Here is a 57,671-nt window from a genome sequence, read left to right on the forward strand (position 1 = left end):
ACGTTAAAGCGCCTTCAAGCTACTTAGCCCTATCACAATTGGTATCGAATATTCTTGAACAAAACATTTATGACAAGGAATCATTCAACCCGAGCGAATTGGCTGGCAACTTACCAGAAACCCGTGTGGTCGCTCAAAACTCTGGCTCAACCGTAATTGAGGTAAATGGTAAGTACTACGTCTCACTAGATGGTACCAGTTGGATTGAATACCCAACTAAATAGCATTCACATGTTAACGGCATGAATTTTTAGCAACAATAAAGGCTGGTGTATTCCGGCCTTTATTCTGCCTGTTATCTATCCAAGCTCTCATTTCTACGATTGTTTAATACGCATAAATAAGTAAGAATGGATTAAACATTATGCACTTAAGGGAATAGCACATGCCAATTGACTCATTGATCACCATCGGTATTTTCGTTGCTCTAGCCGTTATTATTCTTGCCTCTGCGATTAAGACTGTACCTCAAGGGAACAACTGGACAGTTGAACGCTTTGGACGCTATACCCACACACTTAAACCGGGCCTGAACTTAATTATTCCGTTTATTGATAGAATTGGTCAGAAGATCAATATGATGGAACGCGTTCTCGACATTCCAGCTCAAGAGGTTATTTCTAAAGATAATGCGAATGTCGTCATCGACGCAGTCGGCTTTGTTCAAGTTATCGACGCAGCCAAAGCGGCTTATGAAGTTAACGATCTAGAACATGCTATTCGTAACCTCACATTAACCAACATCCGTACCGTACTTGGTTCAATGGAGCTGGACGAAATGCTCAGCCAGCGTGACATGATCAACACCAAACTTCTCTCTATTGTTGACCAAGCAACAAACCCATGGGGAGTGAAAGTTACTCGTATAGAAATCAAAGACGTTCAGCCACCAGCAGATCTGACTGCTGCAATGAATGCTCAGATGAAAGCAGAACGTAATAAACGTGCAGAGATCTTAGAAGCTGAAGGTGTGCGCCAAGCAGAAATCTTACGAGCAGAAGGTCAAAAACAATCAGAGATCTTAAAAGCGGAAGGTGAAAAGCAGTCTGCGATCTTACACGCAGAAGCCCGCGAACGTGCGGCGCAAGCGGAAGCAAAAGCGACTTACATGGTGTCAGAAGCCATCGCTAAAGGTGACGTTCAAGCAGTGAACTACTTTATTGCTCAAGGCTATACCGACGCATTGAAGAGTATTGGCCAAGCAGAAAATGGGAAAATCATCATGCTACCAATCGAAGCAACTGGTTTAATGGGCTCTGTTGCTGGTATTGCTGAAATGTTCCAACAAAGCAAAGACAAAGGCTAGCCTATGGACTTATTTAGTTTATTAGAAGGCATCACTTTCTGGCATTGGATTGCTTTCGGCCTCGCATTGTTAGCTGTTGAGTTACTCGGCACAGCAGGCTACTTCCTATGGCTTGGCATCTCTGCATTGATCGTAGGTGCGATTTTATCTGTGCTACCAATCGGCTGGCAAATGCAGTGGTTAGCCTTTGCGGCATTCAGCTTGGTGACAACTTGGCTATGGTGGCGAAAACAATGGTCGAAAGATCGCAAGAGCGACAGTGCGCGCGATCTTAACCAAAAACAGAAGCAATTAGTCGGCAGTATCGTGACGTTAGATGAAGACTTCACGGTGGGGATGAACCGCTTACGAGTGGCAGATACTACTTGGTCTGCTGAGTCAGAACACGATTTACCAGCAGGAACTCGAGTCGAAATTATTGCTGTTGATGGCATAATTCTTAAGATAAAACCTATTTCTCGATGATGTTTGTCAAAATAATAGGGTGCTATGCGCCCTATTCTATTCCTAATCCCACTACCTCTTTTATTTCATCCACTTATTTAAATTAATTATGTGAATTAAGTGATAGAAATATTATCAATATCCTCTCTTTTCTACCTATTTTTAAATTTTCAATTTTAATAATTCAAACACATAGCGAAATATAATTACTTTTTCAAAATCTAAATTTATTTTAAAAAATAAAACCTTGTTGAATTTAATTTTGATCTTTCTAGGTCTCTATACATACTTAACGCATAAGCATGTCTATTAAGTGCTTATATTTTTTTAAGGTAAGTAAGAGGAAGTACTATGAAGAAGTTTTTTTTATTTTTAGCGTGCAGCATATTTGCGTTTTCTTCATTCGCCTATAACAACGGGAATGGAGGCACCACCAACCTGGGGCCTATTGTCGAGTGTACTCTACCAAGTGGAGATATTTCCCATATTCCTAGCGAGATGTGCCGCTTTCAAGGTGGATCATGGGACAACTAAAATCAGGGCATGAAAACGAGTAAAACTCTCTGCTCTAATTACTTTTAGTTTGTAGACCTATTCCAAGTAATTAAATTGAATTTAAAAAGCAAAATACGTTCTAGATTACAAGGTAAATAATATGAAACTGGTAACTGGATTGTTAATCGCGATTGCAGCATTAATGCCTTTGACTTCGTTAGCAAATGGAGCTTCAGGTGGTAGAACATTAGCACCAGAAATAAAATGTGAACTGCCTAATGGCAACGTACACATGCTGCCGCCACTCTATTGCAAAATGTATGACGGAAAAAAAGTGAAATAAAAAAGGAGCCGAATGGCTCCTTTTTCTTAGCTTCTGAATATTAGTGGAAGCTGTATGGGATAAGAACTTGTAGACGTAGATCTGTCTCGTCCGCGTCTGCTGCACCAGCAAACTCGTCACGCTCTAGGATAGTACCGTGTAGACGAACGGTTGTACCTTTAAGAGAACCACTTTGTAGAGAGTAAGAAACCGTTGCGTTAACTGCGTACTCGCTCTCGTAATCCCAGTCACCTGATGCGCCACTTGCTGCAGAATCTGCACCAGAACCGTAGCCCAAGCCTAGGTAGTAGTTCCAACCGTTACCTTGGTTGTAAGAAAGACGGTTGTACCAAGCTAGCTCACCAGCTTTGTTCCAGTCAGATAGTGCATCCCACCATTGTGACCAAGTACCGTTGTTCATACCGTAAGTATGGATAGTACGTGGAACGAAATCTGAACGGTTGTCTGTATCTGTGTAGCGTAGCTCAGACATCCAAGATAGCTTGCCGAAAGATTGGTTTAGAGATAGACCAGTATGGAAACCTAGACCATCGTATTTCACATCATCATCAACACCGTAGAAGTCGAATGCAAGAGTAGTGCGGTCACTTACTGTGTACTTCAAGTAAGCTTTGTATGATGTGTTATCAGTGTCGTCATGGTAGCTAGTTACTTGACCTGCACCCCAATCGATACCGTTCGCGTATTTAACGCCTGTCGCTTGACCAAGACCAACTTGGAAGAATAGAGCGTCAGTGATGTTACCGTTCAAGCCTAGAGAGTGTAGGTAGCTCCATGAAGTGTCTGACCATAGTGCTGGCGCGTAATCATCTTCATGTAGTAACCAAGGTGCTGTGAATTGGTCTGCACCGAAGTAGCTTAGGTTGAAATCACCAAGTTTCGCGTTTAGCTCGAAACCACGGTACGTACCAGGTACAAAACTCCAAACGTTACCGATTGTACCGTTGCCACCAGCTTGTAGCATACCGACGCGAGCGTTAAAGTTTTCGCCAGTCTTAAATTTCAGAGCCGCTTTGTAAACTTTAAGCTGATCACCGTCACCTGCACCCCAGTCTAGGTTAGTACACGTAGAGATTTCGTTACATAGGTAGCCGTCTGCGCCTTTCAAGCTATCATTGTATAGGTCACCAGAGTAGTAAGCAGCGACGTCAGCACCTAACCAACCGTCATGGTAGCCAGAAGTGAAGTCAATAATTGCATTGTAAGATGAGTAGTTTAGACGACTCCAACGATCGCCATTTTCACCACCAGGCTTACCGCTAGTACGTGTACGAGAACGAGTATCAACAACGAACATTGCGTTCAATGATGAGTCGCTCATAAACTCGTTAACTTTCTCTACATACTCACCACCAGCAGCACTTTCAGTAGAAGCCGTAGCTGGAGCTACCGCTACTGCACCAAACATTGCTGCGGTTAGTGCTGAAACCTTGAAAAATTTGTCCATGGAAAAAACTCCTAAAAATGGATATAGCTGTATTTTTCTATCTCACCTTAAGTTGGCCGCCGAAGGAGAGAAGTAAATTCCTGAGTGAACCTCAATATTTCTAAATTGGTTCTTTTTAGTTCCTGCATACACACCGTGTATCCACGCTTCTAAGACTAACTTCGCATCTAAAAACATCCAAACGGAACTTATTTTTTTTCTAAAAAAATATGACCAACGCCAAAGTTCCATATAACTTGTTGATCCAGATCTTATTTTTAACACCCAAACTACAGAGCGATACAAAGATGCTATTTATCAATAACTTATGTCTAATGCGGAAACGTCAATTTGAAGTTGATCGCAGAGTTACTGCTAGATACGAGGAAAAATTAAAGGAGAGATCTTGATCACTGAAATGATTTCAATAGGAAAATAGCGCTAATTTTGTCACTTTTTAATTGGCAAGAAAAAGCCCCAAATGACTGTCATTTAGGGCTTTTAGTTATTTTTTATCTTTTTTGATGGAAGTTATTTCATCAAATTGAGCAAGTCTTGTTCGGTTTTAACCTCAACACCCAACTCTTGAGCTTTCGCTAGCTTAGAGCCAGCATTCTCTCCAGCAAAAAGAATATCGGTTTTCTTTGAAACGCTACCCGTCACTTTTGCACCTAGATTCTGCAGCGCTTCTTTCGCTTCAGAACGTCCCAGCTGTGAAAGCGTGCCCGTCAATACAACAACTTTACCTTCTAACGGTAACTCAACACCTTGTTGCGGAGCGGCAATCTCAGGCCAATTAATACCTTGATTCAACAAATCCTGTACAACAACCTGGTTTTTCTCTTCACCAAAGAAGGTCGTGATGTGTTTGGCAACAATAGCGCCAATATCTTGAACTTCAATTAACTGTTCTTCTGTCGCTGCCTGAATCAAATCCAGAGACCTGAAGTGTTGCGCTAGGTTGGCAGCCGTCGCCTCCCCTACCTCACGAATACCTAGCGAATACAAGAAACGCGGTAATGTTGTCAATTTTGATTTCTCAAGAGCATTAACTACGTTGGTTGCCGATTTAGGGCCCATGCGCTCTAGGACTGTCAACACTCCGGCCGACAACTTAAACAGATCTGCTGGTGTCTCAACCATTTCTCGGTCAACGAGCTGTTCAATCACTTTGTCGCCAAGACCATCAACATCAAGGGCTTTACGAGAAACAAAATGTTTTAGTGCTTCTTTACGTTGTGCTTGGCACACTAATCCACCAGTACAACGTGTTACCGCTTCCCCTTCAATACGTTCAACATGAGAGCCACATACTGGACACGCTTCAGGGAAAATAATTTCTCGCGCAGTTTCAGGGCGACGATCTTTGATCACCGAAACAACTTGTGGGATAACATCACCAGCACGACGAATCACAACTTCATCGCCAACCATTACCTCTAAACGTTCAATTTCGTCTGCATTGTGTAGGGTTGCATTACTGACGGTTACACCGCCAACGAAGACAGGCTCAAGCTTCGCTACTGGAGTAATCGCACCGGTACGACCCACTTGGAACTCGACTTCGTTTAACGTTGTAATTTCTTCCTGAGCCGGAAATTTGTATGCGATAGCCCAACGAGGTGCTCGAGCAACAAAGCCCAATCGCTCTTGAATAGCAATGTCATCAGCTTTTATTACGACACCGTCGATTTCATAAGCTAATGCTTCACGACGAGTCAGAATATCTTGATAGTAGGCTTTCACTTCTTCCAAGCTATCGACTCGCTTGGTTTCAGGGCACATTGGCAAACCCCAAGATTTGATTTGAAGGAATCGCTCGTAATGGCTTGATGCTAACGTTGCGCCTTCCACAACACCAACACTGTACGCGTAGAAGCTCAATGGGCGTGAAGCAGTAATGCGCGAATCTAATTGACGCAGGCTTCCCGCAGCTGCATTGCGTGGGTTTACAAACACTTTCTCGCCTTTTTTGCGAGCAGTCTCGTTAAGTTTGTCAAAACCGGCTTTCGGCATGAATACTTCGCCACGAACTTCAAGACGAGCAGGCCAGCCTTTGCCTTGCAACTTAAGTGGAATTGCGCTGATAGTACGTACGTTTTCAGTAATATTTTCACCTGTCGCACCATCACCACGCGTTGCTGCTTGTACAAGTACACCGTTCTCGTACAGCAAGCTTACAGCTAATCCATCTAACTTAGGTTCACAGCAATACTGCTTGATAGTTTGGTCAGGAACACGATCTTGAGCGCGCTTATGAAAACTATCCAGTTCACCATCGTCGAAAGCATTGTCTAAAGACAGCATTGGAACTTCGTGCGTCACTTGGCTGAACTCAGATAACGGCTGACCACCGACACGCTGGCTTGGAGAATCCACTGTAACAAGATCTGGGTGTTCGGCTTCAATATCCATAAGCTCGCGCATCATACGATCGTATTCTGCATCTGGAATCTCAGGGTTATCTTCCACGTAGTAACGAACAGCGTGGTAATGCAACGATTCTTTGAGTTCTTCTAGTCGCTGAGGTACTGGTTCAGACATATTAAAGCCCCGTGTGTATTCAATAAATGAGGTTGAGAATTCTATGAAAAAGGGCTCCTAACGGAGCCCTCTCTTTATTTGGTGTTAAGATTATGCGCTAGCGGCAGTAAACTCAACTATTTGACGACGATAAGATGCCAATCGGTCCGGCGTCATTAGGTTTCGTTGATCATCAAGGACATTACCACCCATATCGTCTGCAATTTGTTGTGCAATACGCAGCATTAGGTTGAAGTTTTGATCTGCTTCACCGTAGCAAGGTAATGTCATAAAGAACGAGATACCTTTGGTTGAGAATTCAGCAGGGTCATCATGTTCTAATGTGCCCGGTTGCATCATGTTGGCGACACTAAAGAGCACTTTACCGTTACCAGACAAATCAACATGACGATGGAAGATATTCATCTCACCGTAAATCAATCCATTTTGCTGCATGCTATCGAACAACTTAGTACCGATGAACGGCTCATCGCCAGCGCAGTGAACGTTCAACACAATGACTTGCATTTCAGGTTCTGGTTTTGGCTCTTCAGGTTGCTCTACAACAACTGGTGCAACATCGATTTCTGGTTCGACAGCTTCAGGTGCTTCGAACACTGGCTCGATAATCTCTTCTTCGAACGTCGCTTGAACAGGCTCAACAATTTCTGGCTCAGGCTCTTGTTCCGCTTTAGTTGCAACAAAAGCAGGGATCTCAGGTTCTTCTTTATGCTCTTTCTCTTTTACATCAAGAACATCATCAATCAGAGGGTCTGAGGCGAACTTGTTGTCAAACGAGCTTTCCATCCCAAAGTCTGGCTCTTTGCGATCTTTACGGATAATCTCGAAATCATCTTCTGGAGCAGGAGCAAAATCTCGCTCTTGTTCTTGAGGTTCTTTTTCTTCTTGGTCAACATCCAACTTACCAAGTGGTTTGTTACCAAACTTCGCTTTGCCTTCTTTTTTGCTTGTCCATAGGCCATGAAAAAGCAATGCGGCGATGGCTAATGCGCCAACAACAATGAGTACGAATCGCAATTCCTGCATTATTTACTCTCAATCTACCTGTTCTTACTACTCGCACATCCTTGAGCAGTAACCCAAGTGCAATAAATCTGAATGATGCGTTTACTTTACCAAAACTATATGCAGGTTTAGAACAACTTAATGCAAGAAGTTCCGTTTTTTGTTGTGATTCTTGCCACGATTCCACTTTACAAGACCTCATTTGTTAGGGCATTGAAAGAAAAGTATCGACAGGTACAATGAGTTTTCACTCACAAGAAATAAAATAGATATGAAGTCGAACATTCAACAAAGAACCGGTTTTGGTTATTTCCTATACGGAATTCAATTGGCGCTCTCTCCAGAGATCAGACGTTTTGTCGTTCTCCCTCTGCTGGCGAATATATTGCTAGTTGGTGGTGCTATCTTCTATCTTTTCTCTCACTTAGACGCTTGGATTGAAGGCTGGATTGGGCAACTCCCTGAGTTTCTGTCTTGGTTGACTTACCTCTTGTGGCCAATTCTCGTCCTAACGATTCTCGCCACCTTTTCATATTTTTTCAGCACCTTAGCGAACTTTATCGCCGCACCATTCAACGGATTGCTTTCTGAAAAAGTAGAAGAGTCGCTGACTGGTCAGAAAGTCAATGACGATGGGTTTGCAGCATTGGTCAAAGATGTACCTCGTGTTATGGCTCGTGAATGGCGAAAACTGCTGTATGTATTGCCAAAAGCGATTGGTTTATTCCTGTTGTTGTTGATTCCTGCTCTGGGTCAAACGGTTGGACCTTTCTTATGGTTCTTCTTCACAGCCTGGATGTTGGCGATCCAATACTGCGACTATCCATTTGATAACCATAAAGTGCCGTTCAATGACATGCGTTACAAATTGAAACAAAAGCAAGGTAAAGCTTATGGGTTTGGTGTTTTGGTTTCCGTATTTACCACCATTCCAATTCTCAACCTCATTGTTATGCCTGTTGCTGTATGTGGTGCAACTGCAATGTGGGTAGCTGAGTTTAAACACCAGCAATAGCGCAGTTTTGAATCAATCAGAGGAGGCCGAATAAGCCTCCTCTGTTATTTTGTTCAATTCTCGACCAACCTCATAAGATATAACTTTTTAATCCTTTTCCCTTTTTTTCATACCGCATATTCTTCTAATCATATTCACAAATCGTGTAATGAAGGAACATCACTATGAGCAAGATCTACGAAGACAACTCTCTTACTATTGGTAATACGCCTCTTGTTCGCTTGAATAAAGTGAGCAAAGGTAAAGTTTTGGCGAAAATCGAAGCACGTAACCCAAGCTTCAGCGTTAAGTGCCGTATTGGTGCCAACATGATTTGGGAAGCGGAAAAAGCAGGCACGCTTAAACCTGGTGTTGAGCTAGTAGAGCCGACCAGTGGTAACACAGGTGTTGCGCTTGCATTCGTAGCGGCCGCTCGCGGTTACAAGCTAACGCTAACGATGCCAGAGTCAATGAGTCTTGAGCGTCGTAAACTGCTAAAAGCACTCGGTGCAAATCTGGAGCTAACTGAAGCAGCAAAAGGCATGAAAGGTGCGATTGCGAAAGCCGAAGAAATCGTAGCAAGCAACCCAGACAAATACCTGCTTCTGCAACAGTTCAACAACCCTGCAAACCCAGAGATTCATGAGAAGACAACGGGCCCTGAAATTTGGGAAGCAACAGACGGTGAAATCGACGTATTCGTAGCAGGTGTTGGTACGGGCGGTACTATCACTGGTACAAGCCGTTACATCAAAGGTGAAAAAGGCAAAGCAATCACTTCTGTCGCTGTTGAGCCAGCAGAATCACCGGTTATCGCACAAGCACTAGCAGGTGAAAAAATCCAACCAGCACCACACAAAATCCAAGGTATTGGCGCTGGTTTCATCCCAGGCAACCTAGATTTAGAGCTTTTGGACCGTGTTGAGCAAGTGACTTCTGAAGAGGCAATTGAGATGGCTCAGCGCCTTATGGAAGAGGAAGGCATTCTGGCTGGCATCTCATCGGGTGCAGCAGTAGTGGCAGCAAACCGCCTTGCAGAACTTCCTGAATTTGAAGGAAAAACAATTGTAACTGTACTTCCAAGCTCAGGTGAACGCTACCTAAGTACAGCACTATTTGCCGGTATCTTTACTGAGAAAGAGAACCAACAGTAATATGTGGTCAAATCAATTTTTCGTTTAAAAAAGCCCCGGTCAGGGGCTTTTTTGTTGATCCCTGCCCCACCTTTGGTAATATCAGGGTGTTTTATTTTTAGGTTCAAAATAAAGAATCTAAACCAAAAAGTTTTCTAAGTAATTGTGCACGCAAACAGTTGCGTAATTACCAAACTTTTGACTAGTATCAGTTCTGACACGCTTTGAACTCTCCCGTGCTAGCGCACAAGAAGTAAAGCAGTTAAGCTAAAACTCAGTCACAAACTAACAAAAAAATACATTTATTGGGGTATATCACATGTACGAGAAGCAAGTAGAAATCACAGCAGAAAACGGTCTTCACACTCGTCCAGCTGCACAGTTCGTTAAAGAAGCTAAAGCATTCGACGCGGACATCACTGTGACTTCTAACGGTAAAAGCGCTAGCGCTAAGAGCCTATTCAAGCTGCAAACACTAGGCCTAGTAAAAGGTACTCTAGTAACTATTTCTGCTGAAGGCCCACAAGCTCAGCAAGCAGTAGACCACCTAGTTGCTCTAATGGACCAACTACACTAATTCGGTCTCCTATTTCAGAAGCCATTTTGTGAAAGCAAAATGGCTTCGTTGGAAATAGGCTCAAAACTAAGCTAATACTATTCGTTAGCGCACCCATTATTCTCCCGTTTTATAAAGTTGACCAACTTAAGGTAAGGCTATGATTTCAGGCATCCTAGCATCTCCTGGTATTGCAATCGGTAAAGCACTACTACTTCAAGAAGATGAAATTGTCCTAAACACAAACACTATTTCTGATGATCAAGTAGAAGCAGAAGTTGCACGTTTCTTTGACGCTCGTAACAAATCTTCTGCTCAACTAGAAACTATCAAGCAAAAAGCGCTTGAAACGTTTGGCGAAGAAAAAGAAGCGATCTTTGAAGGTCACATCATGCTTCTTGAAGACGAAGAGCTAGAAGAAGAAATCCTAGCACTTATCAAAAACGACAAAATGTCTGCGGACCACGCTATTCATTCAGTTATCGAAGAGCAAGCATGTGCTCTTGAGTCACTAGACGACGAATACCTGAAAGAACGTGCAACTGATATCCGTGACATCGGTTCTCGTTTCGTTAAGAACGCTCTAGGCATCAACATTGTTTCGCTAAGCGACATCAATGAAGAAGTTATCCTAGTGGCTTACGACCTAACGCCATCTGAAACGGCACAAATCAACCTAGACTACGTTCTTGGTTTTGCTTGTGACATCGGCGGTCGTACTTCTCACACTTCAATCATGGCTCGTTCACTAGAACTTCCAGCGATCGTTGGTACTAACGACATCACTAAGCAAGTTAAGAACGGCGACATGCTGATTCTTGATGCGATGAACAACAAGGTTGTTATCAACCCATCTGAAGCTGAACTAGAAGACGCGAAAGCAGTTAAAGCGGCATTCATCGCTGAGAAAGAAGAACTAGCGAAGCTAAAAGACCTACACGCAGAAACGACTGACGGTCACCGCGTAGAAGTTTGCGGTAACATCGGTACAGTTAAAGACTGTGACGGTATCATCCGTAACGGTGGTGAAGGCGTTGGTCTGTACCGTACTGAATTCCTGTTCATGGACCGTGATGCACTTCCTACTGAAGAAGAGCAATACCAAGCTTACAAAGAAGTTGCGGAAGCAATGAACGGTGAGTCTGTGATCATCCGTACAATGGACATCGGCGGCGACAAAGATCTTCCATACATGGATCTTCCAAAAGAGATGAACCCGTTCCTAGGCTGGCGTGCAGTACGTATCAGCTTGGATCGTCGTGAAATCCTACGTGACCAGCTACGCGGTATCCTACGTGCATCTGCACACGGCAAGCTGCGTATCATGTTCCCAATGATCATCTCTGTTGAAGAAATCCGTGAGCTTAAGAAAGCAATCGAAGAGTACAAAGCGGAACTTCGTGCGGAAGGTCATGCATTCGACGAAAGCATCGAAATCGGTGTAATGGTTGAGACTCCAGCTGCAGCAGCTATCGCGCACCACCTAGCGAAGGAAGTTGCTTTCTTCTCTATCGGTACAAACGACCTAACTCAGTACACACTAGCGGTTGACCGTGGTAACGAGATGATTTCTCATCTTTACAACCCACTATCACCAGCGGTACTTACTGTGATTAAGCAAGTTATCGACGCTTCTCACGCTGAAGGTAAATGGACTGGTATGTGTGGTGAGCTTGCAGGTGATGAGCGTGCAACACTTCTACTTCTAGGTATGGGTCTAGACGAGTTCTCTATGAGTGGCATCTCTATCCCTAAAGTGAAGAAAGTTATCCGTAACTCTAACTTCGCAGAAGTGAAAGCAATGGCTGAAGAAGCACTTTCTCTACCAACAGCAGCAGAAATCGAAGCTGTTGTAGAAAAGTTCATTGCAGAGAAAACTCAATAATCAACTAATTCCAATGGGATAGGCGGTTAAAAAAAGTCGTCTATCTCGTAAGATTGGTATACTATAATTCGACAGAATTAAATAAAACGTTAGGAGCATGACACAATGGGTCTGTTTGACAAACTTAAGAAGCTAGTATCTGACGACAGCGCTGACGCAGGTGCAATCGAAATCATCGCACCACTTTCTGGTGAGATCGTGAACATCGAAGATGTGCCAGATGTTGTTTTCGCTGAGAAAATCGTTGGTGACGGTATTGCTATCAAGCCTGCTGGTAACAAAATGGTAGCTCCTGTAAACGGTACTATCGGTAAGATCTTCGAAACAAACCACGCATTCTCTATCGAGTCTGACGACGGTGTTGAGCTTTTCGTTCACTTCGGTATCGATACTGTTGAACTAAAAGGCGAAGGCTTCAAGCGCATCGCTGAAGAAGGTCAAACTGTTAAAGCTGGCGACACTGTAATTGAATTCGATCTTGCTCTTCTAGAAGAGAAAGCGAAATCAACGCTAACTCCAGTTGTTATCTCTAACATGGACGAAATCAAAGAGCTGAACAAGCTTTCTGGTTCTGTAACTGTTGGTGAAACTCCAGTTCTACGTGTAACTAAGTAATTTTTACTTAGCCTAACACGGAAAAACGCTGCCATTGGCAGCGTTTTTTATTACCTGAAGCTTTTGTTTCCAAACAACTTTCATCGCTAAAACTGGTTTAACTGAGCAACCCAAGTGCCGAGCTTGGTTTCTGCTTCGCCTGAGCCAACAATGCAGTTGTTGCATCTTGCAGTACTTTCGAACGCACCATCTCCGTCGACTCACGAGCAAAGTCCGTATCTCGTATCCGTCCTTTGGATTCCGTCACACTTCGGTTCACCGTATTCAGGTTATCCATGGTGCCACTGACACGGTTTTGAAAGCCACCGATTTCACTTCTGTGTGAATCAACATACTTAATAGCGGCATCAATCACCCCAATCGAAAGCTGTGCCCCACCAACTGTCGACATATCGATATCATCCATAGTAACGAGCTCACCGGAACTTACATCAAGCCCATTCGCTAAACGCCCCTTCAGCTCTACACCTTCTGGTGCATTCAAGGTTGAAGCAAAGAATTGCAGTTCATTGTTTTCAGTCACCGAGGCACTCACTATCGATTGCTGCGCATTGATATAAGTAGCAACTTGCTCGATGCGATCTCCTAGCTTGAGCCCAATAGATTCTGTTTGGGTTTGCCCTTTACTGTCTTGGTATTCAAATTTAAGGGTTTGATTATCTTTAGTGACTCGCCAATCTTTATCGACTGCATCACCAACATAATGCTGCCCTCCCATCTCCGGGATGTGACTACGCATATTTCGCAGTATCAGAGAGATAGAGTTGGCATTCGCACCAATATGGAAGCTTTGCGAGCCGTAAGAGCCATCAAATAGGTTTTTATCTGCAAATGTCGTCGTGATCGCGACACGATCAAGCTCATCTTGCAGCGCTACGACCTCGTATTGAATACTTTGCCGATCACTTGAGTCATTACTGCCGTTTGCCGCTTGAAGCCCCAGAGAGCGCAAGCGTTGCAATATATCACTGCTCTCATGCAAAGCGCCTTCTGCAGTTTGTGCCACCGAATACGCATCGTGCGCATTTCTCAAGGCGACATCAAGCCCTCTTGTTTGAACATTAAGAGTATTGGAGATTTGCAGACCTGCAGCGTCATCACTGGCGGAGTTAGAGCTATTGTCAAATGTGGTGTATGGAAGATCATGCAGTAGCTTGTTGATGAGTCTCCATTTCTTTCACTCCATTGATGAAGCGAACATCTTTCACAACATCCGCTAGGAGTGCAAAACCTCGTAGACGACGCCACTTCGTCTCTGCACTGCGCATTAACTTGTAGGCCATCATCAACGTAGTCTTTCTGTTTCCACAGTTCTTCGTCTTGTTCGTGCGTAAACGTACTGTGGCGAACATCGATTCTATTGGGTTGGTTGTCCTGATATGAACCCAGTGCTCTGCTGGGTAATCGTAGAACGCCAGCATTTCAGCTTTATCTTTCACCAAGCAGTCGGTTGCCTTTGGATACTTGGCTTCGAAGCGCTTCTGGAAGGTTGAGAAGGCGTGATAAGCATCATCTCTAGTCTCTGCCATCCAGATATCTTGCAGTGCTTCCTTCATTCGTGGTTGTACGCTTTTGGGCACCTTGTTAAGCACATTCGCCGTCTTATGTACCCAGCATCGTTGCTGAGTCGTTTGAGGCCAGCACTTAGCAACCGCTTTCCAGAAGCCAAGCGCGCCATCTCCGATGGCGAGCTTCGGTGCTAACTGTAATCCCTGCGCTCGTAGCTGCTCAATGAGTTCCGTCCAACTTGCTTCTGACTCTCTATGACCATCCAGAACGCCAAGGACTTCTTTGCGTCCAGTGTCATCGACACCAATGATGACGAGTAAGCAGAGCTTATCGTCCATCCTAACGTGACAGTAAACACCGTCAGCCCAAATGTAAACATAGCGGCGCCTACCGAGGTCACGCTTACGCCACTGTTCGTACTCCGCATACCAGCGCTCTTTGAGGCGACAGATGCTGTTGGCTGACAGGCCTTTCGCATCCTTACCAAGCAGAGACTCCAGAGCAGGCAGCATATCGCCCGTAGATATTCCCTTGAGATAGAGTAACGGGAGCAGTGTTGCAACGCTCTTTGTTCGCTTGAGATACGGTGGTATCAAGTTGCTATTAAATTTGACGCCATGCCCTGAGCGATCTCTTACCTTAGGAATTTGCACTTCGACATCACCGACACCGGTTTGCAAGGTTCGCTCAGGTAAGAAACCGTTGCGAACGATAGCTTGCTTGCCGTCAACCATAACATTCTGGTGTTGTGCAAGTAACTGTTGAAGCTCAGCTTCAACAGCTTGTGCAATCAAATCTCTAGCCCCTTGACGTATCAGTTCAGTAAGTGGGTCTTGTGGTGTATTCAGTGAAACAACAGTATTATCAGTCATGCGGTGTACCTTTCTGTTAATCGTTCTGGGGAGAACTGCATCAACAGATTACACCGCAACTTCCTTTCTCTTCCATACACCAGAAATCAGCATAGCTCGCGGAGTTAATCCGATAGCCTGAAGTGAGATTTCGCTGTGACTCTATGTTTTGCTCAGCCGCATGACTGAGGTGTCGCTGCGTCATCATCGCAGTGACATTGGTATTTAAAGAGACCATCTAATCGATACGAACTCCTTGTCACCTGTCCTATTCGGTGTCCCTAATGCGAGATTTGAATAAGCAAAAAGCCAGGGGTGAGCCTGGCTTTTGTATCGCGTCGTATTAGGTTGATTAACCTAGTAGGCTTAGCGCTGAGTTTGGTGCTTGTTTTGCTTGCGCAAGGATTGAGCTTGACGCTTGCGATAGAATTTGTGACTTGGTCATTTGAGTCGTTTCTTTTGCGAAGTCGGTATCTTTGATACGGCTCTTCGACGCGTTCACGTTCTCGTTAATGTTATCCAAGTTGCTGATTGCGTGGTTGAAACGGTTTTGGAAAGCACCTAGCTCTGCACGGTGGCTGTCTACGTATTTCAATGCGGCATCAATGATAGCTACAGACTCTTGTGCACCACCTACTGATGTTACGTCGATAGTATCAACCGTTACTTTCTTACCGTCGTTTAGACCTAGCTCACCAGATAGGCCGCCAGAGAATTCAACGTCGCCTTCCACTTTGTTGTTGCCCGCAAACACTTGCAGCTTACCGTCTTGGTCTACTGACGCTTTCACTAGGTCTGTTTGACCGTTGATGTACGTCGCTAGCTCTTCGATATCGTCACCCGCTTTCGCGCTGATGTTGATTTCTTGTTCTTGACCAAAGCTGTCCGTTAGGCTGATTTTCATGTCTGATTTATCAGCAGCAACGTTCCAGTTTTTGTCTTTGCCGTTGTCAGCTTGGTAGCTCACGCCGCCCATCATTTGGTTGTCTGAGCGCATGTCTTTTAGGTTAAGCATTACTGCTTCACCGTTGTCCGCACCGATTTGGAAAGACTGAGTGCCGTAAGTACCGTTAAGTAGGCGGTTACCACCGAAAGATGTCGTTTCAGCGATACGGTTTAATTCATCGTTCAGTGCCGTTACTTCTTCTTGAATCGCAACACGCTCAGATTTTGAGTTAGAGCCGTTCGCAGATTGAAGAGATAGATCACGCATACGTTGCAGGATGTTGGTTGTCTCGTTCATTGCACCTTCAGCAGTTTGTGCAATAGAGATACCGTCGTTCGCGTTGCGAACAGCCACATCCAGGCCACGGCTTTGTACGTTCAAGCGGTTCGAGATTTGAAGACCCGCAGCGTCGTCTTTCGCGCTGTTGATTTTGAAACCTGAAGACAAACGCTCCATAGAAGTTTGTTGTGCTGAGTTTGCGTTGTTTAGGTAACGCTGAGCGGTCATCGCTGATACGTTTGTGTTTACATTCACTGCCATGGTGATTTCTCCAATTGATTTTCCGATGTAGCGGTTTCCGACGTCTCGGAAAACCAAGTAGTTCTCTCAAAGTTACTTCTATTAACGACTCGGATTTCAGAAGCTTTAGGAAAAAATCAAAAAAAATGAATTTGCGAGATTTGACTAGAAAAATTGAAGAAAAATAGAAAAAAGGCCTCAAGTTTCTGCAGCTTAAGCCGAGCGTTCTAAATTGAGCAAAGAACAATCAAAAGCCACTAAAAAGCAGTGAGTTAGATGAAGGTGAAGAAGGTTTTATTTAGGAGATAGAAAAGAAAAAGCCCCTTTTCCTTTGAGAGAACTGGGGCTAGGTTGGTAGCCAGAGCCTATGTGGAGATCAAGAGAAATGAACACATAACCGGCACACCGGGTGCAACCTTACATTGAAAATGATTGGCAGGTGAGAGATGAGAGAGCCGCACATTCTATTATAAAGTTGCTTGCCACAAGCCTGCATTCCCATCCACGTCTGAATGTATTGAACACAGGCAAGGTAAACTACTGCAATAGTGACATCGCAGAGTTTGGCAACTGTTTTGCTTGAGCAAGAATCGAAGTACCTGCTTGTTGCAATATTTGAGCTTTGGTCATTTGCGTGGTTTCTTTCGCAAAGTCCGTATCTTTAATTCGGCTGTTCGATGCATCAACGTTCTCTTGGATGTTCGCCAAGTTGTTGATGCTGTGGCTCAGACGGTTTTGTTTCGCACCAAGGTCAGCACGTTGTGAATCCACGTACTTAAGCGCTGAGTCCAGTACAGAAATCGCGTTCTGAGAACCTTGTACAGTTGTCATGTCGATGTCTTGCACTGAAGTACGCACTGCATCTTCTGTCAAACCAAGATCAGACGCTAGACCACCAGAGATTGAAATATCGCCTTGAACATTCGGGTGAGCAACAAACACTTGTAGCTTGCCGTCTTCGCTTACCGATGCATTGATCATATCAGATTGGCCGTTGATGTACGTTGCCAACTCTTCAATATCGTCGCCTGTTTTTGCGTTGATATTGATTTCTAGATCGTCAGGGTTGCCGTCTTCGTCTTCACCCATGCCAGGAAGCGTGATTTTTAGGTCCGCTTTAGCCGGGTCGACACCCCAGTCTTTGTCTTTACCGTTCTCAGAGAAGAAAGTCACACCGCCCATACGCTGGTCATCCGCGCGGATGCTCGTTAGCGCCATGATCATTGCTTCACCAGAGCTTGAACCGATTTGGAATGCCGCTTCACCGAACGAACCGTTCAATAGGCGACGACCACCAAATGAGGTTGTTTCTGCGATACGGTTAAGCTCGTCAGTCAATGCTGATGATTCTTCGTTGATCGCCTGACGCTCTGCTGGAGAGTTAGTACCGTTTGAAGATTGAATCGCCAAGTCACGCATACGTTGCATCACTGACGTCGCTTCATTCATCGCGCCTTCTGCTGTTTGGGCAATCGAGATACCATCGTTTGCGTTGCGCATTGCTACATCAAGACCACGAGACTGTGCAGTTAGACGGTTAGAGATCTGTAGACCTGCGGCATCGTCTTTTGCACTGTTAATCTTATGTCCTGATGACAGGCGTTCCATCGAGGTGTTTAGCTCGTTGCTCGCCTTGTTTAAATAACGCTGCGCGGTCATCGCGGAAACGTTAGTACTAACTGTTACAGCCATTTTGCTCTCCTTTTGAGTTCGCAAGCTTTTGCGAAGCGGCCAGCTTTACTCTCATTTGGATAAGCACTGACCGTAAAAATTACTTGCTAAATCTGCCCATAAGGCAGGGTTTAGAATCTCGTAAGTCTGTTCTGCCAACATCAATACAATTTGTGTGCCAACTTATTAACCATTATTTACTCTTTTAGAAACGAACAAATAAACAACAAGTTAGTTCTATTTTCCTGCGCTTTCATTCCACGCAAGGTCATCATGTATCGCTATCGGTTCACTGTTTTTCTGTTGCCGCTAACATTGCCACTTTACGCATTGCCGCTTTCGGTAAAATCGTGCCGCATCTGCTCGACAATCATGTTTGTTCTACTCTATTTATCGCGCTTAAGGCTTGGCACATAAGGCATCAAAATAAAGCACAATCACAACAGATTGAAATCTGTGAACGTCCTAGATGTAGTTAAACAGTGTCAGGTCTTTTGTTTTACCAAAAGCCTGCTGTGAGGCTTGCAGCGCACGTGAGTTCTCACTGAACTCAATCACTGCTTTGGAATAATCCAAATCCTCAAAGTTGCTCTTCGCTTTCGCCAGAGACAAATTAAAATCTTCGTGGTTTTGCTCTTGAATATCGAGCGTACTCAACTTAGCACCCAAGTCGGTTCTGACTTTGTTCATGTGAACGAAGGCCGCTTGAAATTCTTCTGTCATCTGGTGAAGCTTTGCCGTTGCTGACGCATCCGACACTGAACTGTCTGACCAAGACATAGTTTCCCGAAACGCGTCAAAAACGCTAAAGGTTTCACGTGGTTCAAGCGCAATACTATCTCCTGCCGTCACCTGCCCTTTAAGCTGAATATTGACGCCTTCGTATTGAATCCCGTCGACCGGTGAATAGTCATCCACTTGAACAATACTGCCGTCTTTTTCCAACTGGTAACCAAACTTGCCGTTGCTCATGTCGACAAACGTGACTTTGTAGTTGGCATTGTCTGATGATGCATTGGTCGCTTGACCAAGTAAGAGCTCAGAACCTTCCTTCAAGTCATACTGCGGCTCAAAATCGCCAAACGGATTGGGTATCTCCGAGAACAGTTGATTCCCCGGATAATTAATGCCCAGTTCCATATTGCTGGCGATCTTCATCTTGCGCTGGTAATCGTCACCGGTGTACACGACACTGCCATCAGAATCGCGGAAAAATGGCTGTGTTTTTGGTTTCGTTCCCGCAAACACATAGTTACCAGATTCATCTTGTGTATTCACAAGCGCCAAGAAGTTATTCGCAATTTCTTCCAACTCACGCTTCTTTGCTGCGCGGTCTTCCGGAGAAAACGCACCGTTGATCATTTCCATCGAAATGCGTTTCGATTCATCAGTGAATTGCTCAGCGTTGGCAATCACCACTTCTTGGTTTTCTAGTCGATTACGAACCAGAACAATGGCATCAAGATATTGCTTTAGCTGCTCTTCTTGCTGGCCAATGCTCTGAATATAGTGCGTCGCAAGTGGATCATCACTCGGCTTGGTCAACTGCTTACCAGAAGCAAGTTGCTCCTGATTATGGTGTACCTTGTTTTCCTGACGGCGCAGGTCATTCTGCACTGACTGGTAGTTATGGAAGCTAGAAATTCTCGTTAACATCTAGGGCCTCCTTTATCGCAACTGCAAGATGGTGTTGAAGGTGTCATTGGCTGCCTGCATCACACGAGAAGAGGCCATATACGCCTGTTGGAACTTCATCATGTTTGCCGCTTCTTCATCGAGATTTACCCCCGAGATCGACGCCACACGCTCTTGTGCCGCTTCACTTTCTAGTTGAGCGACGTCTGACAAACGCGTTGCGGTTGAAGTCTTAAGCCCCACGTCCGTATTCAAGTTGTAATACAAACTCAGAATCGTCGATTCATTGCCGTTCATCTTTTTGTCAGTTTGAATGTTCTGCATCTTACGCAAGTTACCGTTATCACCCTCAGAAGGGACTAGGTTAGCGGTAAACTTGTCATTCGCCAGCGCACCAGAGCTAAGCTCGAATACCGTTGCTCCGCCATTTTTGTAACTCGGGTGATTACTAGGCAAAGACACTGAAACAGGCCCTGTAGGCGGATACGGCTGCGGAGCCATAATCACATTGCCTTTGGTATCGGTAACGGCAAATTGATCGCCCGTAGGTGAGACCACCACTTCAAATTCACGCAGGTCGCCCGCATCGATAATTTCGAATTTTGCGTTACCTTGGGCAAAGGTTGTCGATGCCTCATAGCTTTGTGCGGCAATTGCTTTTGGATCAGTGGTTTCGACTTTCATTTGTGCTGCACTACTACGGGTTGGTCGAAGCAGCACATGCTCACCCACTTTTGGCTCATTGCGCACTTCGACACGCATGCCGTCAATGTATATTGCATTGCCAGCATCAGTATTAAGTTTGACGGTTTCACCGTTTGGTTTGGTCACTGCGTAACTGTCACCGTCGTAACGCAGTGAATACTCCCCACCCTTTAATGCACTAATGTCATTGATGTACACCGCCATATCTGCGGTTGATTGAGGGCCGGCCACCACACGGGATTTCGCCAAGCGTTCTGAGTTAACATCAGTAAACAACGGGTCACCAACATTTCCATTGTGATCTAAGCCTTGTGATTGCAAGTGGTTAATTTCACTTGAGAATGCGGTCGCTAATCGACCCAACTCATCCATCACTTGAGGAATATGTTCGTCGCGCATTTTCAACATCGCACCGATTTTTCCGTCGATGTCGTCCGACTTAATGGCTTTAATACCGCCACCTTCCACCATAGCAAGACGGCGTTGATGTACATCAGGTGAGCCATCAATCATCTTTAATTGGCTGGCTTCAGTACCTGAGACCAAGGTATGCCCGTTGCCAATGTGCACGTTGAAACCTTCTGAGTTTTTACGTGGCGTGACCGTCACTTTGGTGTACTCAGAAAGTTCTTTAATCAGCTTTTCGTGTTGGTCCATCAAGTCGTTATGAGGACCAGGAGTTCGCATCATCAAACGGTGGACATCGCGGATCTCGACAGCAAGTTGGTTCACACGTTCAATGCCCATATCGAGCGATTTGTTGGTCACATCCGATTGCTGACGAACGGTTTCGTGAAATTCGTTTAAGGTATCGCTGAGCAGCTTAGCTTTTTCTAACACCACCTTACGTGCGCCCATGTCATTTGGGGTATCTGCCATGGTTTTCACCGCATCAAACCATTCATTAAGGTTCTCAGGGATCTTCTTTGACGCGACCGACGACAACATACTCGAAAGTAAGTCGAGATTTTTTTCGTCATCAAGCTTGGCTGCGTAGTTGGTCGTAGAAAGATTAAGCTCTTTGACGGCAAACTGATCCCAAGAGCGGCGAACATTTTCCACATGCACGCCCATGCCATAGGTAGAACCACCAAATTGGCGAGGATCGTTGGTGCCTTGGATAACAGACTGACGACTGTAACCTTCTGTATTCGCATTAGAAATGTTATGACCAGTTGTATTCAACTGTCGCTGAGCAGTAAGCACACTTTGTGTACCTACATTCAACAGATCTGACGCCATACATGCCCCCAAAAACGAAATAAAACCGGAATGAACCGATCACCTACTGAACTTTTAGCAAAAAGTGTGCCAGTTTATTAAAAGGAAATAACCTAGGAAAAAAGAAAGGCTTGCACCATGGCAAGCCTTATCAAATGAAGATTTAGCATTCAATAACGATATGAATTACATGCTTTCAATTTTCTGCTTCACTTGCAGTACTTTGTCTGCGTAATTCGGGTCGGTGGCGTAGCCTGCACTGTGAATACCACGAATAAAGGACTCGGAATCACCGCCTTGCTGAAGTGCCGTTTCGTAGCGAGGGTTCTCGTTTAAGAATCGTACATAATCGTTAAAACTGTCTTGGTAGTTCGAATAAGAGCGGAACGCCGCCGTCTCTTTCACTGGTGTATTATCATGGAATTCCAGTGTTTGCGTTGTTACCTTGTCGCCTTGCCAGCTTCGGTCAGCTTTGATGTTGAACAGATTGTTACTGCTACCACGCGCATTCTGAACCACCTTTTGCCCCCAGCCCGTTTCTAGCGCGGCTTGAGCAAGTAATAATGAAGGCTCCACACCCAAGGCTTTTGCTGCTCGGTCGGCGTAAGGCTTCATCGAGTTAACAAAAGATTCTGGCGTATCAAAACGTGATGGCTGAGAGCCCGGACGCGACAACTGGCCAGATTCAATTAAACGTTGCTCGATTTCACGCGCTTTCTTTGGATCCACGCGACGATATTCCACAGCATTATTTGCCGCATCGCGCATGGCTGTTTCACTCTTATCATCACCTTGACCAACGGTTAGTTGCTTCACAATCATGTCAGCAAGGCCCATCGAGCCAGATGCACTCAAGTTACTCGCCATCTGCTCATCCAGCATTTGACGGTAGAACTTTTCGTTTTGGCTATTCATGAAATTCGATTCAAAGCCTTCGTTGGCTTCACGCATCGATTTCAGCATCATCGAAGTAAAGATAGATTCAAACTGACGAGCCGCTGCTTGCAGTGCTTCATGCTCGCCATCTTTGCCTTCTTTCACCGCTTTTTGACGAAGCGTATCAAGGGAGCTGATGTCATGAATAAAGCCAATATCGTTAGGATTGTTCACCATGTTTTTTTCTCCTAATCGATTAGATGATGATTAACTGGCCTTCAATGGCACCAGCTTGTTTCAACGCTTGCAGAATCGCCATCAAGTCAGAAGGAGCAGCACCCACTTCATTGACTGCACGAACAAGATCATCCAGCGTTAAGCCCGGTTCGAACTTGAACATCTTGCCTTTTTCTTCGTTCACTTCGATATCTGAGTCCGGCACAACCACCGTTTGCCCACCAGAGAAGCCATTTGGTTGGCTCACATTGAGGTTTTCTTTGATTGCTACCGTCATGCCACCGTGCGTCACTGCCGCAGGTTTAAGGCGAACGTGTTTCCCGACAACAATGGTGCCGGTACGAGAATTTACAATGATTTTCGCCGCGCCATCAGCCGGATCGAACTCTAGGTTCTCGATAGCTGATAAGAAGGCCACGCGTTGGCTTACATCACGTGGTGCTCGAACACGAACAGAAGTCGCGTCAACGGCACTGGCCATTTGGGGGCCAAGGAAGTTATTCACGGCATCTGCCATGCGCTGCGCAGTGGTAAAGTCAGAATCCAGAAGGTTAAAGGTAATGTAATCGCCACGACCAAATGGGTTTGGGATTTCACGCTCTACCATGGCACCACTAGAAATAAGACCGACCGTTGGGTTATTACCCACAATCTTAGAACCGTCTGCACCTTCCGCACTAAAGCCACTCACGACTAAATTGCCTTGCGCGACTGCGTATACTTCACCGTCCAAACCTTTTAGGAACGTTTGTAATAACGTACCACCACGCAGGCTTTTCGCACTACCGATAGAGGACACAGTGACATCGACTTGTTGTCCCGGCTTTGAAAATGGAGGCAATTCAGCCGTCACCATTACCGCGGCAACGTTTTTGATTTTCGGCTTAGTGCCTGGCGGCATTTGAATGCCGAAGTTTTGCAGCATTGCCGCGAAGCTTTGCTCAGTAAACGGGTTCGATTCGCCCGTACCTGGTAAGCCTGAAACCAAGCCATAACCGACAAGTTGGTTACTACGCACACCAGCCACTTGTGCTACGTCTTTAATACGCGCAGCTTCGGCTGTGGTTGCAAACAGCGCAACGCTCAACAGTGCTAATAGGATTCTTTTCATGCTTACTTAATCTCTTGCAGTCAAATTGCCGTCAATGCGGCGTCTTATAAGGCTACATTAAAGAATCGTGCCAAGAAGCCCGGCTCTTGCATATCTTGTGGTAAACCGGTCCCTGAATATTGGATTCTTGCGTTTGATACGCGGTTTGACGCAATAGTGTTGTCAAAAGTAATATCGTCAGGACGAATAGTACCGCTTAGGCGAATGTACTCATCCCCCGTATTTAGCGTCATCCACTTCTCCCCACGAATCACGAGGTTGCCGTTTGCCAGCACCTCAATGACTTCTACCGTGATGTAACCACTGATGCTGTTACTCTGTTTCGCTGATGAGTCACCAGCAAAAGTATTCGTGTTGTTCAAATCGTACGAGAAGTTGTACTTACCGCCCACTTGCAACTCTTGACCACCAACAGACAACGGTTCCATTTTCGCATCGTTGGTTTTTGATAGATCGGCATTGGCACTCTTAGTCGCACGAGTCGTTTCGTCGAGTGTTACGGTAATGATGTCGCCGATTCCGCGAGGTTTAGAGTCATCGTATAGGTCAGTAATGTGTTCTGCGCTAAACAACGAGCCCGTTGCTGCCGCATAGTGCTCTGGTTTTTGTTTAGGGTGAATAGGTGCCCATGCCGGATCGCCCGCCACAGGATCGCTTCTGCCGCGCAGAGTATCAATGATGCCGCTGCTCTCGTCTTTCGACTTATCGCCTTCAACCGCATCTACCACGGTTGTCGCTTGGCTCACTTCGTCAGTTTCGATCGGTTCTAGCATCGTACAACCAGACATCGTAGCGATAAGTGCAAGTAGAGAAATACGTTTCATCATTGGCCCCTTAATTCCTAATCCGAGCGATTACAATTGCTGGTTAACGAAGCTCATCATCTTATCGACGGATGAGATTACTTTTGAGTTCATTTCATAAACACGCTGTGCTTCGATCATGTTGACCAACTCTTCAGTCACGTTCACGTTGGACGCCTCAAGCATGGATTGACGAATCTCGCCTAAGCCATCAAGACCAGGAACACCTTCTTGTGGGTCACCACTTGCGCCCGTTGGTAGGTAAAGGTTTTGACCAATAGGCTCTAGACCACCAGGGTTCACGAAATCAGTGATGGTTAACTGGCCAACAACCACGTTGTTTTGCTCACCACGGATACGTACCGATACTTCACCGTCTGTGCCGACTGTAATAGAAATCGCGTCTTCAGGAATCACAATCTCAGGTTCAACGGCGTAACCAGAGCCAGAAGTCACCAAAGTCCCTTCACCATCAAGGGTGAACTGACCGTTGCGGGTGTAACCGATGTTGCCGTCTGGTAGTGTCACTTGGAAAAAGCCATCACCTTCTACCATCATATCCAATGCGTTGGTTGTGGTTTGTGCGTTACCGTGCGTGTGCACTTTTTGCGTTGCGACCACTTTAGAACCGGCACCCAGCATCAAACCACTTGGAAGTTCCGTATTTTGAGAAGACTGACCGCCTGGTTGGTTAATGTTTTGGTAGAACAAATCTTCGAATACCGCACGGCTCTTCTTGTAGCCAACGGTTGAGGCGTTCGCCAAGTTGTTCGAAATCGTTGCGATGTTGGTTTGTTGGGCGTCTAGACCCGTTTTACTTACCCATAGTGCTGGATGCATTGTGAACCTCTAACTCTGTTAACTCATACGAAGCAATGAATCTGAAGATTTGTCCATCTCTTCAGCGGTGCTCATCATTTTGACCTGCATTTCAAACTGACGTTGAAGGTCAATCAGAGCGGTCATTTCACCTACGGCATTCACGTTACTACCTTCAATTGCACCAGTTTGGATGCTGATAGAGCCGTCTGCTTCGTAAGGCTGGTTTGGAGTTTTATGGCGGAATAAGCCATTGGTATCTTTAAACAAGTTTTGATCGTCCGTGCGCACAAGCTTGATACGATCAACCACTTCTAATTCTTCAGCCGGCGCACCTTGAGGCAGTACAGAGATGGTGCCGTCACGACCGATTTCGATTTTGGATACTGGGATTGGCAAGGTGATTGGCGCATCGTTTTCGCCCAAAATCACATGACCGCTTGCATTCGTTAGCAAGCCATTTTGATCAACTTTTAGGTTGCCGTTACGCGTCAAACCTTCTTTACCGGTTTGGTCCATAACGGAAATCCAACCATTGCCCTCTACCGTAATATCAAGATCGCGACCCGTAGTAATCACACTGCCTTGGGCAAAGTTATGCCCTGGGCGTTCTGTCATGCTGAATACGCGTGTAGGGAGACCTTCACCATAAGCTTGCATGGAACGTGCTTGTGCTAAGTCAGCACGAAAGCCAGTTGTACTTACGTTTGCCAAGTTGTTGGCACGCAATTGCAGGGCCTGCATATTTTGCTTGGCGCCGCTCATTGCGAGAAACAGTGCGCGATCCATAATTTACTCCAAAAATTCTCTGTACAAGGAGTAAAAAGCAAGAGTTATGCCAATATCAAATTAATGTTATTAATCAAAAGCTTGAATATAAAACGAGATATTTAAAAAGGGGATAATGAAGGAATAAGTCGCAAGAGAGGCAAGATTGTGATCCACAAAGCGGCAACAGCGGCAAGTAAGAGATCAAAGCATGCCCAACCTGAATTGAGGTTTATTCAGATTAGGCATCAGATGAATGTCATGATGTTACCAAGCGGTAACGGCCGTGGCTCGCAGCGCTTGATCAAACAGATTATCAGGCTAGTGTACTAGCGGATCTGTAGGATATTTTGTTGCAGTTGGTTATGTACTTCTAGCGCACGTGAGTTTGCTTGGAAGTTACGCTGAGCAGAAATAAGATCCACCAGCTCCTGAGTCATATCAATGTTTGACTGTTCCAGCATACCGTTGTTGATGGTACCGAAAGAGCCTTTGTTTGATTCGCCCCAGATTTTATCACCAGAGAACTGTGTTGAATCCCACTGAGTGCCGCCTTTCTTATCCAGACCTTGCTCGTTAGGAACACGTACTAGCGCCACACGACCCAATGTTACGTTTTCACCGTTTGAGTAAGTACCCAATACGCTACCGTTTTCGTCGAAGTCTACTTTAGTTAGGAAGCCCGTTGTTGCGCCATCTTCATCGAACTTTGTCAGCTCGAATGGTGCAGCAAACTGAGTCGCTGAGCCTAAACCAAAGTTAAGTGTTTGCGCAGGATCGGCACCGTTTAAATCCACTGGGTTGGTGTTTGTCGCAGGATCGCCCAACGCTACCGATGTGATTGGCTGACCGTTGTTCAAACTTGCCAGCGTACCATCGTTGTTGAACTTCATCGTGTGACCAACGTGACCCGTTGGTGTTGCCGCATCACCGTTAGCAACGTTCAATGGCTTCTCACCGCCCTTGTCCGTTACTGTGTAGTAAGTTTGCCACGTGTTCGGCTGAGTTTGGTCTTTCAAGTAGTAAGTAGTTAGCTTGTAAGACTGACCCATTGAATCGTAAATCGTCGAAGACGTTGAACGGTTATATGTATCTGGATCTGAGAAATCAAACTGAGTTGGATCTTTCAAATCACCGTTAGCCGGTAAGTTCACACCCACTTCAATGTTCGCTGTTTGCTTTGGCTTACCAAACTCTGCAGGAATATTGATTGGTTGTGGCTCGTAAGACGATACCTCACCAGACTCTGGGTTTACTTGGTAACCAAGTAGGAACTCATCGTTCGCCGTTACCATGTAGTTTTCTTTGTTCAAATGGAATGCACCGTTACGTGTCATTTCATTTTGTTGAGGGATAAGGCGATCTTTCGCTACCGCGAAGAAGCCCGTACCCGACACACGTAAATCCATTGGGTTATTGGTGTAAATGCTTGAACCTTCGTGGAACTGTTGCGCCACTTGGTTCGCTTGCGCACCGCCACCCGGAGTGGTTTTTGCGTTGGTGAACAAAGAGTTCGAGTACACATCGCTGAATTCCGCACGAGACTCTTTAAAGCCGTACGTGTTGGCGTTCGCAATGTTGTTACTGGTGGTGTTCAAATCCAGTTGAGCGGAGGACAAACCGCTTAAAGATACATATGACATTCCAAAATCTCCTAACCTGACCTGTTATCGAATTACGCTTTGCCGACTTCCAATACTTCTGCAAGTCGAACTGGCGATTCAAAACCAGCCAGATTGAGTAATACGTTTCCGTCACCCTTGCCTAGCAATACACTGTTCACGTTCGCATAAGTAGACACCGGGAACTCTTGCGACTCCCCTTCTACCAAGCCAGACGCTTTCACATTGTATTTACCAGCAGGCAATGGATTACCGTTTTCATCATTACCGTCCCAAAGTACACGAGTGTCACCGGCTGGTTTCGCACCTACCTCAAAAGTACGCACCAATTGGCCCGCTTCGTTTTCCACTCGAACAAACAGGTTGTCGATTGGTTGTGCCAGCTTAACCATTGCCGCCATTGCAGCATTGTCTTGCTTCACACCCGCCGCACCTGGGACCAATACGTCACGACCTACCAAAGAGGAAGCTTGTAACGCTTGGTTTGATGTCATTGACGAGTTTAAGCTCTCGAACTGAGAGTTCATCTTGCCAATACCATCTACGGTCGCAAATGACGCCATTTGCGCAATCATCTGGTCATTACTTACCGGCTTAAAAGGGTCCTGTTGCGACAATTGCTTCGTGAGCAAAGATAAGAAGTCTTCCTGTTTCAGGTCTTGCTTACCAGTGCTCTCTTCCGTCTTCTTGTTGCTCTCTTGTAGACTTTTAAGCTGGTCGATATAGGACAAGCCGCTTTGACCAACGTTGTTAATTCCGGCCATACGCTACCCCCTTATCCTTATTGACCCATCTGCAGCGTACGCAGCAGCATTTGTTTACTAGAATCCGCGACTTGCACATTGGTTTGGTATGCACGAGAAGCCGAGATCATGTTTGCCATTTCTTCCATTACATTTACGTTAGGCTTGTAGATGTAGCCTTCATCGTTTGCAAGAGGATGGTCTGGGTTGTACTCCGCACTAAGCGGTTTATCGCTTTCTACAATACCCATCACCTTCACTGGCACCGTATCACCGCCACGCATGGCGTTACTTAACTCCGCACCAAACACAGCATGACGCGCTTTGTAAGTGTCTTTCGCAGAGCTGCTGACACTGTCGGCGTTCGCCAAGTTGCTTGAGGTAGTATTCAGACGAACGGACTCAGCGCTCATTGCGGAACCTGTCACATTGAAAACGTTAAATAAGCTCATCTAAATTATTCCCCTTTGATTGCTTTGGTTAAGTTCTTGAATTTACTGCCTAGAAAGTCGAGTGATGCCTGGTGTCTGATTTGGTTTTGCATAAATAAGTTACGCTCTAAATCCAAATCCACCGTATTGCCATCGCCCGTATCAGGTTGTGTAGGAAGACGATATAGCTTGTCCCCGACCAACGTTGTAGTGGCAGGAATGTGCCGACCATCTGTACGGCTAAGACCAATGCTTGCCCCAGAACTTGCCGCCTGCAATTCCTTAGCAAAATCTAAACCTCTTGATTTATAACCAGGCGTGTTGGCTTGCGCGATGTTGGTGGAAATCACCTCCGCGTTGCGCTCACGTACGCCCACCGTGTATTGGTGGATGCCTAGTGCATTGTCAAAAGATATAGCCATGTTTGCCTCTACATTAAGAACTGACCGTTATTGATAACTAAAAAGCAATTAGCGTGCCAAAAATAGAACATGCCGTTTTGCCATTTTTGTTACCGACGTAATGGATTGCAATAAGCAAGCCAAAGTGATTGATGGAGTGTCATATAGAATCGAGTAATCAACTCGACCCTCTAAAAAATATACACCCTTTGGTACATTGCAGGCAAAAACGGCCAGATCTTTAGCGAGGAGAAACGCAGAAAGAGTAAGGAAATGGTGGGATGGAAAGGAACAAAAAGAAAAGCCTGACACAAGGTCAGGCTTCATTGTTTTAAAAAGAGTCCGCTATTTTAGCTTACCGCTACTTTAATTTGTAAATAATACCTGGATTACAGCGCACCATTTCAAATTTGTCGGTCAAACCAGTGAGCGATTCCGAAGCACCCAACAACAGGTAGCCACCAGGGTTTAAGCTGTTTGCCATCTGGTTCAGCACTTTAGACTTCATCTCTGGAGAGAAGTAAATCAACACGTTACGACAGAAAATAATGTCGAACTTGCCCATCAGCGCATAGCTTTCCATCAAGTTTTGTGGACGAAAGTTTACCAAGCGTTTCACGTTGTCTTTAACTTTCATACGGCCATCGCCAGCATCTTCAAAGAAGGTACGACGACGCTCAGGAGAAAGGCCACGGCCCAATGCTAGGTTGTCGTATACACCCGCTCGGCACATATCCAACATACTTGCTGAGATATCCGTCGCGGTGATCGACACGCTCGGCAATAGACCCGGTTTACGCTGCTGCGTTTCCAAGATGGTCATTGCCATTGAGTAAGGTTCTTGACCCGACGAGCTAGCAGCTGACCAAATTTTAATTGGTCGTTTATTTGCCGCCATCTCCGGCAACAATTTGTCAGCTAATACCGTGAACGGATAAGTATCTCGGAACCACAATGTTTCGTTAGTCGTCATCGCATCCACAGCGGCAACTCGCAGTTCACGGTTGCGACCAGTTACGACATCACGGAGCAAATCAGACAACGAAGCAAGCTTGAATTTAGTCACAAGCGGGCTCAGTCGGCTGCGCACTAGGTATTGCTTACTGTCACCTAATACGATGCCACACTGTGATTCTAGAAAACGGCTAAAGTCACGATACTCTTGATCACTGATTGTAATAGCAGTCATTAATGTCTCTTTTATTGTGTTAATGCAGATTTAACCGCGTTACCCAATTCATCTGGGTTAAATTTCGCAATGAAGGTGTTTGCACCCACGCGCTCAACCATGGCTTGGTTGAAGACGCCACTCAATGAGGAGTGGAGGATAACATAAAGGTTCTTCAAATCTGCATTTCTGCGAATCTCGGCGGTTAGCGTGTAACCATCCATTTCTGGCATTTCAATGTCGGAGATCACCAACGAAATCTGATCGTAGATGCTTCCTTCTTGTGCCATTTCAAGCAGCTTATTGTACGCTTCTTTACCATCTTTCACAGAGACAACTTCAAATCCAATCGAAGTAATTGCTCGCTCAACTTGTTTACGAGCAACGGTTGAGTCATCCGCAATCAAAATACGACGAACAATTGGCTTCGCTTGCTCAGCAACGGCAATTTCTTCACCGATAGCTGAATCCATGGTTTCATCCACTGGCGCAATCTCAGCTAAGATCTTTTCTACGTCTAGGATTTCTACCAATTCGTTATCAATGTTCGTTACCGCAGTTAGGTAATGCGCTTTGCCTGCACCATCAGGTGGCGGCAGAATCGCTTCCCAATGCATGTTAATAATGCGCTCAACCGACGACACCAAAAACGCTTGGATGGTACGGTTGAATTCTGCGATAACAACAAAACATTTATCAATATCTGTGGTTGGGCGGCCACCGATTGCCAGACTTAAATCAATCACTGACACAGTATGGCCACGGATATGAGCGACACCTTTCACCAAAGGGTGTAGATTTGGCATTGAAGTCAGCTTAGGGCACTGTAGTACTTCTTTTACTTTGAATACGTTAATGCCGTAACGCTGTCGCCCCATCAACCGAAAAGTCAGTAATTCTAATCGGTTTTGGCCAACGAGTTGCGTACGCTGATTCACCGAATCAAGAATCCCCGTCATATGCTCATCTCCATCTCAAACTTTTTGATTTTAAATGATACTCTACCACTGGTAGGCATAATACCAGAGAAACAGTATGGCGTATCATAATATGAATTCGACACCATTGACTATGACAATATGTAGAGCGTTATTTACAAAGTACGCTAAGTCTATCGGCATCTTGCTCAGTATGTTTAGCTTTTTTGTGCATTCGGCAACGGAAAACCAACTTGAGCAAATCCGAACCGCCGCCGAGCAGCACATTCTTAGCACGGTAGAGCAACCAGCGGGAGGAAATTTGTCCGTCAATGCGGCAAATATTGATCCACGTATCAAAGCCACCGATTGCCCAGAGCCCCTTGATACATCTGCATCCTCAACCAGTAGCACACGCAGCAATATTAACGTTTTGGTTGAATGCCCCGCAGACAATTGGAAGGTCTACGTTCCGGTAAGGATCTCGGCTTCAGTTCCAATGATCGTTTCTACCCGCCAGTTAGGTCGAGGAGAGATCATCAGTGCTTCTGACGTAACCACTTCAATGATCGAGTTACAGCGTTTTCGCAAAGACGGTTTCACCAATATTGAGCAAGTGATCGGCTCAAAACTCAAGCGCAATGTACGCCTAGGTGATGTGGTCGAGCGCAATGACGTGTGCGTGGTTTGCCGTAATGAGAAAGTGACGATCAGAGCAGTAAAATCAGGTATGACCATCACCACGCAAGGCACCGCATTGCAAGATGGATCTTCTGGCGATCAAGTAAGAGTGAAAAATGATAAGTCCCAACGTATAATAGAAGGAATTGTGACAGGCATTGCGGAAATCACCATCACCTTCTAAGGTTGGCTGGTGTACGGCAAATCGATCAATAAAAATGCAAAAAAGCACTAAAGTTATTTGGTACTTGGTCGATAGTCTGGATACCAGTATTACGATACGAGTTTAAGGTTGATATATGGCAGGTATAGACAATATACGTTCAGGACAGATGATGACGACAACCAGTCGCGCACCTGCACGTACAGATTCTAGTGCAAACAGCACAACGGAATCGAAAAAAGCGCCAGCACAGCAAGACGCGGTATCACTAAGCCAACAAGGCAAAGCAGTCAGCAAACTCCAAAAGGATATGGCAGCTTCTCCGGCTTATGACAGCGCAAAAGTAGCGGCAATTAAAGAAGCAATCGCAAACGGTTCATACAAAGTCGACCCAGAAAAACTGGCGGACAATATGATTAAGTTTGAAAACGAATTGCAAGGCAAAAGCTAACTGACTTAGGCCCAAGGTAAGTATTCATGGCAGCATTAGTCGATCTTGTAAATTTCCAGCTAGAAAATGCGAAAGCACTTTCTGGTGTACTGCGTCAAGAAACACAAGCCATCACTGCTCGTGTCTCTGTTGAGATCGAAAAACTCGCCAAAGAAAAAATGACACTCATTGGTCAACTAAGAACCACTGACCAGCGAATCGCCTCTCACCCGCACGTCAATCAACTTACTGAAGACGAAAACCTAAGTCAGCTAGTGGCTCAAATCCAATCCATCGTCCTCGATTGTCAGCAAGTAAACCAAATGAACGGTGAATCACTCAACCGTGCTCAACTGAGTTTCAACAAACTTAACAACATGCTTCAGCATACCCACGGTAAGATCGGCATGACTTACAATGCTGGCGGTAAAACCCATACGATTTCTACTCTCGGAACCAACATTAAAGCGTAGATTTCCTCACCCTTACTCTTTGGCATTCGCTCCACGCTCACCAGAACATTCCCACTGAGGGTATTTTCTACTCACACGACTTCGCAATAAAACGCCAACAAAAAAGCGACTCATTGTTGCCAATCAGCCGCTTAAGAAAAATTATCTGTTGAGTAAAGCTAGGTCGAATTAGAACAAGGTCTGCTGACGCTTCTCAGGAACTTGTTGTACTTCTCCGTAATCTCGCAGCTTATCCATTTTACGGATATCTAGGCGAAGCTCTGTCACGTAACTGTCTTCAACCAAGTAACTGCGCACGACTTCTGCACCACGGATAACGCCATCAACAGCGCCAGTGGTACTTTCCACACCCAGACGCTGATCAGCAAGCTCTGCACGGCCGCTAACACGCATACCATACACTTGTTCTGCTAACTCACGGTAAGCATCAATCTTTGACGCACGCATGGCACGAACGCGTCTTTCTTCAACGGTTCGGCCTGTTTGCTCGCTTACGCTGGCATAACCTACCGCCACTAAAATCTCATCTTGGCGCATCTGCTGCAATGGTTGACACCCCACCAGCACCAATGTCGCAATAATAAATAATAACTTCTTCATGCTAATGTCCTACGGGCGGAGAATCACTGTGTATGGCTGACGAATAGTTGGGTCGGAGCGAATCAGCACGCCATCTTGAGTGCGAATACTGTTAAGCGTATCCAAATCACGACCAATACGGTCCGCAGGCAAGAAGCCTTGCGCTGTCGCCACTACGATACGGCTTTGCATTCCAACTACACGAGCGTTGACTAGGACGCCGCCCTCTTGACGCAACATCGTACCGGTCAGCACGTATTGAATCTCTTGTGCTTGTGCAAGGTCTTGCCAATCACGGCTTAGAGCAAAGTCACCTTGCTGTGTAACTTGGATATTGCCCGTTGTTTTAAAATCCACAACTTTGAAGCCACGGCGCTGGAACTGATGGATAAACCCTTCCGATACCGAATTGCCCAGCCAGTTAGTGGCATCCATGCTTTGCAGATCGACAAAAGAGGTAATCGCAATCGGTGTACGCGACGATACTGCAACATTCGAAACCATTAACTCTTCCGTCATGCTCTCAATGAAAAAGTCCATCGTATGACGAGGACTGTCCATCAGCATAAACTGACTGCCAGAATACGGTTCTTTACCATTGTAAATTGGTGAGTACGCGCACGATGTCAAAAGCGTCATCATCGATGCGGCGACAAGCCATCTTTTCATGGTTTGATTCTCCAGATAATCTTAGGTGTTACTGCTCTTTCATCACTTCGTTTACGAAGAAGCGTGATCTTGGAACAGTCTTTGCTTTTCTTCTGTTTGTCTAACTAAGAAAAAGCCACCAAACTTCACTGAAATTGGTAAAGCAATATTTATACCCGAACGGTTACAAACAATGAAAAAATTATTTTTTAGCCTAATATCAATCACTTTCATATTGATGACGCCATTTCGAGCGGCAGCATCTTGGTATGAAGTGACAGGCGTTGCCACGATCGTCTCTTCAGATGAAGCGGCAAGGCTGCACGCATTGGAAGACGCCCTCTTCAAAGCCGTCAACTTTTCGGGCGCAGACATTGGCAGCATCAGTAATTTGATGCCGCTATTAGAAGAAAGCCGCAAAGAGTACCAATTCACTAACCATGAAGTGCGTTACATCTTGGTGGAGTCAGAGCGTAAACGCAGCGGCAAGATGGAAATGCGCATCCGTGTGGACATTTATCCATCGGCAACGGGTTGCCACGTGGATCAATACAAGAAAACCGTTCTGGTGGGTAACATTGATGTCGCGTCACCCCAACAGGCGGTCATGGGCCAGATCTACAATGTCGGCGACGATTTCAGCCATGTTGTGAATCGTCAATTGGATCAAACGTCACGCAGCTTTGTTTCTGTTGGCACCACCGATTATTCGATCAGCGCAAATTACCCAGAACGAACCAAAATGATCGCGCAAGACAACGGCGCGCAATACATCATTGGTGGTGTAGTAACAGATTTAACCGCAACCATTGATGCAAAATTATTGAAAGACGACGTAATCAATCGTCAGTTTGCACTGGAGATGAAAGTTTTTGATGGTAAAACTGGCCATGAGGTCTACCACAAAAATTACCGTGAAGTGGCTCGCTGGCCATTTGCAAAAACCAGCCAAGTCGATACACGCAGTGCACGCTTCTGGGCATCCACCTACGGTGAAATGATGCTGCGCGTGAGCCGTAATATTATGTTGGATTTGGAATCGGAACTGTCTTGTAAAATTACCCTACCAGAAGTGGTCGCGGTATTTGGCAACACAGTCACCATGGATCTTGGCCGCATGCACGGCGTACAAGAGGGTGACCAGCTGCAATTGTGGCACACGGCGTCATTCATAGACCAAAACGGTTTGCCACGTAATAAGGTCTCTCAGAGCGAAATAACCCTAAGGGTAACTCGAGTCTATGAGCACGAAGCGGAACTGACGATCGAACAACCAAACCTTGCCTCTAGTGTTCAAATTGGCGACGTAATGAACAAGATGCTTTAGCAACGCGTATAAGGCTTTGCGATATGCTTACTTTTGAATATCATAGGTAACGCATCTTATTTGATTACGCCCCCATGGCACAGCTGGATAGCGCAGTCCCCTCCTAAGGGACAGGTCGTAGGTTCGAATCCTACTGGGGGCGCCATTCATCGCCTTAGCTTATTGCATTCAAGCTAAGGCTTTTTTATGCCCGCAGTATAGGCAAATCATTTCGAACGATGTCGACGACACCAGTGAAAAACCGCTTACTTAAGATCAATGCTGTTTAGGCGCCCCATGAAGGTTAAGATCTCAAGGTTATCTTTGTGTGCATCCAACAACGCTTTTTTCGTCTGCATATAGGCAGCAAGTTTTCCGTACTTGTTGATGGATCGAACCACCGTTTTGTACTTGTACTGCCCTTCCTCGTCGAACTCACGCCACTTGGCAATGTAACAAGTGTCTCGATTGTTCGGATCTTCCAACGTTGGGTTGGGTTTATGGACAATCTTAGGCTCAACGCTGTGTGGCAGCCTTGTCATCAGGTACGGGTCTTTCAATAGACGACGCCAAAACTTGCCCCACATTTCACGCCCGAGCTCGTTACGCAGTTTGATGGCCTTCTTAAGGCCTTTCTTTTCTCCAATGCGAACGAAACCCACGGAGCGGTGCAATACCGTATCTTCCGGTGTGTGGATGTGGATCTTAAAGGCTGTTTTGCCTTTCGAAATAAAGCGGTGTCCAGTGTTTGTTATTAAATTGCTCTTAGACATAGTGCTAACTAATAATTCTATTAATAGCCAAAGGGTAAGCAAAACTCATACATAATTAAAGTAATAAAATACAAAACTGTAAATAGCATAGACGTTGATTCTTTTGTAATACATCTAAGATGAGCGCAATAGATATAAAAAAGCCCCAAAGAGCGAACTCTTTGGGGCATTCAGCGTTTATGCTTCTAACGGTCAGATAGGAGCTTATTGCTGAACTTGGTATTCAAACTCAGGAACAACAACTTCTACGCGACGGTTTTGTTCACGACCTTCACGAGTCTCGTTTGAAGCGATTGGGTTGTTTTCACCTTCACCGCGAGCGTGGATACGTGAAGCATCGATACCTTTTTCTACTAGCGCGTTTGCTACAGATTCAGCACGTTTCTCAGAAACTTTTTGGTTGTAAGCTGCTGGGCCTGAAGTGTCTGTGTAACCAATTACGTCAACGTTCGCTTGTGGGTACTCGTTTAGGAATGCTACTAGCTCGTCTAGTTTTGCAGCGCTCTCTGGTTTTAGAGTTGTGCTGTTTAGTGCAAAGCTACCTGTACCGATAGTTTGAGTTTCAAAAGTCTTAGTTACTACAACTGGAGCAACTTCTTCAACAACCACTTCTTCAACGATTGGCTCTTCTTCAACAACAACTTCGTCGTTACCGCCAAACTTGAATGCAACACCTAGCGTTGCAGAGTTACCCATTGCTTTCACAGAATCGTTGTTGATGTCAGTGATTGTTTGGTATTCCGCACGTGCTGTTACGTTTTCGCTGACGTTGAATTCAACACCAGCTGCACCTAGGTAAGAGTAATCGTCTTTACCATCGTTCATCATTAGGTAAGCACCACCCACTTTACCGTAAAGTGCGATGTCTTCTGTGATTGGTAGGCTGAACTTAGGAGCAAGTGTAATTGCTTCTACGTGGCCACCGAAAGAAGTTTGGTCGAAGTCACCTAGGTTGTCGAAGCCAGCTTCTACTGAGAAGTAGTCATTCATTTCGTAACCAACAAAAGCACCTAGAGTAGAGCCATCTTTGTCACAAGCTTGACCAGCTACACAAGCGTCGTCCATCCAAGACTTACCCATCTTACCGCCCACGTATACTTCTGCGTGCGCTGCTGAAGCCATAAGTAAAGAAGCTGAAATTACCGCTGCTAGTTTTTTCATTATTGATTCCTCTAAAAGAAGTTCTCTTGTTCGTTAACGAAATGCGCCGCCTGACTGACGTTGTATTTCAATTCTTTTATTCAGTTCCTTTGAGTTTGATACCGAAATAACTTCCGCTCATTTGCATAAAAGTCACTTGGGTATGTCTCCTGCTCAATGATGCATAAGCGTGCCTCACTGACGGCGAGCACTATAACCCTAAGAAATCCCGAGACAAATCCCAAAACTGTCAATTTAGTGTCATCGAAAAGCATGATTTAGTGTGATCTGGCGCACCATAAAGTGAGCCACAGCAATGACGCAAACGTTTGCGTGAAATTTCAAAATAGTAGAGGTAAAGCAAATTAACTTCTCATAAATGAGACGATATTTAAGGAACTTTGAGGATAGTGTTTTTATTTCAGAGAGATATTTCGCATGAAACTACTCAATTAGCATTCACAACAGCTATATTTGGATTAGTAAAACTTATCAACTTTTGAGCAATCTGATGAGAAAAAGTTCAGTAATTCAGGCGGTATTTCAGGAAATTTGCTGTTTCCCTGGTGGCAGATACAAAAAAGCCGCGGTATTTACCGCGGCTTTTCGACTAATTATTCAAGCAATTATGCGTTTGCTTCACGCTCAGCGATGAACTCAAGCGCCATCTTGATGCGAGCAACGCAGCGTTCTTTGCCAATCAGTTCCATTACTACGTCTACAGAAGGAGACTGACCGCCACCTGTGACTGCAACGCGTAGTGGCATACCGATTTTGCCCATGCCGATTTCTAGCTCTTCACATACTGCTGCGATAACGCCATCTTTGATGTTCGCTGTCGTCCACTCAGTCAGTGCTTCTGCTTTCGCTAGAGCAAGCTCTAGAGGCTCTTTAGCCACGCCGCGTAGGTGTTTCTTCGCCGCGCCCGCTTCAAACTCAGCGAAGTCTTCGTAGAAGTAACGGATTTGCTCAGCTAGCTCAACTAGCGTGTTGCAACGCTCACCCACTAGCTTGATCACTTCAGTGATAGCTGGGCCGTTTGTTACGTCTAGTTTTTGTTGATCTAGGTGCCATTGTAGGTGCTGTGCAACGTACGCTGGATCTGAGTTCTTGATGTAGTGGTTGTTCAACCATTGCAGTTTGTCAGTGTTGAATGCAGACGCTGACTTAGATACTGCGTTTAGGCTAAATAGGTTGATCATCTCTTCTTGAGTGAAGATCTCTTGATCACCATGAGACCAACCAAGACGCACTAGGTAGTTGTTTAGTGCTGCAGGTAGGTAACCCATATCGCGGTATTGCATTACCGATACAGCGCCGTGACGCTTAGACAGTTTCGCACCGTCATCACCTAGGATCATTGCACAGTGTGCGAATGTTGGTACTGGCGCACCTAGCGCTTCGTAGATGTTGATCTGACGAGGCGTGTTGTTGATGTGGTCTTCACCGCGCACTACGTGAGTGATGCCCATATCCCAGTCGTCAACCACTACACAGAAGTTGTACGTTGGCGAACCGTCAGTACGACGGATGATCAGATCATCCATTTGTGTGTTGCTGATTTCGATACGGCCACGGATTTGATCATCAAATACTACGCTGCCTTCTTTCGGGTTACGGAAACGGATAACACATGGATCGCCATCTTTTGCCGCTTCGTTTGCCGCTTTGATTTTTGGATGGTTAGCATCGTAACGAGGCATTTCTTTGTTTGCTTCTTGCTCTGCGCGAACTTCATCTAGCAGCTCTTTAGATGCGTAACATTTGTATGCTTTGTCTTCTTCTAGAAGCTTATCAACCATCTCGTTGTAACGATCAAAACGTTGAGTTTGGAAGTAAGGACCTTCGTTCCACTCAAGACCTAGCCATTCCATGCCTTCTAGGATCGCATCAACCGCTTCCTGAGAGTTACGCTCAAGGTCAGTATCTTCGATACGTAGAACGAATTCACCACCTTGGTTTTTAGCATATAGCCAAGAGTAAAGTGCAGTACGCGCACCACCAACGTGTAGGTAGCCAGTTGGGCTAGGAGCAAAACGAGTTTTAACCGTCATCAGAGTTCCTTAGGGGTAATGAGCAACGAGAGGGCTCTCGTTGTAATATCAAGGATAAAAGTGGCGACATTTTACCATCGTAGGTCGATTCTACAATCCTTCCGTGTGGTTTAACGCCAGAAATACAAACAGGGCAGCACCGATTAAGGTACTGCCCTCTTATTTATAGCGACAAAACGCTTGGAACAACAGAAGAGCTATCGCAAAAGAAAGTTACGAATGCCGATTATTTTAGATTCTGCATCGCCCACTGCATGAATTCTTGTTGCTCTTGACGGCTTAGATCACTGAAGGACTCTTTCAATGTCTTAGTGACAGCCGGAGACGCCGCGATGCTTGCTTTCGTCGATTGCTTGTTCATTGCTTTGTTGTAATCAGCCACTTCACGTTCATAGTCGCGGAACCCTTGTAGGCCGCCTTTGCGAAGTTGAACCATTGAAAACTCAACATCTTTACCGCTTACGTCTTTCAGCGTCAGTTTCGGATCCATTTCAAATGCTTTGGCTTCTTCAATAGTGCGGAACTTATTGTATGTCAGCGTTAGCTCTGCATCTTTCGGTGCATCGAACTCAAGTAAAAGAGGCTGTGAATCAAACTTACGACGCTTACCATCTTCAAAAACAATTTGGCCCACGTTCACGGCCAGTTGGTTTGCACCGTCTTCTACTTTGATGCTGTTGTTGTCAGAGATCCACTCAGGGTAGACGAACTCACTGTTGAGAACGCGAGGAACCAATTCCGCTTGCAGAGTCAGTTGAGCAGCAAATGCAGGCGCAGAAATAAGTGCGCAAAGTCCTAATAGTGTGGTTGTTTTTTTCATCATGGTTTTCTCGTCTTATACCAATTTAGATAAGTCACTGAAATCAACAGGCCAGTAATTCCAATGACTTATGTGAATAAGTATCAATACAAAAAGGGCGTTTCCGCCCTTTTAGCTGCTTCTATATTAGAAGTAGTATTCAACACCTACAGAGAACTCGTCGTAGTCAGCTGACTTCCAACGTGCTTTAGTGTCATCGTCTACTTGAGACGCACCGTCACCGAAGTCTAGCGTACGTGCACGAGCGTAAAGTACTGCAGATGGGTCTACGAAGTACATGATCTGTGCTGATAGTACATCATCCGCTGTGTTATCGATTGTCTTACCGTCACGTTCTAGGTCGAAGTTTGCTGCGTAACCCAGTTTGTACTGCCAATCACCTGTTGTGTACATTAGACCTGCAGACATTGCATCTTGCTTCTCGCTTACACCGTTGCTTGCATCAGCTTCCATGTATTTGTATTGAGCGAAGAAAGAGATACCGTTGTCAAACCAACCTTGAACACCTAGTAGGTACGTGTTGTTTTCCCAAGTTTGACTTTCACCTTCGATGTTACGGTTACCTTCGTAAGCAGCATCCAATTGTAGTGGACCTAACTTGTAGTGAGCCGCGATGCCGCCCCAGTAATCGTCACCTTCACCTAGACCCGCTTTATCACCAGCACCCACTGCTGCGTCGATAGAGAACTTGTCAGCGTACATTGGAGAATCCCAACGGATAGTGTTTGATTGACGGTCTTGGTACTTAGCACCACCGATTGCACCACCCCAGTCGTAAACATCACCTAGACCTGGGTTAGATGCTGGCCAGTCAACCAACTCGTACATTGGCGTAAGAACGCGACCTAGACGAACTTGACCCCAAGAAGCGCTTTCAAAACCTACGAATGTGTCACGCTCACCAAGACCTGCGCCTTCACCACCAAAGCTTGGGTCTACGTAGCCACCTTCGATTTGCCAAATGAACGTTGGTTCAAAGTTAGCGAATTGCTTTTTACCACGGAAGCCGATACGTGATTCGTTGTTTAGCTGCATGCCGCCCAAGTCATCGTCAGTTGCTTTGCTACCAGAATCGTAATCGCGGTACGCGGCCTGCATCGCGATAATACCGTACACTTCATATGAGAAAGAGTCTTTAGTTAGGTACTCTTTCGCTGCATCACTGTTTGCACCATCAGCAAAAGCTGAACCACTGAACATCATGCCTGTGATTGCAGTAGCAAGTAGGCTTTTCTTTAGGTAAGACATTTTTAACCCCTATATTTTTAGTTTTTTCCATTTTCAAATTCGCTAACTAGGACATTGCAGGAACTTGAATCTGTGTTTGGACGGAGCAAATATGACAAACTTTTTTCGCAGTAAAAAACTTTCCCCACGGCAATCTGAGCAACTTCAAAATGAGAAGATCAAAAACAATATAAACCAATTAATAACAACGACTTAAAATGACAAATAAAAATATAAAAACGTCAAAAGCATCCAGAGTCACTTGCTTTTTATATAAAAAGCTCGAAATTCGTGAGCAACCTCACCTCACTTTTAGGCGTTTTAACGGAACTTTATATTCAGAGAGAAAAAACTTTGAGATAACTCGCAACAATATCAGTACATTGACGGTGCAAGTAGGGGGATTTTGACGAAATTGTTTCACGTCGAAATGCTTGACCTTCCCCTTGCAGGAAGGTTTATCCTCTGAACATTACTATTCTTGAGGACAAATTATGTATCAGTTCGTTGTACCGATGTCAGGGCTTAACTGCATGGGCTGTGCTAGAAAAGTTGAGAAAGCTTTACATGCTAATCACAGTGTTGAGATCATCAATTTGTCCCCGACCATGGTTGAGGTGAAAACCGAGTCCCCTCTTTCTTCTATTGTTGAATCGATCGAATCCTTGGGTTATCACGCTGGTCATCAATTTCAGTTCCATCTAGCTGGATTGAGCTGCGGCGGCTGCGTGAAGAAACTCTCTTCTTTGTTAGAAGCAAACCAAGACATCATTGCATTTCAAGCGTCGACAACCCAACTCGATATCTCGACCCTACTATCAGAGCAGAAAGTGATCGATCTTGTGGCGACTCTCGGCTACACCACCAGCCCTGATTCTATTGAAGTAGAAGAAGAAAGTTCACCAGAGACTGAACAAGCAGACAAGCAAAGCAATATTAAAGATGCGCAGGTGCCAGCAGCGAGTATTCAATTGCAAATGCTGATTCAAGGCATGACGTGTGCGAGTTGCGTCTCTTCAGTAGAGAAAGCACTTACTAACGTAGAAGGCATTGAGAAAGCACAAGTAAACCTTGCTGAGCAAAGTGCATTAGTGTTCGCCACTCAAGATACAGAAGCCCTTCACCAAGCGATCGTTGAATCCGTAAAGCAAGCCGGTTACCAAGCAGAGATCTTGCAAGACGCAGCAACCCAACAAGAAAAGCAAGCAGCTCAGCAACTTGCCCAACAAAAACGCTTCAAGCTTGATGCAATAGCTGGCTTAGTTGTCGGTGCGCCACTGATGTTGTGGGGGGTATTTGGCGGCAACATGGTGATTCGCAACACGAACGACCAGTTGGCTTGGGGCGCGATTGGTATTCTGTGTCTCTTACTGCTTGCAACTGCGGGTAAGCACTTCTTTACTAACGCATGGTTAGCAGCCACTCACAAACGCGCCACCATGGATACGTTAGTCGCGCTAGGTACTGGTGCGGCGTGGTTCTATTCAATGCTTGTGGTGATTTTCCCAGACTGGTTCCCTCTTGCTTCACGCCATGTGTACTTTGAAGCGAGCGCAATGATCATCGGCTTAATTTCTCTTGGTCACTACATAGAGGCAAAAGCCAAAGCAAACACAACACGCTCATTGCAAGCTCTGATTAACCTGCAACCTCAACAAGCGACGGTGATGACAGAACAAGGTGATCAACAGATCGCAGTTGAGCAAATCACGCTAGGCATGAAACTGCGCATCAAACCGGGCGAGAAAGTGCCAGTAGATGGCGTTGTGATACAAGGTGAATCGTACATTGATGAGTCGATGCTAACCGGTGAACCAGTACCAGTGTTAAAAGCGCAAGATGCACAAGTGTCTGCCGGTACACTGAACACAGATGGTGGATTAATCATTGAAGCAACGGGCATCGGCGCGAACACCATGCTGGCTCGAATCATTCGCATGGTACGCACAGCGCAAAGCAGCAAGCCTGCCATTGCCAAATTAGCGGACCAGATTTCATCGGTATTTGTACCGGTCGTGGTCGGCATCGCAATCCTTGCCGCTTTGGTTTGGTTTGCCGTAGGTCCAGAACCTAAAGCCAGCTACATGCTTGTAGTAACGACCACCGTACTGATCATCGCCTGCCCTTGTGCGCTAGGCTTAGCAACGCCATTATCGGTTACCGTTGGTGTCGGTAAAGCCGCAGAGCTCGGCATTCTGATCAAAGACGCTGACGCACTGCAGTTGGCGAGCAAAATCGACACCGTCGTATTCGATAAAACTGGCACGCTTACTCAAGGTAAACCGAGTGTGCAGCAAGTGTTTACTCACGCCACCAGCCAAGAGCACTTGCTAGCTCTAGCATACGCGGCAGAACGTCAATCGGAGCACCCGTTGGCAAAAGCCGTGTGTGATTACGCGAGAAAGAACAATACTGAAAATATTGAGTTGAGCGCATTCGAGAACATTCGTGGCCGTGGCATTACTGCGACTTACCAAGCACAATCGCTACTCATTGGCTCATTGCAATTCATGCAAAACGAGCAGATTGATACCAGCTCGATGAAGCAAGCGATTGAAGATTGTGCAAACAACGCTTGGACACCAGTGGCAGTGGCTCTGAACAACGAACTGATTGGTTTAATTGCCATCGCTGATCCAATTAAATCTGATGCCAAACAAGCAGTGTCTGCATTAAAATCGCAGGGCATAAAAACAGTTATGCTCACAGGCGACAACCAACACGTCGCCAATGCCATAGGTAAAGAGCTCGGCATTGATGAAGTCATCGCTCAAGTGATGCCCGACGAGAAAGCGCAGCATATTGAATTATTGCAATCTCAAGGCCGCACAGTGGCGATGATCGGTGATGGCATCAATGACGCACCAGCCCTTGCGTTGGCGGATCTTGGTGTCGCAATGGGAAGTGGCAGTGACGTGGCAATCGAAAGCTCACAAATGACCATTCTCAATACATCACCAATGGCCGTTGTGCATGCGATTGAACTCTCTCGCGCAACACTTAAGAACATGAAACAAAACTTGTTCGGCGCCTTTATTTATAACTCGTTGGGTATTCCTATCGCCGCAGGCGTACTTTACCCAGCGTTTGGATTTTTGCTCAGTCCTGTCGTTGCTGGTGCAGCGATGGCACTGTCTTCAATCACGGTCGTCAGTAATGCAAATCGACTACGACTGTTTACCATTAAGTAAGCGACACTTCTTCTCGAGGATATTATGAAGTTGAAACTATTGACCTTTACAATGCTTGCTGTCACATCGGCGAACGTATTAGCCGCTGATGTCATCAACCACAAATCGCCATACTGTGGCTGCTGTGGCGAATGGACAAAACACATGGAAGAGAACGGCTTTACTGTGGAAGAAAAGCTGCATGATGACATGAATGCGATCAAACGCGATTTGGGCATCAAGAACGAACAGCTTTACTCTTGCCACACCGCGGAGATCGATGGCTACGTATTTGAAGGTCATATTCCTGCCGCCGACATTAAAGCCTTCTTAGAAAACCCGCCTCGAAATGCAAAAGGCCTGACTGTACCGGGTATGCCAATGGGCTCACCAGGCATGGAATACGGCGATAAGAAAGACAGCTACGCTGTTTACGCCTACAACGAGAAAGGCCAAGTATACGAATACCGTTACCACAAAGGTAACGAGCAATAAAAATAAAGCCCAGCGAGACAAACCGCTGGGCTTTTTCTTAATGGACAAATATACCCAAGTGACTTCAAGATGCAGAGTTCAGAGCGTTGTCATTGATTCGAGTGCAAGGAAGACAACGAAGCGGAATAGCAAGCTCTTTCCAAGTTGTTTGACACAGCAATTGAGTCAATGACACGCTCCCAGAGGGCGAGTTGTCTTGCCTTGCATGCTTTGTTAACAATTTTTGATTTAGAACCACTAGATCTTCAAATTGTTGCCTTGCCTTCAAACCAAGTCATTCTCGCTGAACCTAGCATCTCGAGGTTACTTGGGTATTAGACAAACTTTTTAATTAGAAGCCGTAAGATGCGCCGAATACAAATGCGTTGTTTACTAGGCTATCACCTGATGCATTCTCTGCACCGTGTGCTTGGCTACGGAACTCAAAGTAAGGTTGAACGCCCTTACGAGTCCATGTTGCACGTAACTCGTGGTCCATGGTTTCAGCATCAATCATGTAAACGTTGTTGTAGCTGAAGGTCACGTCTTCGTTCATCGCGTAACCAATGCGGTTATCCATGCGGTAATCTGTTTTCGCATCTGCGTCTGTTGCATCGATGTGTGCACGAGTACGGTTGCTTAGAGAGATACCATTATCGAAGTTGTAGCCGATTTTAACTAGCGGGCGGTATTGAATGCTCTCCCCAGCAGAGAATAGATGCTGGTAACCTGCTGCAACCCATAGGTGATCAGTGATGTTAAATGCTTGCTCACCACCCACAGTGATAGCTGGTGTTGTGTTACCTGCGCCGCCGTTTTCAGTTTCTAACTTACCAAGTTGGATGCCATCAAACTCAGTGTAAACCGTGAAGCCGCCGAATTGGTTATCGAAAGTGTGGCCAGCTTCTAGCGTTGATGTCATGTCCGAACCGTGAATTCGACCATCATCGTGAAATTGAATATTACCCGTTACGTAAGATGAGTCTGCGAAAGCGCTTGAAGCGAAAACAAGAGAAAGTGCACTTAGTGCTAAAACGTTTTTCATAATTACTGCCTTTATTTGTTCACGTTATGCGATGAGATGTCCGGCTATCACTGCCCTTCATCGCAAACATTGGGATGCGCCTCCCTGGCGACAGCAATACTGCGCAATTTAATTCGCATTGAAAAATAAATCATTTAAAACAGTGACCCAATTCAAATCAGCATTTTCGAAACCCAATAAAGTTTATTAAATACAGTCACTTGATATAAAAACTAAAAATTCGTCAAAAAAATAAAGTGTGACCTGAAGCTAATTAGGCTCTCAAATTTGGCACAAAATAAGCATCGAGATCACACTCTTCTTTTCTTTCTAAATTACGAACTTAATTATCAGTAAAAAATAATTAGACATTGATCACGCTTATTTTCCGTAGAAAAATAAATAAAGCCCTCAACATAAGTTGAGGGCTTTGAGTAAGGAACAATGATTTTAGTGAATGATTAGCAGAATTACTTCACGCTAGTCACGCGGCTTGTTTTCTCACCCGAAGCAGATACAGAGCGGATAAACACTTCACCTTTCACATTTGGACGAGCATTGTCTGCATAAGTTAGCCAGTTCTTGCCGTCTAGAGAGTATTGAAGCTTCACACCAGGGAACTGAACGTTCATTGCTAGCTTGCCATCTTCTACTTTCGCACCTGGTACAGGTAGGCGGTAGTCGATACCAGATTTCTCTAGCTTAGCCAGTTCACGTTGGCCAAGTACGTTCGCAAAGCGGTTGTAGTCTTGGTTTAGCGCAGCTTTGTCTACTAGGTTAGAGTTTTGCGAGTATTCAACACCCACTTTGTAGTCGTTTTCCCAATCAGCACGGTGCCATGCACGCTCAGCGGCTGCTAGTACGCGAGGGAATACCATGTACTCGTATTGCTCGTCGTTACGTACTGTCTCAGACCAAAGCTGTGCTGATAGACCGTAGAAAGGTTTCGCTTCGATTTCACCTTTACCAGTAAAGCCATTACCATCGCGATCTACAGACGTTTCTGCGTTTTGAGGCATGTTCTCTGGTGCAAAGCCAAACATCTTACGAGTATCTGTTGCACGTGTAGCCCAGTAGTAACCACGCTCTTTCGGGTCAACTTCGTATGGCATGTCCATGTAAACGTAGTCAGGGTTAGAAACAATCACGTCGTAACCTTTCTTAGACCACTCGTACACTGATGATGTGCCACCCCAGTAAAGAACGTCCCAGAAGTTTACGCGAGTATTTTCTGTTGCAAACGCTTTCTCACCTTCACTGTATTTAAGACCATCTTGCCAAGCTTGGAAGTTAGGGATGCCCTTCTCAGCGACAATCTTAGACACTTCCTCTGCAAAGTGGCTTGGTAGATGAGCAAAGTCGCTTACCGTACCGTCTGCAATTAGCGTCTGACATTGTGGAGATTGTGCAAATGGCTTGTCTTGTTTAGACAGGTCAATCGTACCCTTCCAGCTTACTTTGTCTTCAGCGTTCACATCTTGGAAACCAGCGCCTAGCTTGATGTTCTTCGCTTCGTCACCACCAAAGTGCCATGTTGATAACGGTGCGCCCGCTTCTTGGTGCATTGCCGCTACTTCTGAAATCACTTTATCAACAAAGCGAGTTGAAGATTCCATACATGGGTTGATGAAGCTTTGCTTGTTGTAGAACTGAACCGTGGTTACGTTCGATGTATCTTGAGGATCCATCAGGCGGTACTCGTTCGCTTCTGCTTCTTTACCTTCTTCCATTAGGCGGTCGTAACGAGCTTCCATTGATACCACAGCTGCACGAGCGTGCGCAGGCATATCGATTTCAGGAATCACTTCGATGTTACGCGCTTTCGCGTACTTCAAGATGTCCACGTAGTCTGCTTTGCTGAAGAAGCCAGAACCAAAGTTGTCTGTCGTTGCACCTGAGCCAAGCTGAGGCAGTAAACAGCTTTTCTCTTCCAAATCGAAACAACGGTTAGCACCCACTTCTGTCAGCTCAGGCAGACCCGGGATTTCTAAACGCCAGCCTTCATCATCCGTTAAGTGAAGGTGTAGTTTGTTCATCTTGTACGCTGCCATTTGGTCTAGCGTTGCAAGAATTGCGTCTTTAGAGTGGAAGTTACGAGCCACATCCACCATCACACCACGGTAATCAAAGCGAGGTGCATCTTGAATAGACAGTTGTGGTAGAGAATCAGCATTTTGGCTATCTATCAGGCCAAAGATAGATTGTACTGCGTAAAACGCGCCAGCTTGGTCGAACGCTTTAATAACAATACCGTTGCCGTTGATGCTCATATCGTAAGCACCAGATTTTGCTAATTCACCGGTGAAGTTTGCAGGAACTAGCGTGATGCTAACAGGAACATCACCACGAACATCCACACCTACCACTTCTGCACGATCTTGAATTGCTGCGTATTGAGCCGCATCAAATGCGTCTTTCGGCAGCGCAATACCCCCTGCGATGTCTACTGTGCCTTTGCCTGCTTTCACATGCATTGGAGTTGGTAGCAACGTAGTTGATACATCTTGTTTTGCTAGATCTTCGTTCTTTTCAAAACGAGATACCGCACTTGCCATGATGTTGTTGTCATCAGGCGTACGTTTTAGGTTGTTGCCTTCAAGGCCAGTAACGAAAGAATTAACGTCTTCTGTATTAAGCGACGCGATCATCTTAGGCTCTGCGTTTGGCGCTGCAACAAATGCACCCGGCATGAAGTCAGTTTCAAATAACTGCCAGTATTCAGCAACAAGAGGAAGAACCACTTCTTCACCTGCCGCAAAGCCATCAAATTTGTCTGTTGGTTCTAGTTTGTGTAGGTCGCCCGTTACACGAGAGATTTTGAATTGTTCGTTGTCGACATCCAGAATCAGACGGATGCTGTGGAAGTAGATAGCCCAATCTTGAGAGTCAACCGCTTCGCCTTGGTTAACCAGTGTCATGTTGACTTTGTTACAAGACGCCCACTCTGCGCCCATATCCTGACATGCAAGACCTTCGTTAGCGCCGTGGTTAGTCAACACTTCATATTGAATATCAAGGTTGTCAGCCAATGAGTTTACAACTTGTTGCTCAGAATTCTGTAGTGAAGAGCAACCTGCCAATGTAACAATAACAGAAGCAGCAATCAGACTATGTTTCAACATCTTACTTTCCCCAAAAAGTCAGTGGTTCAAAACGACATTTATCAAAAATGGTGAGCACCTAAATGCGAGGCGCTTAACAGTTGCATTCAACATACAAGCAGTTATTTCTAAGCGTAAAATTAATGAAACTAAGAAGTGATCCAGGTCAAATTCAGCATTGCTTAAGAAAATATAAACACTTACATTTCAATTACTTAATTAAAACGTCAAAAACGAACAACTTTTTTTGACGAGTTTGTTGCGATCTCAATCACGAATATCGATGGGTTTAGACGGGTTTTATAGGATTTTGATCACTATTGGTTATTTAGTAATCCATTAACAACAAACTCAATTGAAGTGCTTTCGTGAATTAGATCTCATTTCCATGCCGTCAAAACTCGTCAATATTTTTAGAAATGACGATTTTGCCGAACCATGTTATAGATAAGGTGCATATTGAATTCGAGGAGCAAAATATGTTTCGACTCTTGTCTGTCATGTCATCTTTGATTGTTTTTTTCACCTCCTACTCCGCACAAGCAGAGCCACAACACTGGTTGGTAAAAAAAGGAGACACCGAATACATGATTATTGGTTCTGTCCATGTGGGCGACAAAAGCATGTACCCTTTACCGAAAGCCGTGACTCAGTTCCTCAACAACAGTGACGGTTTGATCATCGAAGCGGATATCAGAAATACCGAAGGGGCTGCATTTCCAAAAACAAAACTACTTGCGAAAGACATCCTCGATAAACAACAACGTCAGCACTTGGCTGACATCGCAAAAGATCTTGGATTACCGGAAGAACAACTACTCAATGCACCACCTTGGTCGGCAGCATTGACGATTCAGCTCTTGCTAGTGAATAAGTTAGGCTATGCCTCAGACCAAGGTGTCGACATGCACTTAATGACGCTTGCTGATAAGCAAAATGTGCCAGTGATCCCACTCGAAACGGTACAATTTCAGTTGGACTTAATTGCTGGACAAGAAGATGGCGGGAAAGAATTACTGCTCTCTTCTATCGAAGAATATGACGGTGGTGAGGCTTTGGTACAGTGCTTGATCGACAGTTGGAAGACTGGAGATGGTAACTCTTTAGAAGATGCGTCTAAAAGCGCAGAGTCTACCGATGCATTTAATGAGGCTTTCCTGTATGAGCGCAACCATGATTGGGCTGAAAAGCTAGATTCAGGCAGTGTACTGCCAAAGAAAGCAGGTCAATACACCATTGTGGTCGGTAGCTTGCACTTAGTTGGTAAAGATAACTTGATCGATTTACTCAGAAAACGCGGCTTTAACATCGAAGCTCTGGGCAATACTAGCAAAGCAGATTGTGACATCTAAACGGGCACAATATTTACACTACGAACATCAGTGCCCTGATTGACGGGGCACTTACATCCTCTTACACCGCACCCACGCTGTTGAGTCTACACTTACGCTTCGCTGACAAATCCAGCAATCTATCCGATACTATCGACTCAACCTGTACACAATCTCAAATTTGATAAGAGCCTTATGACGTTCAAAGCCTCATTATTATGTCTAGCCAGCGCACTACTTTTACCTTCGTTAGCGAATGCCAAGCCATCTTGCACGATTGAAGAATTCCAGCCCGTCGATATCGCCCCAGAAACTAAAGGTGGTGTATTCGATAAAGAAAGTGGTCAGTTCTTAATTACCCAAAAACCTATGATGCGCTGTGCGAACATTACTTTTTCTACTGCCCATACTCGCAATCGCGTCGCACATCTAATCAATCAGAATTTTGAAGCCGAATACTTCGATGGCAAAACAGGGAAATCACACTCTGTGACGTTTGATGAAGATGAACTTCAAGCTGGCTACATCAAGGTAGGACCAAACAATCCACAAACGGTTTATGTCTGTTTCACCACATCCGAAACACCAATTAAAGATATTAGTTGTGATGTGAAATAGCGGAAATGGGAAGCGACTTTGTTTTGTCTTTCTAGGAACAAGTTCCATCAACAACTTTCAAAGCCGAGTGCACTTCATTAGCCCTCTAGCGAACACCTCTCAATTCCTAAAGCGAAGCGCTCCCGACTCAAAAAAACCGTAAACGTAAAAAGCCGCAACATTTCTGTTGCGGCTTTTCTAAAATAAGTCGGTGAAGAGCCATATTCTAACTTCAGGCGAACCCCATTTAGTTCGCTACTATCAAAGCCAAATTTGAGACCGCTGAAACGACGAAAGCCTGCTCATTGAGCAGGCTTTCTGAAAATGGTCGGTGAAGTAGGGATTCGACGCGGCTGGGCTTCCAGAGGACTGGCATTCCAGCCTCCCGCCCTCTTGCTTCACGCAGCATTAAAGCTTTACCAGCCTCAAATGCAAAAAAGCCGTAGCATTTCTGCTACGGCTTTCTCTAATATGGTCGGTGAAGAGGGATTCGAACCCCCGACCCTCTGGTCCCAAACCAGATGCGCTACCAAGCTGCGCTATTCACCGAGATGTTTAACTGAGGACTTATCCCCGTCAACGGATGCGTATATTACGGATTCTTTTGAGAGACGCAAGTGCTTTTTGCGAAAAAACCTAATGTCTTAATTCGTTTGATGAATTACTGAACACTAGCACGTGAAATGTGACTAAGAACCCACAATAAAATACAGACTATTAACCTTGGCAACATAATTGATCCAGATCAGTGTGTAAAAAAGCACCACCTATTAGTTTGGTCCATGTCGGAACTATCTTGGAGGAAACACATGGACTTTTGGCTTGAACTCCTATTTGGTAATGCGGTGGGACTATCGTCAATGATAGTAATCTTTGGGACAATTGGACTGATGTTGTTTTTCAGCGGTTTCTTCATTTACAAGATCATGAACGACAAATCTCCTCACTAGATCTCGCTTAGCTCTAGAAACGCTTTGCACCGGAGTTGGTAACCTGCCTGCTCCGGTTTTTTATTTGATCTTTTCACACACGTCCTTGATATAATTGTCTCTACTTATCCTGTTCTTTATGAGATTGCCGTTATGTCTCACGATGACGATTTTGATCTGTTCCAACAGATGATGGGCGATGTAAAGCCAATCAGCAATGACACCGCCGAACACAAAAAGGTTCACCAAGTTACCGATGCACACCTTGCTAAACGCGAGGCAGCAATTTGGTTAACTGAAGACGATCCTGAATACTTGTCGATTGACCATGCAGAAATGCTGAAACCAGATGACTTTATCGAGTTCAAACGTGATGGCGTACAAGACGGTGTCTATCGTAAGCTACGTTTGGGCAAGTACTCGATACAAGCTCGTCTTGATTTACACCGTAAGACGTTGAAAGAAGCGCGTGACGAAGTCGTAAAATTCCTTAAGCAATGCATTCAAATGGACATTCGTACCGTGGTAATAGTGCATGGCCGTGGTGAACGTTCTAATCCACCAGCCTTAATGAAAAGTTATGTCAGCAGTTGGTTGCAGCAAATCCGCGAAGTGCAGTGTGTACACAGTGCGCAACGATTTCACGGTGGCAGCGGTGCTGTGTACGTTCTATTAAGAAAGAGCCCCGAGAAGAAGCTTGAGACGCGAGAACGTCATCAAAAACGGTTAGGCTAAGCGCTCTCCCGGTGCTAGAATGCCCGACCTTATCTCGTCTTGCTGCTTTATCTAGCAGTAAGGCACTTCAATTAACCGCCGTTGTGAAACGTTAGGAGACGACATGTCACAAGACAACACAAAACGCTTAAACAAATACATCAGCGAAACGGGCTTCTGCTCGCGCCGTGAAGCAGACCGCCTTATCGAGCAAGGCCGCGTCACCATTAATGGTCAACAACCAGAGATGGGCACAAAAGTGCTACCTGGTGATGATGTTTGCGTCGATGGCAACCCCGTTGCGGCAAAAGAAAAGCCAATTTACATTGCCTTGAACAAGCCAACCGGTATCACTTGCACCACTGAGCGTGATATCCCTGGTAACATCGTTGATTTCATCGGTCATAAAAAGCGTATTTTCCCAATTGGTCGTCTGGACAAGCCTTCAGATGGTTTGATCTTCCTAACAAACGATGGCGACATCGTGAACAAGATTTTGCGTGCAGGCAACAACCACGAAAAAGAATACGTGGTGCGTGTCGACAAACCTATCACCGGCGAATTCCTTAAGCAGATGTCGAGCGGTGTGAAGATCCTTGATACGGTGACTCTGCCTTGTAAAGTAGAGAAAGAGACCAAATTCTCTTTCCGTATCGTGTTAACACAAGGTTTGAACCGTCAAATCCGTCGTATGTGTGAAGCGCTAGGCTACGAAGTTTTCAAACTGCGTCGCGTACGCATTATGAACATCTCACTTGATGGTATTCCTAATGGTAAGTGGCGTTACCTAAGTGACGACGAAATGGCAGAGATCCTAGCAATGTGTGAAGGCTCAGTGGGTACGGAAGAAGCATCAAAAACAGACTCTAGAGGGCGTAATATTCGTAAAGCGACCGACGCAAAGCTGTTTGATAGCCGTGAAGAAAACCAAGACTCTACTGCTCGTCGTAACCAGAAGACACGAACTTTCCGTGGTAACAATGCTGATGAATTTCGTCATGCACCGAATTCGAAAAAAGGCCAACAGCGTCGTCAACGTGATGATGAAAAAGCACGCCCAACAAAAGAGCATTACAACGCAAAGCCACAAAATGAACGCACTAAGCCTCAAGGTGAATATGGTAAAACTGAAAAGCCTCAATCACCGAGTAAACCTAAGCAGCATTACATGAACCCAAATGCCGCTAAGCCAAGCAAACCTGCAAAACGTTCTGGTGGCACATTGAGCCTGAAGAAATAACGCTTCACTGAATGGTAAGATCAAAAAAGGACGCTCATGAGCGTCCTTTTTGTTTGTCTTAAACTTACAAGCACAGCGGTGCAAATTGACCACGAGTTAAACTCAGCAAATCTTTCGGGGCTAACTCGATTTCTAAACCACGCTTACCCGCACTCACGCAGATGGTGTCTTGATCTGTTGCACTTTCATGTAGAAAGGTAGGCAGCGCTTTTTTTTGTCCAAGTGGGCTAATCCCACCAACAACATATCCTGTGGTCTTTTGTGCAATTTCCGGATCAGCCATATCGGCCTTTTTGCCCTTCGCCGCTTTCGCTGCCAATTTAAGATTCAGCTTTTGGTCGACAGGAATAATGGCAACGGCTAGGTTTTTAGGCTCGCAGTTCAAACAGAACAGCAGCGTTTTAAAGACTTTCTTTGGATCTTGTCCCAATACTTCTGCCGCTTCTAATCCATAGCTGTCCGCTCGTGGGTCGTGCTCGTACTGGTGAATGGTGTGTGATACTTTTTTCTTTTTCGCAAGATTAATGGCCGGAGTCATCAAGATTCTCCTCATAAAACAAAAAACGCTGCTCCGTTATCGGTAGCAGCGCTTTAAGTTAATGGTATCCGCGAGTTTGAGTCAATCGCTTTTTACTTGTAAACAATATCACCAGAAGGGGCATACTCATTTACGTCAATCGGACTGTGCGTTTGTAAGAACTCTTTCAACACTTCTGCATCTGTAAACCCTGTATTGACGTAGCCTGAATGCGTATTTACTTTCGGGTACCCATCACCGCCTGACGCATTGTAGCTCGGTACGGTAAAGCGGTATTGGCCATCGAGGCGTAACTGCTTTTCACCAATGAATACGTTCGAAACCTTGCCATTTTCCACAGTCATAGAAATGCCCGCAAACTGAGCATAAGCACCTGAATCTACGGGCTTAGTTGCGACTACATTTAAGTAATCTAAGACTTCTTTACCCGACATATCGACGTAAGAAACCATGTTGCCAAACGGTTGTACCGTTAGTACGTCTTTGTAGGTAATATCACCGGCTTCAATGGAGTCACGCACGCCACCTGAGTTCATGACAGCAAAGTCTGCTTTCGCTCGCTCCATGTGCGCGGTTGCGATTAAACGGCCAAGATTGGTTTGCTGATAACGAACCACGTTACGGTCGCCTTCAAGTTTCCCATTCGATTCAGCAATCTTCACATTGAGCTTGTCTTGACCCTGCTCTTGATAAGGGCGTAAAAACTCAAGCAATGTCTCATCTTGGTTTATCTCATCTTGAATCAGCACACGTTGTGATTCGCCATTCACTTTGATTTTCTTCTTCAAGTTGACTGGAATCAGATCGTAGCTCACCATAGAAAGCTCACCATTACGGAATTCGTAATCCGCGCGGCCAACAAACTTACCCCATTCATACGCTTGCACAATGTAAGTCCCATTTTGTACATCAGGTTTACATTCATCGCCTGGCATGAAGTTCTTTTTGATGACGTTCGGACCTTCCATACAAACAGGCTCTTGAGAGTGACCACCCACTATCATGTCCAAGTCACCTTCATTTAGGTAGCGAGCCAATGCCACATCACCGGGAGCATTCACACCACGGTTGCCATTTTCGTAATGGCCCATGTGTGTCACTGCAAAAATAAGGTCCGGCCGCTATGTTTCTTTCAACTCAGCGATGACCTTCTTCGCTTCTTCTTTCGGGTCGCGGAAATCAACCTCGCCAATAAATTCAGGGTTACCTAGCTTCGCCGTGTCTTCAGTGGTTAAGCCAATAACAGCTATCTTGATACCTTGCTTGTTGAACATGGCATAAGGTTGGAACAAGCGCTTACCAGTTTCTTTGTCGTAAATGTTGGCAGACAGCATCGGAAAGTTTGCCCACTCTTGCTGCTTGAATAGCACTTCGAGTGGGTTGTCGAACTCGTGGTTACCGAGCGCCATCGCATCGTAACCAATTTTGCTCATGCCTTTAAAGTCAGGCTCTGCATCTTGCAAGTCAGACTCAGGTACACCTGTGTTGATGTCGCCACCTGATAGGAGTAGCACACTGCCCCCTTCCGCTTGAATCTCTGCGCGCAGTTCATCAATCAGCGTTTTACGCGCAGCCATGCCGTACTCGCCGTATTTATTCTGCCAGAAACGACCATGATGATCGTTGGTGTGCAGTACGGTCAATTTGTACGTTGTATCTTCATTCCATTCGTGTGCTGGTTGCGTTGCACATCCGGCTAAAATAGCCAGAATAGCGGCGCTTAAAGCGGTTTTTACAATCAGGCGTTGCTTCATTGTTTTACCTTTTTATCGTCTGGGGTCCACTGCATTGCACGCTCAATGAGAAGAACTAACTCAACTCTTACTTATTGAGACGCAAAAACTTGAGATAGTGTAAAACACTAACATATTGATTTCATGTTTCTGCGACGAACTTTACTTATACGAACTGAACAGCCGCAAATTTAAACAGATTATAGACATAACCAAGGTGGGGTAAGGAAGCGAGAAAAGGATAGTGAGGCAGAATCAATGTGTCGATACAAAAATGGCCAGCACGCGGGCTGACCATTTCATTCAAACATTCACAACGATCGATTATTTGATATCGATGTCTGCAAAGCTCTTGATTAGATCGTCTAGCGATTTCATTTGCGCTAGGAACGGCTCTAGTTTGTCTAGAGGCAATGCAGATGGTCCATCACAGCGAGCTTGGTCTGGAGTCGGGTGCGCTTCGATGAACAGACCCGCAATGCCTGTTGCTAAGCCCGCTTTTGCCAGTTCAACCGTCTGCTCGCGACGACCACCAGATGCCGCGCCCGATGGATCACGCATTTGTAATGAGTGCGTTACGTCAAAAATGATTGGGCTGCCTTTTGATGCGTTCTTCATGACACCAAAACCAAGCATGTCTACAACTAGGTTGTCGTAGCCCATACAAGAGCCACGCTCGCATAGGATTATGTTTTCGTTACCACATTCTGCGAACTTCTCAACAATGTTACCCACTTGGCCTGGACTCATGAACTGAGGTTTCTTCACGTTGATAACCGCGCCTGTTTTCGCCATTGCTTCAACAAGGTCAGTTTGACGAGCTAGAA

General features: G+C 45.4%; 51 protein-coding genes, 2 tRNA genes and 2 pseudogenes (2 of these 55 only partly in view). 21 read left to right on the forward strand and 34 right to left on the reverse strand.

Going from position 1 to position 57,671, the window contains the following annotated elements:
- The 4 genes from bcsG to ITG12_RS07155 form a co-directional block, all read left to right on the forward strand.
- Positions 1-224: the final stretch of a cellulose biosynthesis protein BcsG gene (gene bcsG / locus ITG12_RS07140; RefSeq protein WP_248873954.1), read on the forward strand. It extends 1,399 nt beyond the left edge of the window; only the last 224 of its 1,623 coding nucleotides appear in the window; its start codon lies beyond the left edge, outside the window; the stop codon is at positions 222-224.
- Between the two features lie 161 nt (positions 225-385).
- Positions 386-1,306, forward strand: coding sequence for an SPFH domain-containing protein (locus ITG12_RS07145; RefSeq protein ID WP_038865742.1), 921 nt, complete (start codon positions 386-388; stop codon positions 1,304-1,306).
- Between the two features lie 3 nt (positions 1,307-1,309).
- A complete protein-coding gene (locus ITG12_RS07150; RefSeq protein ID WP_038865743.1) occupies positions 1,310-1,771 on the forward strand; it encodes an NfeD family protein in 462 nt (153 codons plus the stop codon).
- A gap of 634 nt (positions 1,772-2,405) precedes the next feature.
- Positions 2,406-2,588 carry a hypothetical protein gene (locus ITG12_RS07155; protein ID WP_038865745.1) on the forward strand — a complete coding sequence of 61 codons (183 nt, stop codon included), beginning with the start codon at positions 2,406-2,408 and terminating at the stop codon, positions 2,586-2,588.
- Between the two features lie 40 nt (positions 2,589-2,628).
- Here ITG12_RS07155 and ITG12_RS07160 read toward each other — a convergent pair whose 3' ends face one another.
- The 3 genes from ITG12_RS07160 to zipA all read right to left on the reverse strand — a co-directional run bounded on the left by ITG12_RS07160 (position 2,629) and on the right by zipA (position 7,584).
- A complete protein-coding gene (locus ITG12_RS07160) occupies positions 2,629-4,035 on the reverse strand; it encodes a porin (protein WP_038865747.1) in 1,407 nt (468 codons plus the stop codon).
- A gap of 510 nt (positions 4,036-4,545) precedes the next feature.
- Complete coding sequence (ligA, locus tag ITG12_RS07165) at positions 4,546-6,558, reverse strand: NAD-dependent DNA ligase LigA (RefSeq protein WP_248873909.1); 2,013 nt, start codon at positions 6,556-6,558, stop codon at positions 4,546-4,548.
- 90 nt (positions 6,559-6,648) lie between these two features.
- The gene (zipA, locus tag ITG12_RS07170; protein WP_038877533.1) at positions 6,649-7,584 is read right to left on the reverse strand and encodes a cell division protein ZipA; all 936 of its coding nucleotides are present in this window, start codon (positions 7,582-7,584) and stop codon (positions 6,649-6,651) included.
- Between the two features lie 250 nt (positions 7,585-7,834).
- Here zipA and cysZ point away from each other — a divergent pair, with 250 nt between their 5' ends.
- The 5 genes from cysZ (at position 7,835) to crr (ending at position 12,746) form a co-directional block, all read left to right on the forward strand.
- The gene (cysZ, locus tag ITG12_RS07175; protein WP_038877531.1) at positions 7,835-8,578 is read left to right on the forward strand and encodes a sulfate transporter CysZ; all 744 of its coding nucleotides are present in this window, start codon (positions 7,835-7,837) and stop codon (positions 8,576-8,578) included.
- 164 nt (positions 8,579-8,742) lie between these two features.
- A complete protein-coding gene (cysK, locus tag ITG12_RS07180; RefSeq protein WP_038877527.1) occupies positions 8,743-9,711 on the forward strand; it encodes a cysteine synthase A in 969 nt (322 codons plus the stop codon).
- A 298-nt stretch (positions 9,712-10,009) separates the two neighbouring features.
- The gene (locus tag ITG12_RS07185) at positions 10,010-10,267 is read left to right on the forward strand and encodes an HPr family phosphocarrier protein (RefSeq protein ID WP_005436894.1); all 258 of its coding nucleotides are present in this window, start codon (positions 10,010-10,012) and stop codon (positions 10,265-10,267) included.
- Positions 10,268-10,406: 139 nt separating this feature from the next.
- Positions 10,407-12,131, forward strand: a complete 1,725-nt coding sequence (gene ptsI / locus ITG12_RS07190) for a phosphoenolpyruvate-protein phosphotransferase PtsI (protein WP_038877525.1) — start codon at positions 10,407-10,409, stop codon at positions 12,129-12,131.
- Positions 12,132-12,236: 105 nt separating this feature from the next.
- Positions 12,237-12,746 carry a PTS glucose transporter subunit IIA gene (gene crr / locus ITG12_RS07195; protein WP_005425608.1) on the forward strand — a complete coding sequence of 170 codons (510 nt, stop codon included), beginning with the start codon at positions 12,237-12,239 and terminating at the stop codon, positions 12,744-12,746.
- Positions 12,747-12,843: 97 nt separating this feature from the next.
- On the opposite strand, the gene ITG12_RS07200 is transcribed toward crr, so the two are convergent.
- From ITG12_RS07200 to ITG12_RS07285, 18 genes and pseudogenes are all read right to left on the reverse strand, one after another.
- A complete protein-coding gene (locus tag ITG12_RS07200; RefSeq protein WP_248873955.1) occupies positions 12,844-13,908 on the reverse strand; it encodes a flagellin in 1,065 nt (354 codons plus the stop codon).
- Positions 13,889-15,127, reverse strand: coding sequence for an IS256-like element ISVa19 family transposase (locus tag ITG12_RS07205; protein WP_038874549.1), 1,239 nt, complete (start codon positions 15,125-15,127; stop codon positions 13,889-13,891). The genes ITG12_RS07200 and ITG12_RS07205 overlap by 20 nt, the downstream gene beginning before the upstream one ends.
- 94 nt (positions 15,128-15,221) lie before the next feature.
- Positions 15,222-15,344: pseudogene (locus tag ITG12_RS07210) on the reverse strand (flagellin); the annotation flags it as partial.
- 114 nt (positions 15,345-15,458) lie between these two features.
- On the reverse strand, positions 15,459-16,592 hold the full coding sequence (locus ITG12_RS07215; protein WP_045463848.1) for a flagellin: 1,134 nt from the start codon (positions 16,590-16,592) through the stop codon (positions 15,459-15,461).
- Positions 16,593-17,108: 516 nt separating this feature from the next.
- Positions 17,109-18,263: a flagellin gene (locus tag ITG12_RS07220; protein ID WP_038872900.1), complete on the reverse strand. Its 1,155-nt coding sequence runs from the start codon at positions 18,261-18,263 to the stop codon at positions 17,109-17,111.
- Between the two features lie 444 nt (positions 18,264-18,707).
- Complete coding sequence (gene flgL, locus ITG12_RS07225) at positions 18,708-19,898, reverse strand: flagellar hook-associated protein FlgL (RefSeq protein ID WP_038872898.1); 1,191 nt, start codon at positions 19,896-19,898, stop codon at positions 18,708-18,710.
- Between the two features lie 12 nt (positions 19,899-19,910).
- Positions 19,911-21,824, reverse strand: coding sequence for a flagellar hook-associated protein FlgK (flgK, locus tag ITG12_RS07230; protein ID WP_038879780.1), 1,914 nt, complete (start codon positions 21,822-21,824; stop codon positions 19,911-19,913).
- A 165-nt stretch (positions 21,825-21,989) separates the two neighbouring features.
- Positions 21,990-22,916 (reverse strand): flagellar assembly peptidoglycan hydrolase FlgJ, encoded by a 927-nt coding sequence (gene flgJ / locus ITG12_RS07235; RefSeq protein ID WP_038872895.1) that lies wholly within the window; start codon positions 22,914-22,916, stop codon positions 21,990-21,992.
- 19 nt (positions 22,917-22,935) lie between these two features.
- Positions 22,936-24,027, reverse strand: coding sequence for a flagellar basal body P-ring protein FlgI (locus ITG12_RS07240; protein ID WP_038872894.1), 1,092 nt, complete (start codon positions 24,025-24,027; stop codon positions 22,936-22,938).
- Between the two features lie 44 nt (positions 24,028-24,071).
- The gene (flgH, locus tag ITG12_RS07245; protein WP_038872908.1) at positions 24,072-24,851 is read right to left on the reverse strand and encodes a flagellar basal body L-ring protein FlgH; all 780 of its coding nucleotides are present in this window, start codon (positions 24,849-24,851) and stop codon (positions 24,072-24,074) included.
- A 30-nt stretch (positions 24,852-24,881) separates the two neighbouring features.
- Entirely contained in the window at positions 24,882-25,670 is a 789-nt protein-coding gene (gene flgG / locus ITG12_RS07250; RefSeq protein WP_038872892.1) for a flagellar basal-body rod protein FlgG, read from the reverse strand.
- Between the two features lie 18 nt (positions 25,671-25,688).
- Positions 25,689-26,438, reverse strand: a complete 750-nt coding sequence (locus ITG12_RS07255) for a flagellar basal body rod protein FlgF (RefSeq protein WP_038879788.1) — start codon at positions 26,436-26,438, stop codon at positions 25,689-25,691.
- 308 nt (positions 26,439-26,746) lie between these two features.
- Positions 26,747-28,060 carry a flagellar hook protein FlgE gene (flgE, locus tag ITG12_RS07260; protein WP_009705674.1) on the reverse strand — a complete coding sequence of 438 codons (1,314 nt, stop codon included), beginning with the start codon at positions 28,058-28,060 and terminating at the stop codon, positions 26,747-26,749.
- Between the two features lie 32 nt (positions 28,061-28,092).
- On the reverse strand, positions 28,093-28,803 hold the full coding sequence (flgD, locus tag ITG12_RS07265) for a flagellar hook assembly protein FlgD (RefSeq protein WP_038872887.1): 711 nt from the start codon (positions 28,801-28,803) through the stop codon (positions 28,093-28,095).
- 17 nt (positions 28,804-28,820) lie between these two features.
- A complete protein-coding gene (gene flgC, locus ITG12_RS07270) occupies positions 28,821-29,234 on the reverse strand; it encodes a flagellar basal body rod protein FlgC (protein ID WP_038872880.1) in 414 nt (137 codons plus the stop codon).
- A gap of 5 nt (positions 29,235-29,239) precedes the next feature.
- Positions 29,240-29,635, reverse strand: coding sequence for a flagellar basal body rod protein FlgB (gene flgB / locus ITG12_RS07275; protein WP_038872877.1), 396 nt, complete (start codon positions 29,633-29,635; stop codon positions 29,240-29,242).
- Positions 29,636-29,975: 340 nt separating this feature from the next.
- Positions 29,976-30,803, reverse strand: a complete 828-nt coding sequence (locus ITG12_RS07280; RefSeq protein ID WP_038872874.1) for a protein-glutamate O-methyltransferase — start codon at positions 30,801-30,803, stop codon at positions 29,976-29,978.
- Between the two features lie 11 nt (positions 30,804-30,814).
- The gene (locus ITG12_RS07285; RefSeq protein ID WP_038872871.1) at positions 30,815-31,741 is read right to left on the reverse strand and encodes a chemotaxis protein CheV; all 927 of its coding nucleotides are present in this window, start codon (positions 31,739-31,741) and stop codon (positions 30,815-30,817) included.
- A gap of 76 nt (positions 31,742-31,817) precedes the next feature.
- On the opposite strand from ITG12_RS07285, the gene flgA reads away from it, so the two are divergent.
- From flgA to flgN, 3 genes are all read left to right on the forward strand, one after another.
- Complete coding sequence (gene flgA, locus ITG12_RS07290) at positions 31,818-32,564, forward strand: flagellar basal body P-ring formation chaperone FlgA (RefSeq protein WP_039975359.1); 747 nt, start codon at positions 31,818-31,820, stop codon at positions 32,562-32,564.
- A 115-nt stretch (positions 32,565-32,679) separates the two neighbouring features.
- Complete coding sequence (flgM, locus tag ITG12_RS07295; RefSeq protein ID WP_248873910.1) at positions 32,680-32,994, forward strand: flagellar biosynthesis anti-sigma factor FlgM; 315 nt, start codon at positions 32,680-32,682, stop codon at positions 32,992-32,994.
- A 26-nt stretch (positions 32,995-33,020) separates the two neighbouring features.
- Positions 33,021-33,446, forward strand: coding sequence for a flagellar export chaperone FlgN (gene flgN, locus ITG12_RS07300; RefSeq protein WP_039975361.1), 426 nt, complete (start codon positions 33,021-33,023; stop codon positions 33,444-33,446).
- Between the two features lie 168 nt (positions 33,447-33,614).
- On the opposite strand, the gene flgP is transcribed toward flgN, so the two are convergent.
- Together flgP and ITG12_RS07310 are read right to left on the reverse strand one after the other, a co-directional pair.
- On the reverse strand, positions 33,615-34,046 hold the full coding sequence (flgP, locus tag ITG12_RS07305) for a flagellar assembly lipoprotein FlgP (RefSeq protein ID WP_038872861.1): 432 nt from the start codon (positions 34,044-34,046) through the stop codon (positions 33,615-33,617).
- Between the two features lie 9 nt (positions 34,047-34,055).
- A complete protein-coding gene (locus ITG12_RS07310) occupies positions 34,056-34,694 on the reverse strand; it encodes a FlgO family outer membrane protein (RefSeq protein WP_038872858.1) in 639 nt (212 codons plus the stop codon).
- A gap of 172 nt (positions 34,695-34,866) precedes the next feature.
- Here ITG12_RS07310 and ITG12_RS07315 point away from each other — a divergent pair, with 172 nt between their 5' ends.
- Together ITG12_RS07315 and ITG12_RS07320 are read left to right on the forward strand one after the other, a co-directional pair.
- Positions 34,867-36,000, forward strand: coding sequence for a flagellar assembly protein FlgT (locus ITG12_RS07315; protein ID WP_038872856.1), 1,134 nt, complete (start codon positions 34,867-34,869; stop codon positions 35,998-36,000).
- 68 nt (positions 36,001-36,068) lie between these two features.
- Positions 36,069-36,145 (forward strand) — tRNA-Arg (locus tag ITG12_RS07320).
- A gap of 100 nt (positions 36,146-36,245) precedes the next feature.
- Here ITG12_RS07320 and ITG12_RS07325 read toward each other — a convergent pair.
- The 5 genes from ITG12_RS07325 to chiP form a co-directional block, all read right to left on the reverse strand.
- Positions 36,246-36,752, reverse strand: coding sequence for a hypothetical protein (locus ITG12_RS07325; RefSeq protein WP_038872853.1), 507 nt, complete (start codon positions 36,750-36,752; stop codon positions 36,246-36,248).
- A 204-nt stretch (positions 36,753-36,956) separates the two neighbouring features.
- Positions 36,957-37,913: an OmpA family protein gene (locus tag ITG12_RS07330; RefSeq protein ID WP_038872851.1), complete on the reverse strand. Its 957-nt coding sequence runs from the start codon at positions 37,911-37,913 to the stop codon at positions 36,957-36,959.
- Positions 37,914-38,518: 605 nt separating this feature from the next.
- A complete protein-coding gene (gene gltX / locus ITG12_RS07335) occupies positions 38,519-39,946 on the reverse strand; it encodes a glutamate--tRNA ligase (RefSeq protein WP_248873911.1) in 1,428 nt (475 codons plus the stop codon).
- Between the two features lie 226 nt (positions 39,947-40,172).
- Positions 40,173-40,769, reverse strand: a complete 597-nt coding sequence (locus tag ITG12_RS07340) for a DUF2057 domain-containing protein (protein ID WP_038872848.1) — start codon at positions 40,767-40,769, stop codon at positions 40,173-40,175.
- A gap of 123 nt (positions 40,770-40,892) precedes the next feature.
- Positions 40,893-42,014: a chitoporin gene (gene chiP / locus ITG12_RS07345; protein WP_038872845.1), complete on the reverse strand. Its 1,122-nt coding sequence runs from the start codon at positions 42,012-42,014 to the stop codon at positions 40,893-40,895.
- A gap of 473 nt (positions 42,015-42,487) precedes the next feature.
- On the opposite strand from chiP, the gene ITG12_RS07350 reads away from it, so the two are divergent.
- Positions 42,488-45,184, forward strand: a complete 2,697-nt coding sequence (locus tag ITG12_RS07350) for a heavy metal translocating P-type ATPase (RefSeq protein WP_248873912.1) — start codon at positions 42,488-42,490, stop codon at positions 45,182-45,184.
- 24 nt (positions 45,185-45,208) lie between these two features.
- Positions 45,209-45,658 (forward strand): DUF411 domain-containing protein, encoded by a 450-nt coding sequence (locus tag ITG12_RS07355; RefSeq protein ID WP_045404869.1) that lies wholly within the window; start codon positions 45,209-45,211, stop codon positions 45,656-45,658.
- 331 nt (positions 45,659-45,989) lie between these two features.
- On the opposite strand, the gene ITG12_RS07360 is transcribed toward ITG12_RS07355, so the two are convergent.
- Positions 45,990-46,682, reverse strand: a complete 693-nt coding sequence (locus tag ITG12_RS07360; protein WP_038872835.1) for an oligogalacturonate-specific porin KdgM family protein — start codon at positions 46,680-46,682, stop codon at positions 45,990-45,992.
- Positions 46,683-47,131: 449 nt separating this feature from the next.
- Positions 47,132-49,783, reverse strand: a complete 2,652-nt coding sequence (locus ITG12_RS07365) for a beta-N-acetylhexosaminidase (RefSeq protein ID WP_248873913.1) — start codon at positions 49,781-49,783, stop codon at positions 47,132-47,134.
- A gap of 458 nt (positions 49,784-50,241) precedes the next feature.
- Here ITG12_RS07365 and ITG12_RS07370 point away from each other — a divergent pair, with 458 nt between their 5' ends.
- On the forward strand, positions 50,242-51,114 hold the full coding sequence (locus ITG12_RS07370) for a TraB/GumN family protein (protein WP_038872831.1): 873 nt from the start codon (positions 50,242-50,244) through the stop codon (positions 51,112-51,114).
- Positions 51,115-51,288: 174 nt separating this feature from the next.
- On the forward strand, positions 51,289-51,711 hold the full coding sequence (locus ITG12_RS07375; protein ID WP_038872828.1) for a hypothetical protein: 423 nt from the start codon (positions 51,289-51,291) through the stop codon (positions 51,709-51,711).
- Positions 51,712-52,162: 451 nt separating this feature from the next.
- On the opposite strand, the gene ITG12_RS07380 is transcribed toward ITG12_RS07375, so the two are convergent.
- A tRNA-Pro gene (locus tag ITG12_RS07380) sits at positions 52,163-52,239 on the reverse strand.
- 260 nt (positions 52,240-52,499) lie between these two features.
- On the opposite strand from ITG12_RS07380, the gene ITG12_RS07385 reads away from it, so the two are divergent.
- The 3 genes from ITG12_RS07385 to rluF all read left to right on the forward strand — a co-directional run bounded on the left by ITG12_RS07385 (position 52,500) and on the right by rluF (position 54,573).
- Positions 52,500-52,640 carry a DUF3149 domain-containing protein gene (locus tag ITG12_RS07385; protein WP_020198127.1) on the forward strand — a complete coding sequence of 47 codons (141 nt, stop codon included), beginning with the start codon at positions 52,500-52,502 and terminating at the stop codon, positions 52,638-52,640.
- 132 nt (positions 52,641-52,772) lie between these two features.
- A complete protein-coding gene (gene smrA / locus ITG12_RS07390) occupies positions 52,773-53,354 on the forward strand; it encodes a DNA endonuclease SmrA (RefSeq protein ID WP_038872825.1) in 582 nt (193 codons plus the stop codon).
- A gap of 103 nt (positions 53,355-53,457) precedes the next feature.
- Positions 53,458-54,573, forward strand: coding sequence for a 23S rRNA pseudouridine(2604) synthase RluF (gene rluF, locus ITG12_RS07395; RefSeq protein WP_038872822.1), 1,116 nt, complete (start codon positions 53,458-53,460; stop codon positions 54,571-54,573).
- Positions 54,574-54,637: 64 nt separating this feature from the next.
- On the opposite strand, the gene ybaK is transcribed toward rluF, so the two are convergent.
- From ybaK to kdsA, 3 genes and pseudogenes are all read right to left on the reverse strand, one after another.
- The gene (gene ybaK / locus ITG12_RS07400; RefSeq protein WP_095760918.1) at positions 54,638-55,111 is read right to left on the reverse strand and encodes a Cys-tRNA(Pro) deacylase; all 474 of its coding nucleotides are present in this window, start codon (positions 55,109-55,111) and stop codon (positions 54,638-54,640) included.
- A gap of 92 nt (positions 55,112-55,203) precedes the next feature.
- Positions 55,204-56,865, reverse strand: a pseudogene (ushA, locus tag ITG12_RS07405) (bifunctional UDP-sugar hydrolase/5'-nucleotidase UshA).
- A gap of 303 nt (positions 56,866-57,168) precedes the next feature.
- Positions 57,169-57,671: the 3' portion of a 3-deoxy-8-phosphooctulonate synthase gene (gene kdsA / locus ITG12_RS07410; protein WP_038872813.1), read on the reverse strand. It continues 349 nt past the right edge of the window; 503 of the gene's 852 nt are visible here — the last part of the coding sequence; the start codon falls outside the window, past its right edge — the gene reads right to left on this strand; it ends in the stop codon at positions 57,169-57,171.

Origin of the sequence: Vibrio sp. ED002, from assembly GCF_023277445.1 — a bacterium.
In the GTDB taxonomy this organism is placed as follows: domain Bacteria; phylum Pseudomonadota; class Gammaproteobacteria; order Enterobacterales; family Vibrionaceae; genus Vibrio; species Vibrio jasicida.

Excerpts from the sequence above, each read along its gene's own strand:
- ITG12_RS07150 (WP_038865743.1), top strand. The coding sequence starts at position 1,310 with ATGGACTTATTTAGTTTATTAGAAGGCATCACTTTCTGGCATTGGATT.
- ITG12_RS07145 (WP_038865742.1), top strand. The coding sequence starts at position 386 with ATGCCAATTGACTCATTGATCACCATCGGTATTTTCGTTGCTCTAGCC.
- flgB (WP_038872877.1), bottom strand. The coding sequence starts at position 29,635 with ATGGCTATATCTTTTGACAATGCACTAGGCATCCACCAATACACGGTG.
- ITG12_RS07240 (WP_038872894.1), bottom strand. The coding sequence starts at position 24,027 with ATGAAAAGAATCCTATTAGCACTGTTGAGCGTTGCGCTGTTTGCAACC.
- ITG12_RS07325 (WP_038872853.1), bottom strand. The coding sequence starts at position 36,752 with ATGTCTAAGAGCAATTTAATAACAAACACTGGACACCGCTTTATTTCG.
- ITG12_RS07255 (WP_038879788.1), bottom strand. The coding sequence starts at position 26,438 with ATGGATCGCGCACTGTTTCTCGCAATGAGCGGCGCCAAGCAAAATATG.
- flgD (WP_038872887.1), bottom strand. The coding sequence starts at position 28,803 with ATGGCCGGAATTAACAACGTTGGTCAAAGCGGCTTGTCCTATATCGAC.
- ITG12_RS07340 (WP_038872848.1), bottom strand. The coding sequence starts at position 40,769 with ATGATGAAAAAAACAACCACACTATTAGGACTTTGCGCACTTATTTCT.
- ITG12_RS07310 (WP_038872858.1), bottom strand. The coding sequence starts at position 34,694 with ATGAAAAGATGGCTTGTCGCCGCATCGATGATGACGCTTTTGACATCG.
- ITG12_RS07360 (WP_038872835.1), bottom strand. The coding sequence starts at position 46,682 with ATGAAAAACGTTTTAGCACTAAGTGCACTTTCTCTTGTTTTCGCTTCA.
- flgL (WP_038872898.1), bottom strand. The coding sequence starts at position 19,898 with ATGTTAACGAGAATTTCTAGCTTCCATAACTACCAGTCAGTGCAGAAT.
- ITG12_RS07330 (WP_038872851.1), bottom strand. The coding sequence starts at position 37,913 with ATGAAAAAACTAGCAGCGGTAATTTCAGCTTCTTTACTTATGGCTTCA.
- ITG12_RS07160 (WP_038865747.1), bottom strand. The coding sequence starts at position 4,035 with ATGGACAAATTTTTCAAGGTTTCAGCACTAACCGCAGCAATGTTTGGT.
- flgC (WP_038872880.1), bottom strand. The coding sequence starts at position 29,234 with ATGAGCTTATTTAACGTTTTCAATGTGACAGGTTCCGCAATGAGCGCT.
- ITG12_RS07215 (WP_045463848.1), bottom strand. The coding sequence starts at position 16,592 with ATGGCAGTGAATGTAAACACAAACGTATCAGCGATGACCGCTCAGCGT.
- ITG12_RS07350 (WP_248873912.1), top strand. The coding sequence starts at position 42,488 with ATGTATCAGTTCGTTGTACCGATGTCAGGGCTTAACTGCATGGGCTGT.
- smrA (WP_038872825.1), top strand. The coding sequence starts at position 52,773 with ATGTCTCACGATGACGATTTTGATCTGTTCCAACAGATGATGGGCGAT.
- flgA (WP_039975359.1), top strand. The coding sequence starts at position 31,818 with ATGGCGTATCATAATATGAATTCGACACCATTGACTATGACAATATGT.
- ITG12_RS07365 (WP_248873913.1), bottom strand. The coding sequence starts at position 49,783 with ATGTTGAAACATAGTCTGATTGCTGCTTCTGTTATTGTTACATTGGCA.
- cysK (WP_038877527.1), top strand. The coding sequence starts at position 8,743 with ATGAGCAAGATCTACGAAGACAACTCTCTTACTATTGGTAATACGCCT.
- zipA (WP_038877533.1), bottom strand. The coding sequence starts at position 7,584 with ATGCAGGAATTGCGATTCGTACTCATTGTTGTTGGCGCATTAGCCATC.
- ybaK (WP_095760918.1), bottom strand. The coding sequence starts at position 55,111 with ATGACTCCGGCCATTAATCTTGCGAAAAAGAAAAAAGTATCACACACC.
- flgN (WP_039975361.1), top strand. The coding sequence starts at position 33,021 with ATGGCAGCATTAGTCGATCTTGTAAATTTCCAGCTAGAAAATGCGAAA.
- gltX (WP_248873911.1), bottom strand. The coding sequence starts at position 39,946 with ATGACGGTTAAAACTCGTTTTGCTCCTAGCCCAACTGGCTACCTACAC.
- crr (WP_005425608.1), top strand. The coding sequence starts at position 12,237 with ATGGGTCTGTTTGACAAACTTAAGAAGCTAGTATCTGACGACAGCGCT.
- rluF (WP_038872822.1), top strand. The coding sequence starts at position 53,458 with ATGTCACAAGACAACACAAAACGCTTAAACAAATACATCAGCGAAACG.
- ITG12_RS07370 (WP_038872831.1), top strand. The coding sequence starts at position 50,242 with ATGTTTCGACTCTTGTCTGTCATGTCATCTTTGATTGTTTTTTTCACC.
- cysZ (WP_038877531.1), top strand. The coding sequence starts at position 7,835 with ATGAAGTCGAACATTCAACAAAGAACCGGTTTTGGTTATTTCCTATAC.
- flgK (WP_038879780.1), bottom strand. The coding sequence starts at position 21,824 with ATGGCGTCAGATCTGTTGAATGTAGGTACACAAAGTGTGCTTACTGCT.
- flgG (WP_038872892.1), bottom strand. The coding sequence starts at position 25,670 with ATGCATCCAGCACTATGGGTAAGTAAAACGGGTCTAGACGCCCAACAA.
- ITG12_RS07280 (WP_038872874.1), bottom strand. The coding sequence starts at position 30,803 with ATGACTGCTATTACAATCAGTGATCAAGAGTATCGTGACTTTAGCCGT.
- flgH (WP_038872908.1), bottom strand. The coding sequence starts at position 24,851 with ATGAAACGTATTTCTCTACTTGCACTTATCGCTACGATGTCTGGTTGT.
- flgJ (WP_038872895.1), bottom strand. The coding sequence starts at position 22,916 with ATGGTGAACAATCCTAACGATATTGGCTTTATTCATGACATCAGCTCC.
- flgE (WP_009705674.1), bottom strand. The coding sequence starts at position 28,060 with ATGTCATATGTATCTTTAAGCGGTTTGTCCTCCGCTCAACTGGATTTG.
- ligA (WP_248873909.1), bottom strand. The coding sequence starts at position 6,558 with ATGTCTGAACCAGTACCTCAGCGACTAGAAGAACTCAAAGAATCGTTG.
- ITG12_RS07285 (WP_038872871.1), bottom strand. The coding sequence starts at position 31,741 with ATGACGGGGATTCTTGATTCGGTGAATCAGCGTACGCAACTCGTTGGC.
- ITG12_RS07315 (WP_038872856.1), top strand. The coding sequence starts at position 34,867 with ATGAAAAAATTATTTTTTAGCCTAATATCAATCACTTTCATATTGATG.
- ITG12_RS07155 (WP_038865745.1), top strand. The coding sequence starts at position 2,406 with ATGAAACTGGTAACTGGATTGTTAATCGCGATTGCAGCATTAATGCCT.
- flgP (WP_038872861.1), bottom strand. The coding sequence starts at position 34,046 with ATGAAGAAGTTATTATTTATTATTGCGACATTGGTGCTGGTGGGGTGT.
- ITG12_RS07205 (WP_038874549.1), bottom strand. The coding sequence starts at position 15,127 with ATGACTGATAATACTGTTGTTTCACTGAATACACCACAAGACCCACTT.
- ITG12_RS07385 (WP_020198127.1), top strand. The coding sequence starts at position 52,500 with ATGGACTTTTGGCTTGAACTCCTATTTGGTAATGCGGTGGGACTATCG.
- ITG12_RS07220 (WP_038872900.1), bottom strand. The coding sequence starts at position 18,263 with ATGGCTGTAACAGTTAGTACTAACGTTTCCGCGATGACCGCGCAGCGT.
- flgM (WP_248873910.1), top strand. The coding sequence starts at position 32,680 with ATGGCAGGTATAGACAATATACGTTCAGGACAGATGATGACGACAACC.
- ITG12_RS07355 (WP_045404869.1), top strand. The coding sequence starts at position 45,209 with ATGAAGTTGAAACTATTGACCTTTACAATGCTTGCTGTCACATCGGCG.
- ITG12_RS07375 (WP_038872828.1), top strand. The coding sequence starts at position 51,289 with ATGACGTTCAAAGCCTCATTATTATGTCTAGCCAGCGCACTACTTTTA.
- chiP (WP_038872845.1), bottom strand. The coding sequence starts at position 42,014 with ATGTCTTACCTAAAGAAAAGCCTACTTGCTACTGCAATCACAGGCATG.
- ITG12_RS07185 (WP_005436894.1), top strand. The coding sequence starts at position 10,010 with ATGTACGAGAAGCAAGTAGAAATCACAGCAGAAAACGGTCTTCACACT.
- ptsI (WP_038877525.1), top strand. The coding sequence starts at position 10,407 with ATGATTTCAGGCATCCTAGCATCTCCTGGTATTGCAATCGGTAAAGCA.